At 67.5% G+C, this 56,379-nt stretch carries 51 protein-coding genes, 3 tRNA genes, 2 pseudogenes and 1 riboswitch (1 of these 57 only partly in view); of the genes and pseudogenes, 13 read left to right on the top strand and 43 right to left on the bottom strand.

Going from position 1 to position 56,379, the window contains the following annotated elements; genetic code table 11:
- Window positions 1-23 precede the first annotated feature (23 nt).
- Window positions 24-97 (bottom strand) — tRNA-Met (locus ACR81A_RS01565).
- A 29-nt stretch (window positions 98-126) separates the two neighbouring features.
- Window positions 127-198 (bottom strand) — tRNA-Thr (locus tag ACR81A_RS01560).
- A 123-nt stretch (window positions 199-321) separates the two neighbouring features.
- Here ACR81A_RS01560 and ACR81A_RS01555 point away from each other — a divergent pair.
- A complete protein-coding gene (locus tag ACR81A_RS01555) occupies window positions 322-795 on the top strand; it encodes a hypothetical protein (RefSeq protein ID WP_337248967.1) in 474 nt (157 codons plus the stop codon).
- Between the two features lie 55 nt (window positions 796-850).
- On the opposite strand, the gene ACR81A_RS01550 is transcribed toward ACR81A_RS01555, so the two are convergent.
- The 3 genes from ACR81A_RS01550 to serS all read right to left on the bottom strand — a co-directional run bounded on the left by ACR81A_RS01550 (window position 851) and on the right by serS (window position 3,140).
- Window positions 851-938 (bottom strand) — tRNA-Ser (locus ACR81A_RS01550).
- A 46-nt stretch (window positions 939-984) separates the two neighbouring features.
- Window positions 985-1,863, bottom strand: coding sequence for an HAD family hydrolase (locus ACR81A_RS01545; protein WP_440312358.1), 879 nt, complete (start codon window positions 1,861-1,863; stop codon window positions 985-987).
- Window positions 1,860-3,140: a serine--tRNA ligase gene (gene serS / locus ACR81A_RS01540; protein ID WP_202382396.1), complete on the bottom strand. Its 1,281-nt coding sequence runs from the start codon at window positions 3,138-3,140 to the stop codon at window positions 1,860-1,862. The genes ACR81A_RS01545 and serS overlap by 4 nt, the downstream gene beginning before the upstream one ends.
- Window positions 3,141-3,199: 59 nt before the next feature.
- Between serS and ACR81A_RS01535 the strand changes: the two genes are divergently transcribed.
- Complete coding sequence (locus ACR81A_RS01535; protein ID WP_440312357.1) at window positions 3,200-4,198, top strand: diacylglycerol/lipid kinase family protein; 999 nt, start codon at window positions 3,200-3,202, stop codon at window positions 4,196-4,198.
- Between the two features lie 30 nt (window positions 4,199-4,228).
- On the opposite strand, the gene ACR81A_RS01530 is transcribed toward ACR81A_RS01535, so the two are convergent.
- From ACR81A_RS01530 to pgm, 4 genes are all read right to left on the bottom strand, one after another.
- A complete protein-coding gene (locus ACR81A_RS01530) occupies window positions 4,229-5,437 on the bottom strand; it encodes a hypothetical protein (RefSeq protein WP_440312356.1) in 1,209 nt (402 codons plus the stop codon).
- On the bottom strand, window positions 5,434-5,811 hold the full coding sequence (locus ACR81A_RS01525; protein WP_202382399.1) for a PadR family transcriptional regulator: 378 nt from the start codon (window positions 5,809-5,811) through the stop codon (window positions 5,434-5,436). Before ACR81A_RS01525 ends, ACR81A_RS01530 begins: the two co-directional genes overlap by 4 nt.
- A 205-nt stretch (window positions 5,812-6,016) precedes the next feature.
- Window positions 6,017-6,976, bottom strand: coding sequence for a prephenate dehydratase (gene pheA / locus ACR81A_RS01520; protein WP_202382400.1), 960 nt, complete (start codon window positions 6,974-6,976; stop codon window positions 6,017-6,019).
- Between the two features lie 69 nt (window positions 6,977-7,045).
- Window positions 7,046-8,686 carry a phosphoglucomutase (alpha-D-glucose-1,6-bisphosphate-dependent) gene (gene pgm, locus ACR81A_RS01515; protein ID WP_440312355.1) on the bottom strand — a complete coding sequence of 547 codons (1,641 nt, stop codon included), beginning with the start codon at window positions 8,684-8,686 and terminating at the stop codon, window positions 7,046-7,048.
- Between the two features lie 166 nt (window positions 8,687-8,852).
- Between pgm and ACR81A_RS01510 the strand changes: the two genes are divergently transcribed.
- Complete coding sequence (locus ACR81A_RS01510) at window positions 8,853-9,647, top strand: HAD-IIA family hydrolase (protein ID WP_202382402.1); 795 nt, start codon at window positions 8,853-8,855, stop codon at window positions 9,645-9,647.
- 5 nt (window positions 9,648-9,652) lie between these two features.
- On the opposite strand, the gene ACR81A_RS01505 is transcribed toward ACR81A_RS01510, so the two are convergent.
- From ACR81A_RS01505 to ACR81A_RS01490, 4 genes are all read right to left on the bottom strand, one after another.
- Complete coding sequence (locus ACR81A_RS01505; RefSeq protein ID WP_202382403.1) at window positions 9,653-10,984, bottom strand: DegT/DnrJ/EryC1/StrS family aminotransferase; 1,332 nt, start codon at window positions 10,982-10,984, stop codon at window positions 9,653-9,655.
- A 186-nt stretch (window positions 10,985-11,170) separates the two neighbouring features.
- Complete coding sequence (locus ACR81A_RS01500; RefSeq protein ID WP_202382404.1) at window positions 11,171-12,655, bottom strand: sodium:solute symporter family protein; 1,485 nt, start codon at window positions 12,653-12,655, stop codon at window positions 11,171-11,173.
- A 167-nt stretch (window positions 12,656-12,822) separates the two neighbouring features.
- Complete coding sequence (locus tag ACR81A_RS01495; RefSeq protein WP_440312354.1) at window positions 12,823-14,304, bottom strand: aldehyde dehydrogenase family protein; 1,482 nt, start codon at window positions 14,302-14,304, stop codon at window positions 12,823-12,825.
- A complete protein-coding gene (locus tag ACR81A_RS01490; RefSeq protein ID WP_202382406.1) occupies window positions 14,301-15,212 on the bottom strand; it encodes an NAD(P)-binding domain-containing protein in 912 nt (303 codons plus the stop codon). The genes ACR81A_RS01495 and ACR81A_RS01490 overlap by 4 nt, the downstream gene beginning before the upstream one ends.
- Window positions 15,213-15,408: 196 nt before the next feature.
- Here ACR81A_RS01490 and ACR81A_RS01485 point away from each other — a divergent pair, with 196 nt between their 5' ends.
- The gene (locus ACR81A_RS01485) at window positions 15,409-16,656 is read left to right on the top strand and encodes a helix-turn-helix domain-containing protein (protein WP_202382407.1); all 1,248 of its coding nucleotides are present in this window, start codon (window positions 15,409-15,411) and stop codon (window positions 16,654-16,656) included.
- A gap of 10 nt (window positions 16,657-16,666) precedes the next feature.
- Here ACR81A_RS01485 and ACR81A_RS01480 read toward each other — a convergent pair whose 3' ends face one another.
- From ACR81A_RS01480 to ACR81A_RS01460, 5 genes are read right to left on the bottom strand one after another with little or no spacing between them, the layout of a single operon-like run.
- Window positions 16,667-18,175: a carboxyl transferase domain-containing protein gene (locus tag ACR81A_RS01480; protein ID WP_440312353.1), complete on the bottom strand. Its 1,509-nt coding sequence runs from the start codon at window positions 18,173-18,175 to the stop codon at window positions 16,667-16,669.
- On the bottom strand, window positions 18,172-19,392 hold the full coding sequence (locus ACR81A_RS01475) for a CaiB/BaiF CoA transferase family protein (RefSeq protein WP_440312352.1): 1,221 nt from the start codon (window positions 19,390-19,392) through the stop codon (window positions 18,172-18,174). Before ACR81A_RS01475 ends, ACR81A_RS01480 begins: the two co-directional genes overlap by 4 nt.
- A gap of 34 nt (window positions 19,393-19,426) precedes the next feature.
- Window positions 19,427-20,641 carry an amidohydrolase gene (locus ACR81A_RS01470; RefSeq protein WP_440312351.1) on the bottom strand — a complete coding sequence of 405 codons (1,215 nt, stop codon included), beginning with the start codon at window positions 20,639-20,641 and terminating at the stop codon, window positions 19,427-19,429.
- 31 nt (window positions 20,642-20,672) lie between these two features.
- Window positions 20,673-21,416 (bottom strand): hypothetical protein, encoded by a 744-nt coding sequence (locus ACR81A_RS01465; RefSeq protein WP_440312350.1) that lies wholly within the window; start codon window positions 21,414-21,416, stop codon window positions 20,673-20,675.
- 18 nt (window positions 21,417-21,434) lie between these two features.
- On the bottom strand, window positions 21,435-22,190 hold the full coding sequence (locus ACR81A_RS01460; protein ID WP_025134435.1) for a DUF5058 family protein: 756 nt from the start codon (window positions 22,188-22,190) through the stop codon (window positions 21,435-21,437).
- A gap of 215 nt (window positions 22,191-22,405) precedes the next feature.
- On the opposite strand from ACR81A_RS01460, the gene ACR81A_RS01455 reads away from it, so the two are divergent.
- Window positions 22,406-23,821, top strand: a complete 1,416-nt coding sequence (locus tag ACR81A_RS01455) for an amidase (protein WP_202382412.1) — start codon at window positions 22,406-22,408, stop codon at window positions 23,819-23,821.
- A 48-nt stretch (window positions 23,822-23,869) separates the two neighbouring features.
- Window positions 23,870-23,980: pseudogene (locus ACR81A_RS01450) on the top strand (AsnC family protein); the annotation flags it as partial.
- Window positions 23,981-23,998: 18 nt separating this feature from the next.
- Here the strand turns inward: ACR81A_RS01450 and ACR81A_RS01445 are convergent.
- Window positions 23,999-24,352, bottom strand: a complete 354-nt coding sequence (locus tag ACR81A_RS01445; protein WP_440312349.1) for a hypothetical protein — start codon at window positions 24,350-24,352, stop codon at window positions 23,999-24,001.
- Here ACR81A_RS01445 and ACR81A_RS01440 point away from each other — a divergent pair.
- Window positions 24,263-24,724 (top strand): annotated as a pseudogene (locus tag ACR81A_RS01440) (Lrp/AsnC family transcriptional regulator); the annotation flags it as partial. The gene ACR81A_RS01445 and the pseudogene ACR81A_RS01440 overlap by 90 nt on opposite strands.
- 84 nt (window positions 24,725-24,808) lie before the next feature.
- Here ACR81A_RS01440 and ACR81A_RS01435 read toward each other — a convergent pair.
- The 13 genes from ACR81A_RS01435 to lysA all read right to left on the bottom strand — a co-directional run bounded on the left by ACR81A_RS01435 (window position 24,809) and on the right by lysA (window position 38,230).
- Window positions 24,809-25,579 (bottom strand): sulfite exporter TauE/SafE family protein, encoded by a 771-nt coding sequence (locus tag ACR81A_RS01435; RefSeq protein WP_025134438.1) that lies wholly within the window; start codon window positions 25,577-25,579, stop codon window positions 24,809-24,811.
- 68 nt (window positions 25,580-25,647) lie between these two features.
- On the bottom strand, window positions 25,648-27,192 hold the full coding sequence (locus ACR81A_RS01430) for a gamma-glutamyltransferase family protein (RefSeq protein WP_440312348.1): 1,545 nt from the start codon (window positions 27,190-27,192) through the stop codon (window positions 25,648-25,650).
- Between the two features lies 1 nt (window position 27,193).
- On the bottom strand, window positions 27,194-27,898 hold the full coding sequence (locus ACR81A_RS01425) for a FadR/GntR family transcriptional regulator (RefSeq protein WP_237462676.1): 705 nt from the start codon (window positions 27,896-27,898) through the stop codon (window positions 27,194-27,196).
- A 74-nt stretch (window positions 27,899-27,972) separates the two neighbouring features.
- A complete protein-coding gene (locus tag ACR81A_RS01420; protein WP_440312347.1) occupies window positions 27,973-28,695 on the bottom strand; it encodes an ABC transporter ATP-binding protein in 723 nt (240 codons plus the stop codon).
- Window positions 28,692-30,551 carry a branched-chain amino acid ABC transporter ATP-binding protein/permease gene (locus ACR81A_RS01415; protein WP_202382416.1) on the bottom strand — a complete coding sequence of 620 codons (1,860 nt, stop codon included), beginning with the start codon at window positions 30,549-30,551 and terminating at the stop codon, window positions 28,692-28,694. Before ACR81A_RS01415 ends, ACR81A_RS01420 begins: the two co-directional genes overlap by 4 nt.
- 2 nt (window positions 30,552-30,553) lie before the next feature.
- Window positions 30,554-31,459, bottom strand: a complete 906-nt coding sequence (locus ACR81A_RS01410) for a branched-chain amino acid ABC transporter permease (RefSeq protein ID WP_202382417.1) — start codon at window positions 31,457-31,459, stop codon at window positions 30,554-30,556.
- A gap of 70 nt (window positions 31,460-31,529) precedes the next feature.
- Entirely contained in the window at window positions 31,530-32,684 is a 1,155-nt protein-coding gene (locus ACR81A_RS01405; RefSeq protein ID WP_440312346.1) for an ABC transporter substrate-binding protein, read from the bottom strand.
- Between the two features lie 26 nt (window positions 32,685-32,710).
- Window positions 32,711-33,208, bottom strand: a complete 498-nt coding sequence (locus ACR81A_RS01400) for an Atu1372/SO_1960 family protein (protein ID WP_202382419.1) — start codon at window positions 33,206-33,208, stop codon at window positions 32,711-32,713.
- 332 nt (window positions 33,209-33,540) lie between these two features.
- Window positions 33,541-34,095, bottom strand: a complete 555-nt coding sequence (gene pyrE, locus ACR81A_RS01395; protein ID WP_202382420.1) for an orotate phosphoribosyltransferase — start codon at window positions 34,093-34,095, stop codon at window positions 33,541-33,543.
- A gap of 62 nt (window positions 34,096-34,157) precedes the next feature.
- Window positions 34,158-34,958, bottom strand: a complete 801-nt coding sequence (locus tag ACR81A_RS01390; RefSeq protein ID WP_440312345.1) for an amino acid ABC transporter ATP-binding protein — start codon at window positions 34,956-34,958, stop codon at window positions 34,158-34,160.
- A complete protein-coding gene (locus ACR81A_RS01385) occupies window positions 34,955-35,938 on the bottom strand; it encodes an ABC transporter permease subunit (RefSeq protein ID WP_202382421.1) in 984 nt (327 codons plus the stop codon). The genes ACR81A_RS01390 and ACR81A_RS01385 overlap by 4 nt, the downstream gene beginning before the upstream one ends.
- A 4-nt stretch (window positions 35,939-35,942) precedes the next feature.
- Window positions 35,943-36,869: an ABC transporter substrate-binding protein gene (locus ACR81A_RS01380; protein ID WP_202382422.1), complete on the bottom strand. Its 927-nt coding sequence runs from the start codon at window positions 36,867-36,869 to the stop codon at window positions 35,943-35,945.
- Between the two features lie 50 nt (window positions 36,870-36,919).
- The gene (gene lysA, locus ACR81A_RS01375; RefSeq protein ID WP_440312344.1) at window positions 36,920-38,230 is read right to left on the bottom strand and encodes a diaminopimelate decarboxylase; all 1,311 of its coding nucleotides are present in this window, start codon (window positions 38,228-38,230) and stop codon (window positions 36,920-36,922) included.
- Between the two features lie 82 nt (window positions 38,231-38,312).
- Here lysA and ACR81A_RS01370 point away from each other — a divergent pair, with 82 nt between their 5' ends.
- Together ACR81A_RS01370 and ACR81A_RS01365 are read left to right on the top strand one after the other, a co-directional pair.
- A complete protein-coding gene (locus ACR81A_RS01370; protein ID WP_440312343.1) occupies window positions 38,313-39,938 on the top strand; it encodes a PucR family transcriptional regulator in 1,626 nt (541 codons plus the stop codon).
- A gap of 39 nt (window positions 39,939-39,977) precedes the next feature.
- Window positions 39,978-40,790 carry a Sir2 family NAD-dependent protein deacetylase gene (locus ACR81A_RS01365; RefSeq protein ID WP_440312342.1) on the top strand — a complete coding sequence of 271 codons (813 nt, stop codon included), beginning with the start codon at window positions 39,978-39,980 and terminating at the stop codon, window positions 40,788-40,790.
- Between the two features lie 13 nt (window positions 40,791-40,803).
- Here ACR81A_RS01365 and ACR81A_RS01360 read toward each other — a convergent pair whose 3' ends face one another.
- Window positions 40,804-41,841, bottom strand: coding sequence for a YeiH family protein (locus ACR81A_RS01360; RefSeq protein ID WP_202382426.1), 1,038 nt, complete (start codon window positions 41,839-41,841; stop codon window positions 40,804-40,806).
- An 82-nt stretch (window positions 41,842-41,923) separates the two neighbouring features.
- On the opposite strand from ACR81A_RS01360, the gene ACR81A_RS01355 reads away from it, so the two are divergent.
- Window positions 41,924-42,847, top strand: coding sequence for a LysR family transcriptional regulator (locus ACR81A_RS01355; RefSeq protein WP_440312341.1), 924 nt, complete (start codon window positions 41,924-41,926; stop codon window positions 42,845-42,847).
- Here the strand turns inward: ACR81A_RS01355 and ACR81A_RS01350 are convergent.
- The 3 genes from ACR81A_RS01350 to ubiE all read right to left on the bottom strand — a co-directional run bounded on the left by ACR81A_RS01350 (window position 42,844) and on the right by ubiE (window position 46,319).
- Window positions 42,844-44,217, bottom strand: coding sequence for a pyridine nucleotide-disulfide oxidoreductase (locus tag ACR81A_RS01350; RefSeq protein WP_440312340.1), 1,374 nt, complete (start codon window positions 44,215-44,217; stop codon window positions 42,844-42,846). The genes ACR81A_RS01355 and ACR81A_RS01350 overlap by 4 nt on opposite strands.
- Before the next feature lie 87 nt (window positions 44,218-44,304).
- The gene (locus ACR81A_RS01345) at window positions 44,305-45,318 is read right to left on the bottom strand and encodes a polyprenyl synthetase family protein (protein WP_202382613.1); all 1,014 of its coding nucleotides are present in this window, start codon (window positions 45,316-45,318) and stop codon (window positions 44,305-44,307) included.
- Window positions 45,319-45,359: 41 nt separating this feature from the next.
- A complete protein-coding gene (ubiE, locus tag ACR81A_RS01340; RefSeq protein ID WP_337248968.1) occupies window positions 45,360-46,319 on the bottom strand; it encodes a bifunctional demethylmenaquinone methyltransferase/2-methoxy-6-polyprenyl-1,4-benzoquinol methylase UbiE in 960 nt (319 codons plus the stop codon).
- Between the two features lie 91 nt (window positions 46,320-46,410).
- Here ubiE and ACR81A_RS01335 point away from each other — a divergent pair, with 91 nt between their 5' ends.
- Window positions 46,411-47,733, top strand: a complete 1,323-nt coding sequence (locus ACR81A_RS01335; RefSeq protein WP_440312339.1) for an isochorismate synthase — start codon at window positions 46,411-46,413, stop codon at window positions 47,731-47,733.
- Between the two features lie 29 nt (window positions 47,734-47,762).
- Here ACR81A_RS01335 and ACR81A_RS01330 read toward each other — a convergent pair whose 3' ends face one another.
- Genes ACR81A_RS01330 through ACR81A_RS01320 form a run of 3 tightly spaced genes read right to left on the bottom strand, consistent with a single transcriptional unit; the run spans window position 47,763 to window position 50,973 of the window.
- Window positions 47,763-48,635, bottom strand: coding sequence for a PPK2 family polyphosphate kinase (locus tag ACR81A_RS01330; RefSeq protein ID WP_440312338.1), 873 nt, complete (start codon window positions 48,633-48,635; stop codon window positions 47,763-47,765).
- Window positions 48,636-48,694: 59 nt separating this feature from the next.
- On the bottom strand, window positions 48,695-50,539 hold the full coding sequence (gene menD / locus ACR81A_RS01325) for a 2-succinyl-5-enolpyruvyl-6-hydroxy-3-cyclohexene-1-carboxylic-acid synthase (RefSeq protein ID WP_440312337.1): 1,845 nt from the start codon (window positions 50,537-50,539) through the stop codon (window positions 48,695-48,697).
- Window positions 50,536-50,973 (bottom strand): PLDc N-terminal domain-containing protein, encoded by a 438-nt coding sequence (locus ACR81A_RS01320; RefSeq protein WP_440312336.1) that lies wholly within the window; start codon window positions 50,971-50,973, stop codon window positions 50,536-50,538. Before ACR81A_RS01320 ends, menD begins: the two co-directional genes overlap by 4 nt.
- 94 nt (window positions 50,974-51,067) lie before the next feature.
- Here ACR81A_RS01320 and ACR81A_RS01315 point away from each other — a divergent pair, with 94 nt between their 5' ends.
- Window positions 51,068-51,418: a DUF4229 domain-containing protein gene (locus ACR81A_RS01315; RefSeq protein WP_337248970.1), complete on the top strand. Its 351-nt coding sequence runs from the start codon at window positions 51,068-51,070 to the stop codon at window positions 51,416-51,418.
- An 11-nt stretch (window positions 51,419-51,429) separates the two neighbouring features.
- On the opposite strand, the gene ACR81A_RS01310 is transcribed toward ACR81A_RS01315, so the two are convergent.
- From ACR81A_RS01310 to ACR81A_RS01300, 3 genes are read right to left on the bottom strand one after another with little or no spacing between them, the layout of a single operon-like run.
- Window positions 51,430-52,203: an ATP-binding cassette domain-containing protein gene (locus ACR81A_RS01310; protein ID WP_202382433.1), complete on the bottom strand. Its 774-nt coding sequence runs from the start codon at window positions 52,201-52,203 to the stop codon at window positions 51,430-51,432.
- Window positions 52,200-53,042, bottom strand: coding sequence for an ABC transporter permease (locus ACR81A_RS01305; protein WP_337248971.1), 843 nt, complete (start codon window positions 53,040-53,042; stop codon window positions 52,200-52,202). Before ACR81A_RS01305 ends, ACR81A_RS01310 begins: the two co-directional genes overlap by 4 nt.
- A complete protein-coding gene (locus ACR81A_RS01300) occupies window positions 53,039-54,109 on the bottom strand; it encodes an ABC transporter substrate-binding protein (protein ID WP_440312335.1) in 1,071 nt (356 codons plus the stop codon). Before ACR81A_RS01300 ends, ACR81A_RS01305 begins: the two co-directional genes overlap by 4 nt.
- 30 nt (window positions 54,110-54,139) lie before the next feature.
- Window positions 54,140-54,250: riboswitch (TPP riboswitch) on the bottom strand.
- 55 nt (window positions 54,251-54,305) lie between these two features.
- Between ACR81A_RS01300 and ACR81A_RS01295 the strand changes: the two genes are divergently transcribed.
- A complete protein-coding gene (locus ACR81A_RS01295; protein ID WP_337248972.1) occupies window positions 54,306-54,965 on the top strand; it encodes a YkoF family thiamine/hydroxymethylpyrimidine-binding protein in 660 nt (219 codons plus the stop codon).
- Between the two features lie 29 nt (window positions 54,966-54,994).
- On the opposite strand, the gene ACR81A_RS01290 is transcribed toward ACR81A_RS01295, so the two are convergent.
- A protein-coding gene (locus ACR81A_RS01290; protein WP_440312334.1) for an ABC transporter ATP-binding protein crosses the window boundary here: on the bottom strand, window positions 54,995-56,379 show its 3' portion. It continues 433 nt past the right edge of the window; 1,385 of the gene's 1,818 nt are visible here — the last part of the coding sequence; its start codon lies beyond the right edge, outside the window; the stop codon is at window positions 54,995-54,997.

Here is a 56,379-nt window from a genome sequence, read left to right as displayed (position 1 = left end):
GGGGTTTCAGTTGCGGCTTGTCGTAGCTGAGGCGGGGCTCGATCCCGCGACCTCACGATTATGAGTCGTGCGCTCTAACCAGCTGAGCTACTCAGCCATGCTGACCATAAAGATCAAACAAGCCAGAGCCCCGACCGGGACTTGAACCCGGGACCCCTTCCTTACCATGGAAGTGCTCTACCACTGAGCTATCGGGGCGAAGCCACCTTGCGGCGACAACCGTTTGAGAATAACACCTTTCGCATCCCGATGCGAAATCTGCTTGGCTAGTACGTGCGCGCCGGGCATGTCGGCGCAGAATTACAACAGAAAGAGGAGCGCGTGAACAGCCGCGTCGTTGCCATCGTCGGAATCATCCTGGCCCTGTGGATGTCGCTCGGGCGGTGGGTGTTTGGCATTGGCGGCACCCTCTCCTGGTGGTACGTGCCGGCGATTGGCCTCACCTTCGCGGCTCTGCAGCTCTGGCTCGCGCGCCGCCTCACCATCACCCGTGCGCGCGGCAAGCGCACCGGACGCAGCACGATCGTCTCGCTGATCCTCGCGTGGGTCTGCGCGATCGGCTTCGGCCTCACCGTGCCCGATCTGGCGGACGGCAAGCTCGAGTCGATCCTCAGCCTCGCGTCCGGATCCGCGTTCTCCGCGGAGATGTCGATCGCGCTCTGCAACCCGCTCGGGATCATCGCTTTCGCACTCGCCATCGCCGCGCTCGGCTTCGCGTACGCCGACGCCCGCGATCCCAAGCCCGAAGAGGACGAGATCGACGAGGGCGGCATGGTGCCGCACCCTCTCGGCTAACACCTCGACAAGCCACGAAAAAGCCCCCTACCGGAGTAGGGGGCTCTTTGCTGAGCGGAGGGTAGGGGATTTGAACCCCTGAGACGGGGTTACCGCCTGCTTGTTTTCAAGACAAGTTCCTTCGGCCGCTCGGACAACCCTCCACCGACGAGCCTAGCAAACGGCGGGGGTGTCGAGCGACGCGCAGGATCAGACCAGGCCGGGGAAGCGCTGCTGCAGCGCTGTGAGCAGGCCATTCTCCTCGATGGTGCCCGTGACGCGCGCCGCGACCTTCTGCACCTCAGGAACTGCCTGCCCCATCGCTACCCCGTCGCCGCGGCGCGACGCCCAGGTGAGCATGTCGATGTCGTTGCGGCCGTCGCCCGCGGCGAACACCCGCGACGCGTCGATACCCACGCGCTCACGCACCACCTCGAGCGCGCTCGCCTTCGTCACGCCGTCGGGCGCAATGTCGAGCCACGACGTCGTGCCCACGGCATACGAGACGTGCGTGAGCCCCAGCGTGCGCACGGCGCCCACGAACTCCTCGAGCCGGTGGTCCGGGGACACGACGACCACGCGGGAGGCCTGCACCCCCAGCAGCTCGTCAAACGTCACCTGGCGCTGCTCCGCGGGGAGCGTACCGGTTGGGATCTGCTCGGTGTAGAGGAAACCACCATCGGCGAGCTCGACCGCGAAGCGGGCCGTGACCAGCTGCGTGCGGATCTTCTGCAGCGCGTCGCTCGGATCAAAGGCCTCGACCATCTCGCGTCGGTACGCGCGCGGGGCGAGCGCATCACGCTTCAGCGTGACGGCACCGTTCGCCGCAACCACCCACTGCGGGCGGATGCCGAGCCGCTCAACGATGGGCAACGTCGCATCGACCGAGCGCCCCGTGGCGATCACGACCTCGTGCCCCGCCGCCTCGAGCGCGCGAATGGCGGCGGCAAGATCCGGATCGATGCGACCACCGTTGGGATCGTCGCCCGCGCCCTCACCGAAACCGTGGCTCAGCACAGTCCCGTCCAGGTCGAGTGCGATGAGATGCCGCTCAGCGGCGGACACGGCCTGCAGCGAGGGAATGGTCATCGTGTGTATCCCTCACCCATCGGGGTCAGCACCTCAAGGCCGCCGAGGTAGGGGCGCAGCGCCTCGGGCACCGTCACGCTGCCGTCAGCCTGCTGGTGCGTCTCGAGAATCGCGACGAGCCAGCGGGTGGTCGCGAGCGTACCGTTCAGCGTCGCGACCGGGGCGGTCTTGCCGCTCTCGGTGCGGAAGCGGGTGGCCAGACGGCGCGACTGGTACGTGGTGCAGTTACTCGTCGAGGTGAGCTCGCGGTACGCGTCCTGCGTCGGCACCCACGCCTCGATGTCGAACTTCCGCGCCGCGCTCGAGCCGAGATCGCCCGCCGCGACGTCGATCACGCGGTAGTGCAGACCGAGCGACTGGAGCATCTCCTCTTGCCACGCGACCAGGCGATCGTGCTCTGCCTCGGCGTCGGCCGGATCGGCGTACACGAACATTTCGAGCTTGTTGAACTGGTGCACGCGGAGGATGCCGCGGGTGTCCTTGCCGTGCGAGCCGGCCTCGCGGCGGTAGCAGGTCGACCAGCCGGCGTAGCGCATCGGACCAGCGGCAAGGTCAATGATCTCGTCCGAGTGGTACCCGGCGAGGGCAACCTCGCTCGTGCCCGTGAGGAACAGGTCGTCCGCGGGCAGGTGGTACACCTCGTCCGCGTGCTCACCGAGGAAGCCGGTGCCACGCATGACCTCAGGCTTCACAAGCGTCGGCGTGATGAGCGGCGTGAAGCCGTGCGACAGCGCGCGATCCAGCGCGAGGTTCATGAGTGCCAGCTCGAGGCGTGCACCCACCCCACGCAGGAAGTAGAAGCGGGCACCCGAGACCTTCGCGCCGCGCTCCATGTCGATCGCGCCGAGCATCTCGCCGAGCTCCAGGTGGTCACGCGCGGGGAAATCGAACTCGGGCTTCACGCCCACCTCGCGCAGCGTGACGAAGTTCTCCTCGCCGCCAGCGGGCACGCCGTCAATCACGAGGTTCTCGATGCGCATCGAGATTGCGGAGAATTCAGCCTCGGCGGCCTTGGCGCGCGCGTCGGCGGCCTTTACCGCGGCGGCAAGCTCCTGCGCGCGGGCGATAAGTGCGGGCTTGTCCTCCTTGGAGGCGGCCTTCACTTGCTTGCCGAACTCGTTCTGCTCAGCGCGGAGCGACTCGAACTCGGTGAGCGCTGCGCGGCGGGACGCGTCTGCGGCGAGCGCTTCGTCGACCACCGCCTCGCTGTTTCCACGCGCGCGCTGCGAACGCTTGACGGCCTCAGGATCAGTGCGGAGGAGTACTGGATCGATCACATCGCCCAGCTTACCTGTGCTGAGCTGGGCGATGGCGGCCCGGGGACTACGCTTGTCCCATGATCGCCACCCCGGAGCGGCATCAGCCGAGCGCGGCTGTTGTGTACCACCCGCTGAAGACCGACATCGCAGCGCTGCGCTCGGCCGTGATGGTGCAGGAGCGCCGACTCGGCTGGTCCCCCACGCAGTGGCACGAGACCGAAGCGCACGACGCGGGCGTGGGTGCGACCCGGCGAGCAATCGCGAACGGAGCGAGCGTGGTGCTCGCGAGCGGGGGCGACGGCACGATCCGCGCGGTGTCTGAGGCGCTGCGGGGCACCGGGATCCCGATCGTCATCATTCCGCAGGGCACGGGGAACCTGCTGGCCCGCAACCTTGGGGTGCCACTGAACCGGATCGACGAGGCGGTGCGGGCCGCGTTCACGGGGAACAACCGCGCGGTGGACGTGGGCATTCTCACGATCACGCGGGAGGACGAGAGCGAGGACGAACACCTCTTCCTCGTGCTCGCCGGCATGGGCCTTGATGCACGGGCGATCTCTGCGACCCGCGCGACGCTCAAGAAGCGGCTGGGGTGGCTCGCCTACGTGGATGCGGGGGTACGCACGATGCTGCGCGACGGCCCGCTGCAGATTCACTATTCGATCGACAACTCGCCGCTGAAGCCACTCTCCGTGTACACCGTGATGATCGGCAATTGCGGGCTCATGCCGGGCGGCGTGCTCCTCATCCCCGACGCGAAACTCGACGACGGCATGCTCGACATCGTGGCGCTGCGCCCACTCGGCGCGTTCTCGTGGCTGCGCATCTGGAACAAGATCGGCTGGGAGAACGGCGTGCTCCGGAAGACGCAGACCGGGCGTCGGATCATCGACCTCGTGCATGACACGAGGTCGGTGAACTACTCGCAAGTGCGCCGCTACGCGCTGTCGGTGTCGAAGCCGGAGCCCGTGCAGCTTGACGGCGATGACTTCGGGCTCGCACTCGCGGTGAGCGGCGTGGTCGACCCGGGCGCGCTCGTCGTCCGCGTGCTCCCGGAGTGGAAGGCGCAGGCCTAGCGCCCACCACCCCGGGAGCGGAGCGCGGGATCAGCCCTCGCTGTTGGGCGTCGCTTCAGCACCCTTTGCGTCGGCACTCTTCGCGTCGGCGCCCTGAGTTTCAGCATCATTCGCTTTGGGTTCCTTCGTTTCGGTGTCCGCCGCCGAGCCTGCCAGGGCATCGCAGTTGCCAAGGCTCGGCACGCGCTCGTACGGGAGAACCGAGACCTCGCCCGTCGCGTCAGGATCCGGGTATACACCGTCAAGAACGCGCGCTTCTCTTAGCGGGAATACGTTCCATTCATCGGGCATCGTGGCGACCGCGTTGCGGCGGTAGTCGAGGAGTTCCCCGGTCTCGGGATCCGCGCCGGAGGCGGGAAGCCAGTCGGCATCGCGGGGATCGCCTGCGCCTGTGTGGAGCGGGGTCCCATCCTGCGCGAAGAGCTGCACGCCGTCGAGGGGCTGCCCCGCGCAGTCGTACGCAAAGATGTTCGAGATCTCGGTGCCGTTGCTCGTGAGCCCCCAGCTGGTCTGCATGTCGGGTTCCTCCACGTACGGCGTCGTGGAGCCCCGGAGCAGACCGAGGGCCGCGGGCGAGAGCAGCACAATCGCCAGCACGGACACCGCGCTCGCGACGCGGCGCAGCCACACGCCCCAGCCGTCGGGCGCCCATCGACCACGCCCCCACTGCACACTAACGATCACCGTGGCCACGGAGACGAGTGCCCACACCGCAAGGCTCGGGATCCCCACCAGCATGCACAGCACCGCGGCGAGCGCCCCGCCACGCGCCACCCACCACAGGGGGCGGAGGGCGAGCGCGAAGTCGCGCACGGCGACCCGCGCGGGCGTGCCAGCCCACCAGGCGTGCCAGCCGCGGACAAGCGCGGCCCAGCTCTCCGCCACGCTGTGACGCGCGTCTGAGCGCGGGGCCCGCTGTGGGAGCCCCGCGGCCTGACGCAGCTCGGCGGCGTACTTTACGGGGTCACCCAGCGCGGGGTCCTCGCCCAGCCGATCCGTGAGATCGGCGGCGAGCCCGTCAGTCAGCTCGTCAACCTCTTCTGGACCGAGGTCGGCGAGCTGCGAGCGCACGGCGGCCACAAAGGTGCGAGCGCGGGCCTCGCGGCTGCCGGCTGCGCCCTGCCCGATTCCCAGCCCGGCGGTCGGCTCTGCACCCGGGAGCGGGGTGGTGGCGTTCCAGTCTTCGGGGGTGCGGCTCTCGGGGGCGTGGCCCTCGGGGGTGCGCGATGCGGTGTTCATGCGCGTGCTCCTTCCTGCGCGGCGGGGGTGGTCCCCGCGGCCGCAACGGCGTGCGAATCGTCTGCGATGAGCCGGGTCAGTGTCCCGGCGAAGCGGTTCCAGCCGGCCCGCTGCTCGGCAAGCAGCTCCTGCCCAGCTGGGGTGATGCTGTAGTACTTGCGGTGCGGGCCGCCCTCGGAGGGCACCACGTAGGTGGAGAGCGCACCGGCAGCGTACAGCCGACGCAGGGTGCCGTACACGGAGGCGTCGCCCACCTCGGCAAGACCCGCGTCGCGCAGGCGCCGCACCACGTCGTAGCCGTAGCCGTCCTCGCGCTGCACGACGGCAAGCACCGCAGCGTCGAGCACTCCCTTCAGGAGCTGAGTCGCGTCCATCCGTGTTCCTTTCCTGGGCTGCGCACGGGAGGACTGTGGCACGGCCGCGATCCCCATCAAGAAACTGCGTGGGATCGTGGCCGTGGTTGACTTCCCGCGTCCGCACTAGTGTGCATTACACAATAGTGCGGTGTCAAGAAGACTTCTCCGGCGCAGCGGAACGTCAGCCGCCGAGAACGCGGCCGCTCAGGCAGCGGCGCTGGCGCTACGCCTCGCCGTCGGCGGTGCCCTCGATCACACCGCGCAGCCAGTCTCGAGCATCCCGGAACGAATCATCATCGTGCGCCGCGCGGGTGGTTGCCGCGATGCGATCCGCGCGCGGATACGAGCCGAGGAACACCACTTTCGGGCTGAAACGCTTCACACCGAGCAGTGCGTCAGCCACGCGCGCGTCCTTCACGTGCCCCTCCGCGTCGATCACGAAACGGTAGCGCCCCATTCGATCGCCGATCGGCCGCGAGGCAAGGAGCGTGAGGTTGACCCCGCGGGTGGCGAACTGTTCGAGCAGGTCAAGCAGCGCACCCGAGCGGTCGTCGGGCAGTTCGATGATGAGGGAGGTCTTGTCGGCCCCCGTCGGCTCCCCCACGGGCACCGTGCGGCTGACCATCACGAACCGCGTCACCGCATCCGGGTTATCCGCAATGCCCTCCGCGAGCACCTCAACGTCGTAGTGCGCCTCAATGCCGGGCGGGGCAATCGCCGCGTCGATCCCTTTCTCGGGGTCGAACAGATCGGCGGCGGCCTGCACATTCGACGTGGCAATCAAGTGGCGGTGCTGCGGCGCGTTCGTGTCGAGCCAGGTGCGGCACTGACCGTAGGCCACCGGATGGCCCGACACCACGCTCACGTCTTCGAGGCGCGTGCCCGGCTTTGCCACGAGCACGAAGCGCACGGGCACGAGGTACTCCCCCACAATGCGCAGGCCCGGGATCGTCGCGAGGAGATCCTGCGCCACGGTCACGCCGCCGTCGATCGAGTTCTCGATGGCGATCATCGCGGCGTCGCTGCGCCCCGACACCACATCGCCGAGCGCCTCGCCCAGGTTGTCAACCGGGTGCCACTCCTGGCCGGCCGCCTCGGGAGCTTGCTTGAGCGCCGCCTCCGTAAACGTCCCGGCCGGCCCCAGGTAGGAGTAACGGCGGGCGGGGGCGGTGGTCTCAGACATGGTCCCTAGAGTATCGCCCGGCGCGCCCCGGTTGGCACGTGCATTCGGGGCGCAAGCCTGGAAGTTCAGCTAGTCGAGTACGCGGGCGACGAGCGCCTGGGCCGCCTGCTGCACGAGCGCGAGATGCTCAGGCCCACGGAACGACTCTGCGTAGATCTTCATGACGTCCTCGGTGCCCGAGGGGCGCGCGGCGAACCAAGCGTGGTCCGTCTGCACTTTGAGCCCGCCGATCGCCGCGTCGTTCCCCGGTGCGCGCGTGAGGATCGCCGTGATGGGATCGCCTGCGAGCTCGGTGTCGGTCACATCGCTCGATGCGAGCGCGCCGAGGGTCGCCTTCTGGGCGGGCGTCGCGGCGGCATCGATGCGCGCGTAGGCGGGCTCGCCATACTGCGCGACGAGCGCACGGTACCGCTCGGAGGGCGACTGCCCCGTGACCGCCTGAATCTCTGCGGCGAGCAGCGCGAGCAGAATGCCGTCCTTATCGGTGCTCCACGCGGTGCCGTCGAAGCGCTGGAATGAGGCTCCCGCACTCTCCTCGCCGCCGAACACCACCGTGCCGTCGAAGAGGCCAGGCACAAACCACTTGAAGCCGACCGGCACCTCGAGGAGCGTACGGCCGTGGCCCGCGACCACCCGGTCGATCATGCCGGAGGACACGAGCGTCTTCCCGATGCCCGCCGCGGCCGGCCACTCGGGTCGATGGGTGAGCAGGTAGTCGATCGCGACCGCCAGGAAGTGGTTGGGGTTCATCAGACCGTCTGCGGTCACGATGCCGTGGCGATCCGCGTCCGCGTCATTGCCCGTGATCAGCGAGAACTCGTCACGGAACTCGTCCACCGTGCTCATCACGTGCGCGGAGGACGGGTCCATGCGAATCTTGCCGTCCCAGTCGAGGTGCATGAACCCCCACTGCGGGTCCACGCCCGGCCCCAGCACCGTGAGGTTCAGGGCGTGCTGATCCCGAATCGCGTCCCAGTAGGCAACGCTTGCGCCGCCGAGCGGGTGCGCTGCGAAGGCCACGCCCGCGTCACGGATGGCCGCGAGGTCAATCACCTCCGCAAGGGCGCCAACGTAGCCGGCGAGGAAGTCGAAGCGCGGTGCCGCAGCAACGGTGTCGGCATCCGCACGCGAGATCGCCGCGATCCCGCGCTCAAGCAGTTCGTTGGCGCGCGCCGCGATCCAGTTGGTTGCGTCGCTGTCGGCGGGACCGCCGTGCGGCGGGTTGTACTTGAAGCCGCCGTCGGCTGGCGGGTTGTGGCTCGGGGTGACAACGATGCCGTCGGCGCGGGCAGGGTCGTCCGCGTCTCGCCCGCGGTTGTAGGCAAGGATCGCGTGGCTGAGCGCCGGGGTGGGCACGAACCAGGCGTCGCCCTCGCCCGCGGAGGGGCGCACGTCCACGCCCGCAGCAAGCAGCACCTCGACCGCGGTGCGCTCGGCGGGAATCGAGAGCGGGTGGGTGTCCGCCCCGATGAAGAGGGGGCCGGTGATGCCCTGGGCGGCTCGATACTCGGCGATCGAAGCGCTGATCGCCGCGATGTGCGCGTCAGTAAATGCGCCGGAGAACCCCGAGCCGCGGTGACCCGAGGTGCCAAACACGACGCGCTGCGCGGGATTCGTGAGATCGGGCGTGGTGTCGACGTAGGCCTGGAGCAGCGCCTCGACGTCGACGAGGTCTTCGGTACGGGCGATGGTGCCGGCGCGTTCGTGCATCCCCCCAGTGTGCCACCCCACCACCCTCCCCCTCCGATTCGGGGTCACTTCGGCACCGTGTTGCGGGTGGGCGGGTCCGCAACACAGTGCCGAAGTGACCCCGATCTGTGGGTGGGCGTGGTGTGGGCTTTACCGGACGTTCATGGGGCCGGGCTATCCTGAAGCCATGATCGAGAGTGTGGTCCACCCCCGCCGAGACGACATCGAATGCTGGCTCACCGACATGGATGGGGTGCTGGTTCACGAAAACCGCGCGATCCCCGGTGCCGCCGAGTTGCTCGAGCACTGGCGCGAGGAGGAAATGCCCTACCTCGTGCTCACGAACAACTCGATCTTCACCGCGCGCGATCTCAGCGCGCGCCTCGCCTCGTCAGGCATCGATGTGCCGGAGGAGCGGATCTGGACGAGCGCGCTCGCCACCGCGGCGTTCCTGAAGCAGCAGAAGCCCGGCGGCTCGGCGTTCGTCATTGGCGAGGCCGGCATCCTCACCGCGCTGCACGACGCAGGGTACGTGATGACCGAGTCTGATCCCGACTTCGTGGTGGTGGGCGAAACCCGCAACTACTCGTTCGAGGCGATCACGAAGGCGATCCGCCTGATCAGCCGCGGTGCGCGCTTCATCTCGACGAACCCGGACGCCACCGGGCCGAGCCCCGAGGGCCCGCTGCCCGCCACCGGCGCGATCAACGCGCTGATCACGAAGGCGACGGGCATGGAGCCCTACGTCGTGGGAAAGCCGAACCCCATGATGTTCCGCTCTGCGCTCAACAAGATTGGCGCGCACTCGCACAACACGGGCATGATCGGCGACCGCATGGACACCGACGTGGTCGCGGGCATGGAGGCGGGCCTCCACACCGTGCTCGTGATGACCGGGATCTCGGATCGCGCAGAGATTGAGCGCTTCCCGTTCCGTCCGGACGAGGTGCTCGGCTCGGTCGCGGAGCTGCTCCCTCGCTAGCGCGTTCACGGTGCAGGCCTACCCCAGAGGTCCGCGCCAAAACTGCGGCGCAACGCTCGGCTGACCTCTTCTGTTCCGGCGTCGCCGCGGAGCAGCGCGGCGATCTGCTGCGCAATCGGTTCCGCATGTTCGAACCCTGCACCCAGCCGCACAATCTCCTGTGTTCCGATGCGGATGCCCTGCGGCGGGGCATCGGAGGCCTGCCCGACCAACCGGCACGCTCCCACGTACACGCCACCTGATTCAAGCGTTCGCATTGCCGCGGTGCCGCCGCCGAAAGCAGCGACGTCCACGACTACCTGGTGGGTTGCGGTCACCCCGCGCTCAATTGCCTGCACGCTCATGCCGTGCGCAGCCAGTCGCTCCCCCAGCGCAACTGCGAGCTCAATCGTTCGTTGCGCCCAAGCCGGACGTTGTTCCACTGCCTCAGCCGTTGCGATGGCGAGTGGCCCGAGCCGGGCAGGATCGTAGTTTGAGGAAAGCATCGGGTAGAGCGCATCGCTCAACCGTTCAGCAACCTCGGCGCTGTTCGTCGCGACCGCGCCACCCGCGGGCCCGGCAAGCGTCTTATACGTGGAGAACGTGAGCAGGTCAACGCCCTCGTCGAGCGGATTCGGGAAGGCTCCCGCAGCGATCAGCCCCGCCACGTGCGACGCGTCAAAGATCAGTATTGCCCCAACGCGGTCCGCAGCATCACGCAGCGGCGCGATCTGGGTGGCGAACTGAATGACGCTGCCGCCCACCAAGATGATTCGCGGCCGCCTCGCCACTACGAACGCGTCGAGCTCCGCTGCATCGATATCCCCTGTATGCGGGTTGCTCGGCAGATAGCTTCCTCGAAGGCCGCGCACCCCAGCGGTTCCGGCAGCCAGGTGGCTGGCATGGCTCCCCGCGCTGGGCGACAGTGTCGCGATCGTGTCGCCAGGTTCCGTGAAAGCCGCGTAGGCAGCAAGGTTCGCAAGGGTCGCAGTCACGAAACGGCCATCAGCGAACTTCGCGCTGAACGCGCGGCGCAGCTGTTGGGCAGCAATAACCTCAAGCTCTTCAACGTGTTCGAGGGCCGGCTGTATTTTCTCGCCCGGCCAGCCGAGCGCCGGCCGTGGAGCCAGATCCGATTCGTGCGCAGCCCGTACGCGGGGAGACAGCACGTTGCTCCCCGCGTACAAGTTGAGCCCGCGTGCACCACCAATGTCGAGCTGAGCGTTCTGCGCGGCATGCACCGCTGCAGTGACCGTGGCCGCGTCCTGCTGCTGGTTGGCTTTCAGCAACTGCGCGGTTCGTCGCTGCGCTGCCGGGGATCCCCAGGGGATCAGCGGAGTATCAAGCAGAGCGCTCATGACGTCACTCACCTTCGGTTGGTGTGAATAGGGGTGCCTGCGCCGCTCTGGCGCATGGGATGTTTACTTGCCCTTAAACGCATCGCGCAGGTCGCGCAGCGTGGGCGGCAAGCCCATTGCCGTCACGGCGAGGCCGACGATGATGGCGAGAATTACGCCGCCGTACAAGATCACTCCGTACATGCTCTATCCCTCCTTCGTTGCTGGTGCGGCGTCATCGCTGACTCCGCTCGTCTCGTCCCACACGGTTTCAACGGCCTGGGTGTTGGGTGCCACGATGTCGAAACCGTGCGGTTCCATACCCTTCTTCGGGGTGGCCGCGACCACGACGAAGAACACGATGAGGTTCGTCACGAGGCCGACCGCGAGGCCGAGGATGCCGAATGGTTCGCCAAGCGGGCCGTTCCACAGCCAGGTTGCGAGCAGACCCGCGACCATCGCGATCGGTCCAGCCAGGCGGTGGCGGATGTCGAAGAGAACGCCAAGCAGCAACGGCACGATGACCGTAGGCGCCCAGGTCGAGAAGTACACCATGAGGATGTCAATGATGTTGGGGAACGACAGCCCCACGATGAGTGCGACCACACCGATGATGAGGTTCATCACCCGCTGGAAACGGAGCCGTGTGTGATCCTCGATCTTGCGGCGCCCGCCGAGCGTCCAGAGGTCACGCACTACGACGACCGTGGTGGAGTTCAGGAACGAGGATGCGCTCGACATGATGATCGCGATGAATCCCGCGACGAGCAGCCCGGTGAATCCTGCGGGGATCACACGGTTGATCAGCTCTGGCATCGCTGCGTCAGAAGGAATCGTCGGGTCGAGAGCGCGTGCAAGAATGCCGCCGGACGAGGTCGTGAAGAGGAACACGATGCCGAAGATTCCGGCGTAGATAAATGCCTTGCGTACCGTCTTCGTGTTCGCGCCTGCGAACGCTCGCTGCGAGTACGGCTGGATGAGAGTCTCACCAAACACGAAGCCGATGAAGAGGCTGATGAAGAAGCCCAGAGACTTGTCGCCCGTGACGGTGAAGAACTCCGGCGGCACGCTTGCCACGATCTCTGCGGGTGTTCCCACCGCGCGAATCGCGACCAGAATCGCGACCGGGATCGCGACCGCGAGCACCGCGAAGTGGATCACGTCGGCGCGCACATCGGACCACAGACCGCCCGCCGTTGAGTAGACGATCACGATCAGCGTGAGGACAATCGCGCCGATCGTGAAGTCAATCCCGGTAAATACCTCGAGGATGGTGCCCAGCGCACGGATCTGCGCTCCGAGAATTGCCGCGCACACCACCATGGAGATCAGGCCGGTGAACACACGAGCGACGACACCGTAGTGATGCTCCATCACATCGCCCACGGTCTCCGCCGCGTATCGACGGAGACGCGGCGCCACCCAAATACCGACCGCAATCGTGGCGAGCGGGAATCCGAGCAGCGCAAAGAAATAGGTGTATCCCTCACGGAACGTCGCTCCTGCCGCGCCGATGGCGAACGATCCGCCAATATAGCTCGCCGCGAGGGTGGCGGTGACGATTCCTACGGGCAGCGACGATCCGGCAACCGCGAAGTCGCGGCCCGTCTTCACCTTCTTCAAACCCGCGAGCCCGATGAGCACAATGATCACGAGGTAGCAGGCAACAATGACCCAGTCGATAACTGTCATGATGAGATTCTCCCCGTCGAGATCTCAGTGCAAATGTCTGCGAACACGTTTCCTCCTTGTAACGCCTTCTTGACTCTGGCAGAGCAGCGTCGCTCTGCCACTGCGGGCCACGGCCGATCAGCCGTGGCCCGCTCCGGTGGGCACGCGCGGGTGCAGCGTGCCGGTGACTACGCCGAAATGGCGATGGTGATGTTCTTCACGTTGGTGAAACTCTCGAGCGCGCCGTCGACGGAGTACTCCCGTCCGAGCCCGCTCTGCTTGTTCCCGCCGTAGGACATGCCGGGAAGCTGACCGCCACCGCGGTTCACTTGAATCCAGCCGGCCTCGAGCCGGTTCGCGGTGCGCAACGCAGTGGAGACATCCTTGGTAAAGATGTAGCCAGCGAGCCCGTAGTCGCTGTCGTTCGCCCACTCGAGCACTTCTTCCTCGTCGGACCAGGGGATCACGACGAGGACCGGCCCGAAGACCTCCTCACGCGTGACCGCCCAGTCAGCCTGGGCGCCCAGAATCACGGTCGGGGCGACATAGTAACCGTCACGATCGGCCGGATTCGAGACCCCACCTGTTGCAAGCACGCCGCCAGATTCAACGGCGCCTGCGATGTAGGAGAGCACAGTGGCGTGCTGGTGCTCGTTGACAATGGCGCCAATATCGGACGCCTCATCGAGTGGATCCCCGACGCGCAACGTCCCGAGCGCGTCAACGAGCTGAAGGACGAACTCGTCGATGATGCTCTCGTGCACGTAGAGCCGCGACCCCGCGGTGCACGACTGCCCCTGCCGTGTGAAGCGCATCGCGTTGATCACGTTCTGCACTGTTTCCGCGTCGTTTGAATCCGGGAACACGATCGCCGGCGACTTGCCGCCCAGCTCAAGCGTGACGGGAGCAATCCGATCGGCCGCCGCCGCAATGATGTCCTTGCCCACGCCAGTGGATCCGGTGAAGGTGAGCTTCGAAACGCGGGGGTGGCGGGCTAGCGCGGCGCCCGCCACGCTGCCCGAGCCGGTGAGTACGTTGAGCACGCCTGCGGGCAGGATCTCGTTGGCCCACTCCGCCACTTTCAGCACGGCGAGCGGCGCGAGATCGGCTGCCTTCAGCACAAGCGTATTGCCCGTCATCAGCGCCATCGCGATCTTCAGCGAGGACAGCGTCACCGGGGCGTTCCACGGCACGATACCGCCGACCACACCAATCGGCTCGCGCACCGTGTAGCTCAGCAGTCCATCACCAAAGGGCAGTGTCTCCCCCTTTTGCTGCGAGGCGACCTCGCCGTAGAAGCGGAAGATGTCCGCACCAGACGCAGCTTCGCCACGAGCCTGTGTGCGGAGCGCGTTCCCCGTCTCCGACGCGATCAACCGAGCAAGCTCCTCCTGGTGCTCAGCAATCTTGTCGCCAATGGCGAGGAGCAGTCTCCCGCGATTGCGGGCGGGCAGACGCCCCCAGGTGGCGAAGGCTGCGCGCGCTGCGGCAACGGCGTCATCGACGTCTCGCTCGTCCGATGCGGGAACGAAGGCGAGGGTCTGCTTTCGGCCGGGGTTTTCGACGGCCGTCCACTCACCACTCTGTGCGCCCTTCCACTCACCACCGATGAGCTGGGGAACCTCGGGGGCGGTCGCCTCGTCTGCGTCAAGCGCTGTCCGAACAATCATGCGTGTGCTGCTTCCTTCGTCTGGAGTCGTGTGCCGGTGAAGTCTTCGTAGAACTCGACCACGCTGGTGAAGTCCTTCCCGCCGCGACCATCACGGTGCCCAATGCGGAATAGGTCGCCCACCACGTTGGAAACCGGTGTGGGCAGCTCCGTGCGTGCGGCAGAGGTGAGGAACAGCTTGATGTCCTTGAGCATGAAATCGAGAGCAAAGCCGGTGGGGCGGTCTTCGGTGAAGAGTGTCCGCGGGAAGTAGCTCGACAGCACGTGGCTGTTCGCCGAGCTGGTCGTCAGTACACGCGCCGCCGTATCGAGGTCGACGCCCGCTGAGACGGCAGCGCTGAGTCCCTCACCGAGAGCCGCGATGTTGATGGCGGTGATGATGTTGTTTGCCAGCTTGATGGCCTGCCCGCTGCCCGATTCGCCGACCAGGAACACGTTGCTGGCGTAGGCCTCGATGACCGGACGGGCACGATCAAACGCTTCGGCGTCTCCGCCTGCCATAACCGCGAGCGTTCCTGCTTCGGCACCCTGGACGCCTCCGCTCACGGGAGCATCCAAGTAGGTCACCCCCACGTCTGCGGCGCGTGCAGCAAGCTCACGCGAGGTCTCTGGGTCGATCGTGCTGTGATCGATGATGATGGTGCCGGGCCGAGCGCCCTGCAGCACGCCGTCATCCCCAGCCACAACGGCACGAACGATCGCTGGCGATGGCAGGCTGAGAAATACAAGCTCCGCGTTCTGTGCGGCTTCGGAGGCCGAACCTGCAGCGGTGGCGCCCTGCGCGACGAGCGCCGCAACCGCTTCGGCGTTGAGGTCAGACACGGCCACGCCATGCCCCGCTGCGAGCAGGTGCGGAACCACCCGACTGCCGATATTTCCGAGGCCGATGAAGCCCAGCTGTCCTGCCACGATGTGCTCGCTTTCGTCTTTGAGAATGGGGCCTGCAGAGTCCTGTCTCGGCCGTTCGCCTCTGAGATTAGGGAAGTTGCCGCGGCGAAACGCACGAGAAGTGTTGACGATTCACTACCGGAAGTTCGACAATTGTCGAAGCGTGGGACGGGGCCCGCCTGTGCCCCACCACCTCCCCGACGAAAGGGCCTCAGCCGTGCAGCAGCGGGAACTGGACGAAGTCGTCTCCCTCGTATCCGAAAGCACCGGCAGAAACGTCTCGCTCGACGACGTCGCCGGTCGCGTCGTGGCGTACAGCACGATCGTGCCGACCACGGATCGCGTGCGAATCGACGCTGTGCTCTCGAAGTCAGTGCCCTCCCACGCAAAGATCTGGGAATCGAAGCACGGCATCAGCACACGCACACGGCCCTTCACCGTGCCAGGCGATCCCGAGCACGGCCTGCTGCCCCGGATCTGCATCCCACTACTCGTGCGCGGGGTGCGCGTCGGCTACCTCTGGGTGCAGGCGAACAGCGCCGAGGACACGTTGGCTCCGCTGCTCGCCGAGCTGGAGCAGCGGCACAGCGAGACGGAGCGGCTCGCCGAACGGGTGCTCCTCGCGCTCGGCACACCGAGCGGAATCGCCTCGGCGGCGAATCGGGACTTCCAGGATCTGGTGAGCGGGCAGGGCGATGTCGTCCATGAGGAGCTCGCCGAGCGCATGCGCCCCGATCGCGATACGCACCTGATCGTGTTTTCGAGCGCTGCGGCGCAGAAGAACGCTGAGACCCTTCCCGCGCTGGCCTACGCGCATGCTCTGCAGGATGCTGCCCGGGCCGTCTATGCAGCGGCCTCTCCGCTCGAAAGCCCGGAGGTTGTCGGCTTCAGCACCGATCAGCACGGCGTGTTCCTCATTCCGAACCGGAGCCTCATCGGGCCGTTCGCCGAGCGACTGTCCATCGCCCTCGAACTGCGCACCTCAGCGCGGCAGGAACGCGAGGTCGCCTACGGTGTGAGCGCGCCCATCAGCGAGGCTTCGGAGCTGCGCCTGGCGTATCGCCAGGCCGTCACGGCGCTCCAGGCGTCCGTCGTCGACCCCGCGCTCACCACGCACCGCTTCGACAACGTGGGCATCTACCGGCTCCTCGCGCACGCGGCGACGGCGCATGTGCCCGAGCGGATCCAGCGCATCGCCAACGCACCCGAGGGTGAGGAACGGCTGCGGATCCTGGAACGGGTCTACGACTCTCCCGGCACCATGCAGCGGGTCGCGGACGCACTGCACATGCACCGCACGAGCATCTACAACCACCTCCAGCGCATCGCCGCGATCATCGACGCGGATCCGCTGGACCCGCTCGTGCGACTCGAGCTCCATGCGGGGCTCAAACTCCGCCGCTGGCTCGACCGGCCCCGCTTCGAAGCCCCGCTCGGCACCCGCTCAGCACCCCAGGTGTTCTGATCCCCCTCCCCTACGCCCCGAGGCGGCGATAGCGGTCGTGGCGGCGCAGCCGGCGGTGATCTTCGTTCTGCAGCTGCAGTCCCGAGAGCTCCTGCGCGATCGCGTCGCCCATCCGTCGGCTGAAGGCCTCCGGTTCGTCCGCCGCGTCCGGGTGCTCCGCGATCACGCGGTCCACGATGCCGTGTGCGACGAGGTTTCCGGTCTCAACGCCCTGCTGCGCTGCGAGCTCCGGCGCGTGCGCCGTGTCCCGGTGCACGATGGCCGAGGCGCCCTCGGGCGGCAGCGGCGAGAGCCATGCGTGCTCCGCCGCGAGCGTGCGGTCCGCGGGGAGCAGCGCAAGCGCGCCGCCGCCCGTGCCCTCGCCGAGCAGGATCGAGAGCGTGGGCCCGCGGTGCTTCGCGAGGTCCGCGAGGCAGTGCGCGATCTCGGCGGCGAGCCCGCCCTCCTCGGCCGCCTGCGAGAGCGCTGCGCCGGGCGTATCGATCACGGTGATGAGCGGCAACTGGAGCTCGTCGGCGAGGCGCATCGCGCGGCGGGCGGCGCGCAGCGCCCCGGGGCCGAGCGGGGCGCGTGTGCGCTGGGAACGCCGGTCCTGGCCCACGACGACAGCGGGAACGCCGCCGAAGCGTGCGAGGCAGAGCGTGAGCCCGGGATCGCGCTCCCCCTGTCCCGTGCCGGAGAGCGGCACGACATCGGTCGCGGCCGTGCGGAGCAGTTCGCGGAGGCCCGGGCGGCGCGGATCACGCGTCCTGATGATCGATGCCCACGCATCCGCGGATCCTGCCGGACGCTCGTGCGCGGACCCCGGCGTCTCCGCGAGTTCGACGAGCTCCTGATGCGTGGGACGCTCGAGGATTCGGAGTGTTCGTCCCACCACGTCGCGGAGCTCTCGCGCGGGGAGCACGCCATCGATGAGGCCAAGCCGCGCGAGATTTTCAGCGGCCTGAACGCCTGAAGGAAATGTCTCGCCCATGAGCGCCTCATAGACGCGCGGGCCGAGGAAACCAACGAGTGCCCCTGGCTCTGCGACCGTCACCTGCCCAAGGGATCCGAAGGAAGCGAGCGCGCCTCCTGTCGAAGGGTGACGTAAGTAGACGAGGTAGGGCAGGCACGCCGCCTTATGGGCAGCAACCGCCGCAGCGATCTTGACCATCGCTACGAAGGCGACCGTGCCCTCTTGCATCCGGGTTCCCCCAGACGCGGGCGAGGCCAGCACGGGAAGCCGCTCGGCCGTCGCCCGCTCCAGGGCACGCACGAAGCGCTCGGCGGCCGCGGTGCCCACGGAGCCTGCGAGGAAGCGGAACTCGCAGGCGATGAGTGCGACGCGGCGACCGTCGACGAGCGCCTCGCCCGTGAGGATCGACTCGTCGGCCCCGCTCCGCTCCGCCGCGGCCGCAAGCTCGGCGCGATACGCATCGCCGAGCTCCGGCTGCTCGGGCGGGGTGTCCCAGCTGACGTAGCTTCCCGGATCCGCGATGAGCTCGATCAGCTCGCGCGCGGAGCGCCGCTCGGCGCTCACGCGCTCGCCCCCGTCGCGGCGGGCACTCGGTCAGCGGTCTCCTCGAGCCAGGCGCGGATCTCGTCGCCGTGCTGGTCGAGCGTGGGCGGGGCGGTGTGCGCCGTGCGGGCGCGCTCCGTCTCACCGTCGCTGTCGACATCGAAGAAGCGCAGCGCCGGCCCGGGCAGCGAGATCGCGCCGAGCGCGGCGTGGTCCACCTCGACGACGAGCCCCTGCGAGCGCACCTGATCCCACGCGTACACCTCGGGCAGGCTCCGCACGCGGCCCGCGGGGATCCCCGCGGCCGCGAGCCTGGCGAGGAGCGGCTCCGTGTCGCTGTCCGCGAAGGCCGCCTCGACAGTGCGGATCGTCTCCGCGCGCGCGGCGACCCGCTCGGCGTTCGAGCCGAAGCCCGGAGCGTCGGCGGCGATCCCGAACTCGGCGCAGAACGCCTGCCAGAGACGCTCGCTGCCGACGCTCATCTGCACCGCGCCGTCCCGGCAGCGGAAGAGCCCGTAGGGCGCGATCGAGGGGTGGTGGTTGCCCTGCGCGAGGGGCCGTTCGCCGGCGACCGTCGCGCGCGTGCCCTGGAACGCGTGGACGCCGACCACCGAGGAGAGCAGCGAGGTGCGCACCACGCGGCCGACGCCCGTGCAGGCACGCTCGACAAGGGCGGCGAGCACGCCGACGACGCCGTGGATCCCGCCGAGCAGGTCGGCGATCGGCGTGCCGACCCGCTGCGGGTCGTCGGGGCGGGAGCCCGTGAGCGACATAAGTCCAGCCTCCCCCTGCACGATCTGGTCGTACCCCGCGCGGCCGCCCTCGGGGCCGTCGTGCCCGAAGCCCGTGATGGAGAGCTGCACGAGGCGCGGGTTGAGCTCTGCGAGGCGGGCGGTGGAGAAGCCGAGGCGGTCCATCACCCCGGTGCGGAAGTTCTCGATGAGTACGTCAGCGCGGGCGAGGAGCTCGGTGAGCACGGCGCGGCCATCGTCGCTCTTCAGGTCGAGGGCGATCGACTCCTTGTTGCGGTTGCAGGAGAGGAAGTAAGTGGAGTAGTCGGCACCATCGGCGCCCGTCACGAAGGGCGGCCCCCAGGAGCGCGTATCGTCACCGCCGGCCGGCGCCTCCACCTTGATGACGCGCGCGCCGAGGTCCCCCAGCATCTGCCCGGCGTGCGGGCCCGCGAGTGCGCGCGACAGATCCACCACGAGCATCCCATCCAACGATCCCTGGTTCATAGCTCCGACCCTTCCTTCCTGCTGACGATGTCGCTCACGCGCGCGGCGCGAGGTAGTGCCCGATGGCGGCGACGGCCGCGCTCACTCCCGTGCTGAGCGTCGGCTCGAGATCGGGGAGAAAGTGGGGCGAGTGATTCACCGGCGGATCGACCGTGCCCGCCGCGAAGCCGCCGAAGAACCAGTAGACGCCGGGCACCCCGATGCTGTCGGGCAGGGTGCCGAAGTCCTCGGACCCCATGGCTGGCGGGATCCGCAGCACATTCCCCGCGCCGAGCTCGCGTTCGAGCACGGCGCGCACGGCCTCCGACTCCCGCTCGTCGTTCGTGAGCTGCGGGAAGCGGTAGATCTCCTCGATCGTGGGCCGCGGGGCGCCCGAGGCCTCGGCCTCGGCGTTGACGATCCGCGTGATCGCGCCGAGCACGTGGGCGCGGATGTCCGTGCCGAGGGTGCGGATGTTCAGGGTGAACTCAGCCGCCGCGGGGATGATGTTCTCCTTCAGCCCGGCGTGGAAGGTGCCGCACGTGACCACGGCGGGCGACTGCGGCGGCAGCTCGCGCGAGACGATCGTCTGCAGGCGGGTGACGATGTGGGCGCCGAGCACGATGGGATCAATCGAGTCCTGCGGCTGCGATCCGTGCGACTGCCTGCCGTGTACGGTGACGCGCAGCGAGTCGGCCATCGCCATCGCCGGGCCCGTTGCGAGGGCAACGCTGCCCGCAGGGGCCGCAGGGAAGACGTGCTGCCCGAGCACGACGTTCGGGCGGGGCGCACGCTCCCAAATACCGTCAGCGACCATCGCAGCTGCACCGGCCGCGGTCTCTTCCCCGGGCTGGAACACCCAGACAACCGTGCCGCTCCACTCACCCGTCTGGCGGACGAGGAGCGCGGCAGCGGAGAGCGCCGCGGCGACGTGCGTGTCATGCCCGCAGCCGTGCATCACAGGTACGACGGTGCCGTCGTCGAGGGTGCCGGTGGCGGTTGAGCTGTAGTCGGCACCGGTGTCCTCCTGGATGGGCAGGCCGTCGGTGTCGGCACGGAAGCCGACGACGGGCCCGTCGCCGTTGCGGAGAATCCCGACGACGCCCGTGCCGCCACACCGAAAATGCTCGATACCGAGTTCGGAGAGCCGGGCTTCGATGAACTCAGCTGTGCGGTGCTCTTGCATCGACAGCTCGGGCGTGCGGTGCAGATGGCGGTAACTCTCGTGGAGATGCTCCCGCTCGGAAGCGGTGAGGTGAGTGGTCAGCATGGTCTGGTCCTTTCGAAGGGGCGACGCCGCGCTAGTTGACGAGAGCTTCGTCCTCGGCATGCGGGGTGCTCGCACGGTCCCGGATGACGAGCGAGAGGACAATGGAGAGGAGCACCACGATCGCGGTCGCGAACATGCCGAGCGCGGGCGCGACGGGAACCACGACAAACTGCATGATGAGCGCCAGGGCGATCGCGATAATCGTGGGGCGGAGCTGCTTCATCGAGACGATGGCCTGCACGAGCACGGCACCCATGAGCGAGGGAAGGATGTACAGTCGCGCCACCTCGATGAGATCGGCAGGGATCACGGAGACGAGCCAGCTACCGAGCACACCGACAAAAACGAGCAGGCTCACGAGGTGGACGGTTGCCGCTCCACAGATCGCCATGACCGAGGCGAGGTCGCCGCGACGTGATCCGGGCTTCGCGCCGATGCTCGACTGCGCGACGATCGCTGCGGGCAGCAGCTTGTTCGAGATATTGCCAATCATGAAGGCCTGGTACATCGCCGCTGAGCCGAGGATCGGGTAATAGGTGACGGGCTCAACGATCCAGAACACGCCGAAGGTCGCAGCCACCGCGACGAACGCGGTGAGCACCATCGGCCAGCTGAGCCCGAGGTCGGTGAAGAAGAACAGGTAGAAGGGGCCGGCGAGCGAGAGCAGCAGGCCGAGGACCATCGTCGCCGAGCCGTAGCGGCTCGTCTGGCGATCGAATCGGTCCATCGCGGCGTCGGCGGTGGCGGATGCAGCGGGGGCAGTGGTGAGTTCCATGGCGATGCTCCTAAGCGCTTAGGCGGCGACGGGGGTGTGGAGGAGGAAGGCGACGAAGAGGGCGACGAGGATCGAGAAGCCGAGCGCCCACTCCTTCAGCCATTTGAGCTGCAGCAGCTTCGCGATGAGCAGGCAGAGCGCCATCACCCCGGCGGAGATGAGCACAAGAAGCAGGTGCAGGGACGACTTGCCCGTCTCCGCGACGGCGAGCATCGAGAAGGCGCCGAGCAGCGCGGCGGCGGGGATCAGAGCCATGACGGCGGGGTTGCGCTTGCCGAGGGTCTGCGAGCCGCGCTTCAGGATCGGGGTGAGGAGCAGCGTGCAGAGCATCCACATGCCGCCCGAGAGGCTCATCGCCATAAAGGCGACGGCGAACACCTGCTGGGTGTAGCTGTCCGCGCCGAGTTCAGCGCCCATGCTCGTCGCGGCGATCCCGGCGGAGGCCGTCTCGGTCGCGGCCGAGCCGATGAGCCCGATCCGCACGAGCACGGCGGGGGTGCCGAAGAGTGCGAGCAGCGCGATCGCAACGAGCACGACGGCAAGCGAGGGCCCGATTGAAGCGACCGCACCGGCTCGGTACGACTCGCGGATCTCCTTGAGCGGCATGTCGATCCCCGCGGCCGCTGTGCGGGCGGCGCGAATGTACAGGAAGGTCTGGACGAAGATCACCCCGAAGACCCCCAGGGCGAACACCCAGAGGATCGGCGAGTTCGCAATCGCCCAGATGTCGGTGGATCCGGGGTCCGCAAATCGGTACGGCGCAGCTGTCGGCATGTTGTGCTCCTTTGCATCTCATGCGATCAAGACGAGAAATCTTCCGATCACCCTGCGGGAGAAGCCTGCCCGCCGACAAGGGCCTGGGCGAATCGGCCACGGATGTGGCGGGTCCCCCCGTTCCGATACTTTCCCGACTTTCCGCTTCGTGCGCCGCGCGAGTTCCGGCAGGGTGGGGGCATCCGCATTTCAACGGCGAAAGGCACCCGATACTGATGGATATCCAGAACCTGAGCGCGGTCGAGGTCACTCACCTCATCCGCCGCCGCGAACTCTCGGCCCGCGAAGCGCTTGCGAGCCACATCACCGCGATCGAGCAGCGCAACGCTCCAGTGAACGCCGTGATCACGACCGATTTCGAGCGAGCCACCGCGCTCGCGGCCGAGGCCGACGAACGCACCGCGCGTGGGGAGCCGACGGGCATCCTGCACGGCCTCCCGATGACGCACAAGGACACGTTCAACACGGCCGGCCTGCGCTCCACGCAGGGCTCCCTCGCGCTCGAGCACCACACCCCCGAGCACGACGACCTACAGATCGCGCGGCTCTCAGCGGCGGGGGCGATCCGCACGGGGAAAACGAACGTTCCCGAGTTCGGCGCGGGTTCCCACACCTTCAACGATCTGTTCGGCACAACCACGAACCCCTACGCCCCAGACCGCTCGGCCGGTGGCTCTTCAGGCGGCGTTGCCGCGGTCGTAGCGTCACGCATTCAGCCCTTCGGCGACGGCTCGGATATGGGCGGCTCCCTCCGCATTCCGGCGTCCTTCTGCAACGTCTACGGGCTGCGCCCCTCCTACGGGGTGATCCCGATGGAGGGCGCGACGAACGCGTTCACCTGGCTTGCACGCTCCGGTCCGATGGCACGAAGCGTGGAAGACCTGGCGCTCTTCATGCGCGCGAGCACGGGACCGACGGAGCTCCCGAATCCGAGCCCGCTCACGCCTGCTGATTTCGGCACGCCACTCCCGAATCTGCGCGGGGTGCGCATCGGCTACAGCTTCGACTTTGGGATCGGCATGCCCGTCGAAACCGAAATCGTCGACGTGCTCCGTGAGCAGCTGCGCGTCTTCGAGGAAGCAGGCGCGATCCTCGAAGAAGCGAGCATTGATTTCTCCGACGCTGATGAGGTCTTCCAAGTGACCCGCGCCTACGATTTCGCGACGGGGATCGGACCGCTCCTCGCCGAGCACCGTGACGTGATCAAGCCCGAGGTGATTTGGAACGTGGAGACCGGGCAGCGACTGAGCGCCGCCGAACTGATCTCAGCGCAGGCTGCCAGGACGCGCCTGGAGGCTGCAACGCAGGCGTTCTTCTCGCGATATGACGCCTTCCTCAGCCCCGCGGCGCAGGTGCTCCCATTCGATGCGAGCTGGCGCTGGCCCGCGACGATCGCGGGCGTCGCGGCCGAGACCTACCTCGACTGGATGCGCTCCGCGTGTGTTCTCTCCGCGACGAGCTTGCCTGTGATTGCGATGCCAGGCGGCTTCACCTCCGCTGGCCTTCCCGTCGGGTGGCAGCTCGCCGCGAATCACTACCGCGACCCGCAGCTGCTGCAGTGGGCGGCCGCGTACGAGCAGGCCACTGGATTCGCGAAGCTGAGCCCCGAGGAGGTCGCACAGCGTCGCTAGACTACAGCTGCTCGCTTCTGAGCACGACCGGTCAAGGAGGACTGCGAGATGGCCGCACCTGGGCTCAACCACCTGCAGCAGCGGATCGTAGCCGCACTCCAGGTGGACGGTCGGGCCTCCTGGCGGAAGATCGCGGAGGCGCTCGGCGAACCCGAGCGTACGGTCACGCGACACGGCTCAGACCTCCTGGAGAGCGGCCGTGTCGTCGTCGCCGCCGTGACGCACTACGAGCACCAAATGATCCTCGCGTGCGAGAGCACCGCGGGCACCGCGCTGCTCAGCAGCGAGGCGCTCGCGCAACGCCACGACGTGACGTTCTGCTACCTCACGACGGGGCGCGCGGAGGTCGTGGCAGAGATCGGGTACCACGACAATCTCAGGGAACTCCTCACGCTCCAGCTCCCCGCGACAGCCGGGCTGAGAAGCTTCGCGGCTTTTCCCGTGTTGAAGTACTTCAAGACGATCCGCGGCTGGCGGAGCGGAGCACTCACACCAGCCGAAGAACAGACGCTCCTCGCGCGCACGGGGCATGACCGCACGGAGTGGACGCTCCCGGAGACCCGTGGGCCGAAGGACGACGAGATCCTGCGCACGCTGCGGGAGGACGGCCGTGTGAGCCTTGAGGCGCTCGCCCGCCGCACGAAAATGAGTGAGACCTCGGTGGCCCGTCGGCTCGAATGGCTGCTCGGATCAGGCCAGTGCTCGATTCGAGCGCTCGTCGAGCCCGCGCTCGTCGGCTACCCCGTCGAGTCAATGCTCTGGGTGCAGGTGCCCCCGCACCGCGTCGAGGCGCTCGGGCAGCAGCTGAGCGCGTGGCCCGAGGTGCGCTACGCCGCCGCGATCACGGGCGACTACCAGCTCGTGCTGAACCTCACGGCAGCCACGCACGCCGAGCTCTACGCCCTCCTCGCGCACCCTGTGTGGTCGAGCGACGTCACGCATCTGCGCACCGACCTCATCGTCGAGGCGCGCAAGCGCGGCGGCCGGCTACTTCTTGATCGTCTTCCAGAGCATCTGTCCGAGCACGAAGGCGAGGAGCAGGGAGAACGCGACATTCGACCAGAACGGCGGGATGTGCGTCGCGATCACGGAGCCGAGCGGCGAGAGCACGCTCGCCGCGATGCCGAGGATGGCGGCGGCGCGCAGGTCGACGTTGCGGCGGCGGGCATTGCCGATTGTGCCCGAGATCGAGCCGGGGATGAGCATGATGAGCGAGGTACCCTTCGCGATGAGGTCGCTCGCCCCGAAGAAGAACATGAGCACCGGGACGACCACCACACCGCCGCCGACGCCGAGCAGCCCGGAGAGCACGCCCGTGACGAGTCCAGTGACGACGAGCAGCACGATGATGAGCGTGCTCTTCTCGATCTCAGCGTCGCGCTGCGGCACGACGAACCACAGGCTCACCACGACGGCGGCGAGGAAGCCCATGAAGAGCCAGCGCAGGAAACCGGTGGGCACCCGCGAGAGCAGGTAACTGCCGATCTGCGCACCCACGATCACCCCGGCCGCGAGCGCGATTGCGGTGATCCAGTCGACATTTCCCTGCACCGCGTAGCCGATGCCGCCGACCACCGCGGCCGGCAAGATCGCGGCAACAGAGGTGCCTGCGGCGAGTCGCTGCTGGAAGCCGAGGAACATGACGAGCATCGGGACGAGCACCACGCCGCCGCCGATGCCGAAGACGCCGGAAAGGAGTCCGGTGAGGGCGCCGAGCAGGGCAAGGACGATAAAGCTGGAGCGGGGAGTCTGAGTCATGGAGCGTCGATTCTGGGAGAGCGTGTGCGGGGTGCGGTGGGGTGCTGCAGGCCTCACGGCCTGCTCGCTCAGCCCGGCGCCGGCACGACGATCGCGGAACCATCGGAGCGCGGATCGCTCGCGGCTTCGTACCCAGCATCGGTCACGCGAATCAGGTTCGAGTGGCCGAGGTCTTCCGTGTACGGTGCGACCTCGGTGATCACGAAGCCCGCCGCAGCGATCGCGTCAAGTGCCTCCTGCGGCACGTCAGACTCGGCCATTACGCCCACGGGCCCGATGCCGCGCCACTCTTCCACCATCCATCGAGGGGCGTGCGTGGCCTCGTGGGGCGATGCACCCGCGAGGGATCGCAACAAGAGCTGCGTGTGGATCTGCGGTTGCGCCGCGCCACCCATCGTCGCGGGGACCCATGCAAGCTCGTCACCTCGCAGAATGAGCACGGGCATGAGCGTGTGGCGCGGCCGCTTTCCCGGTTCAAACGCGTTCGGTGAGGCCGCGTCCAACGAGAACGAGGTGCCCCGGTTCTGAAACAGGATTCCCGTCTCGGGCTCAAGGATGTGAGCACCAAAGCTCCAGTACACGGAGTTAATGAAGGAGACGGCCCAGCCGTCCTCACTCACCGCAGCAAAGCCGACCGTGTCGCCGCTCGCCTTCGCGGCTCCCGCAGCAGGGAACTCGGGGGCACGCATTGCGACGAGTTCTTCACCTGTGGCACCACCAAAGGTGGGGTCGGAGAGGTGGCTCGCTCGGATCGCGTTCGCGTCGCGGAACGCGCGCGCAAGATCGCCCGCGCCGGCACCGAGCGGATCCTCGATCCCCGCGGCAACCTCGTTCAAGGCTCGGAGCAGCATGAACCCCGAGGTATTCGGTGGGCCGGTGAGGACGCGCACATCGCCGAAGGTACCCTCGAGCGGCTCGGCCCAGAACCCTTGGTAATCGATTGCGTCCTGCTTCGTGATCTTCGAGCCGAGTTGCTGCAGGCCAGCGATCCAGCGATCCGCGGTTTCTCCCTCGTAGAATTCAGCTGAGCCACCCGCCGCGATGCGCCGCAGAGTCTCCGCGAGCGCAGGCTGCGCAAGGGTCTCGCCTTCGGCGATGGGGTCGCCGTTCGGGTAAAACACGGCACGCGCGCCGGGATCCTGCTCGAGCGTTGCCCGATCGTCGGTGAGCGCCGCAGCAACGGAGCGGGAGTTGGGAAATCCCTCCTCAGCATGCCGAATCGCGGCCTCAAAGTGCTCGGCCCAGGTCCGGGTCGCTCCGTACTCGTGCAGGGAGTTCCAGCCACAGACGCCACCGGGCACGGTGACCGTGTCGATTCCCCGCAGCGGCAATGCCTCGCCGTGCTTCTCGCGGAGCGCAGTGAGTGTCTGTGCGGCAGGCGCAGTGCCCGTGGCGTTGAGGAACCGGACTTCACCGTCCGGGCTACGCACGAGCGCGACGAGGTCACCACCCAGCGCCACGTTGTTCGGGTACACGACACACAGTGTCGCAGCCGCGGCAAGCGCGGCATCGACTGCATTGCCGCCGGCGGCGAGTGCCGCGGCCCCGGCTTCCGTTGCCAGGTGGTGAGAGGTGGAGATGGCGCCGCGTGGGCGCGCAGGGGTGGAAACCATCTTAGGAACCTCCTGGCTTGCCGACCGCCTTCGCGATCTCCTTACTGATGTCGAGTACGTGCGCGCGCGCTTCGTCTTCTGCACGCGCACCGTCGCCGGAGGCAATTGCCTCGTAGATGCGACGATGCGCCACGCTCGATGCCTGCCGCCGTGCCTTGGTCTGATATCGGCTTGCACGGCTCGGTGCAATCTGGTTAGCGATCTGCTCATTGATCAACGAGAGCAGCGGGTTGTGCGTATATTGCGCGATGGCCTGATGGAACGCGCGGTCGAGCTCGGCGTACCGTTCTTTCGTCACATCGAGCTCCATCGCTTTCACGAGCTCCTCGAGCTGCGTGAGGTCTCGGGGCTGCGCACGCGCCGCGGTGATGCGCGCGATTGGGGGCTCCACGATAGCTCGCAGCTCCATGATGTCCGTGAGTTCGGTGCGTATCGCTGAGAATGCCTCGAATACCTCCTCGGAGGCGCTCGCCGCTTCTCCTGGGGCGAGGATGATCGTTCCTCTGCCGGGTTTCCGGTCAATCAACCCCCGGTTCTCAAGCTCGCGCAAGGCCTCGCGAATCGACACACGTGACACGTTGAGCAACTGCGCGAGTTCGCGCTCCGCGGGAAGCTTCTCGCCAGGCGTGAGATCCCCTTCAAGGATCAGCCGCTCAAGGTCGACCGAGAGCCGGTCGGGTACCGAGAGCGTTTCGCTCCGGCTCATCGAACCCCAGTCCATTTCGTCCACCAATCTCGTTCACATGCCGCCCGCGCACCACCGCGAAAACCGCAGCGGCACTACTCGCCTTCGGCCTCAGCGCTTTTGCCGAAGTAGGCCTCGTGCAACCGCTCGTCCTCAAGCATCACACGTGCATCCCCACCGCCGGAGAGCGTTGCCGTCTCCATCAGATACCCGCGATGGGCGATAGAGAGCGCCATCCGAGCATTTTGCTCGATGAGGAGCACGCTCGTGCCCGCGGCGTTGATCTCACTAATGATCTCAAACATTTGCGCCACGATCTTCGGGGCGAGACCCATCGAGGGCTCGTCGAGCATCAGAAGCCGCGGCTGCCGGATCAGCGCCCGCGAGAGCGCAAGCATCTGCTGCTCCCCACCGGAGAGGGTCGCCGCCACCTGGTGCTTCCGCTCCTCCAAACGGGGGAAGCGCGCGAACACGTCCGCGATGCCCGCCGGAAGGTTCGTCCGCGCGCCCCAGTGCGCCACCTGCAGGTTCTCGAGCACGCTCATGCGGCCAAAGATGTGCCGCCCCTCAGGCACGAGCGAGAGTCCGCGTTTCACGCGCTGCTCCGCCCGGAGCCCCGAGATCGAGTCGCCCGCGAAGCTGATCCCGCCGCGGTGCTTGTTCAGCCCCGCGACCGCGCGCAGCAGGCTACTCTTCCCCGCACCGTTCGCGCCGACCACGACCACGAGCTCGCCGTCGTCCACGTGCAGGCTCGCATCGAGCACCGCGCGGACCACGCCGTAGCGCACGTTGAGTTCGTCGACTTCGAGCATCTTCATGCTGCATCACTCCCCAGGTAGGCCTCGAGCACGGCAGGGTTTGTGCGGATCTCCGCAGGGGTGCCATCGGCGATGATGACCCCGTGGTCGAGCACCACGATCCGATCCGAGACCCCCATGAGGAGATCCATGTCGTGCTCGATGAGGATCACGTCGATGCCGTGCTCCCGGATCCGCGCAATGAGGGTCGCGAGGTCGCGCGTCTCGCTCTCGTTGAGACCGGCCGCCGGCTCATCGAGCAGCAACACACGCGGCCGGGTCATGAGCGCCCGCGCGATCTCGACGCGGCGCTGCTGATACGCGTCGAGGGAGGACGCCCGCCGATCCCGGAACTCCCAGGCGTCTACGAAGGCGAGCACCTCCTCCGCCTCGGCAACCGTGACCCGTTCCCCGCGCCGCACGAACGGGAAGGGAGACAGGAACTTCGGCACGAAGCCGGCGAGGCGCGAATGCCCGCCCACGAGCAAGTTCTCGAGCACCGTCATGTCCCAGAACAGACGCACCGTCTGGAACGTTCGGGCGATCCCGCGGGTTGCCACGGCGTTCGATTCGAGGCGCTCCGTGCGCTCTCCGCCGAACTCGATGGCCCCGGACGTGGCGCGCGTCACCCCCGAGATCGCGTTGAGGAGTGTGGACTTTCCGGCACCGTTCGGCCCCATAAGCCCGAGCACCTCGCCGTGGCGAAGATCGAAGGAGACGGATTCGAGGGCGGTGAGGCCGCCGAACACTTGCTTCACCTCGCGGATGCGCAGCACCGGCTCGCCCGCCGCCAGAGCAGGCCCCGCAGTCTCGGCGGGGGTGAGCGTCCCGGCGGGCGGCAGCTGGCCGCCCCGCGCTCGAGTGAGCTCGAGCCGCTTCGACACGATGCCGCCTGGACGGAGGATCATGAGCACCACGACGATGAGGGCGAGAATGCCCGTGCGGAACTCGGGGTGAGCCTGGATGAGCGGGATGTCTTTCGCGACCGCCTGGAAGAAGATCCAGAGCACCGCGCCCGTGATCGGACCCCAGAGCGTCCCGGCACCGCCGAGGATCACGAGGCTGAGCACGATGAAGTTGTCCTCGAGGGTGAAGCTGTCGGGATTCACGAACTGGTTCATGTGCGCGAAGAAGACCCCAATCACGCCCGCCGTCGCGGCGCCCACCACGTAGGCGAGGAGCTTGTAGCGGCGGGTGCGGATGCCCATCGAGGAGGCGACGAGCTCGTCCTCCCGGATCGCGACCCACGCGCGGCCCACCGGCGAGGCGATGAGCGAGGCGAGGGCCACAACCAGCAGCACCACGACCACGAGAATCACGTAGTAGGTGGTTGTCGGAGGCACGGCGCCGCCGCTCAGGCTGAGCGAGGGGATATTGCGGATGCCCACCGCGCCGCCCGTGAACTCGGTCCAGTTGATTGAGACGATTCTTACGATCTCACCGAACGCGAGCGTCATGATTGCGAGATAGTCGCCGCGGGCACGAAGCGTCGGGTAGCCGATAATCGACCCCGCAATTCCGGCAAAGACTATGGCCGCGACCACGCTGATGGGGAGCACCCAAGCCAAGGCAGCGGGGTTCTCTGCGAGAAGCGGCCCAAACGTGCTCACGGTGAATATCGCTGCGGTGTAAGCCCCAACGATGAAGAAAGCGATGAAACCCAGATCGAGCAGGCCGGTGAGGCCCACGAGGATGTTCAGGCCAGAGGCGAGCGCCACGTACACGAGCGCGAGCGCTGCGACGCGCACCCACTTGTCGCCCGGGAGGACGAACGGGGCGATGAGGCCCAGGATCAAGAAGATTCCCGGCCAGATCCAGCGGCTCAATCCAAGGTCTGGCTTGAGCACAACGATGGGTGTGGTGTGTGTGTTTGACATGGTTAGACCTTTTGCACCTCACGACGGCCGAGCAGGCCCTGCGGGCGGAGCCACAGGATGATCACGAGGATCCCAAACGCGATGACATCTCGGTACGCGGATCCCTGGGGAACGTATGCGGCGGCAAGCTCTTCGCTGACGCCGAGGACGAGGCCTCCGACAAAGGCACCTGGAATGCTCCCGATCCCACCCAGCACGGCCGCAACCAGTGCTTTCAGGCCAGGCAAGAACCCCATTGTTGCCGCGGCGAAGCCGTAGCGCTGCGAATACAGCAGACCCGCAATCGCGGCCATCGCGGAGCCCAGCACGAAGGTCGTGGAGATGACTCGGTCGACACCAATGCCCATCAGCCGAGCTGCGTCCTTGTCCTCGGCGGTGGCTCGAATCGCGCGTCCGATTGGCGTGAAGCGAATGACAGCCCAGAACGCCAGCGTAACGAGCACGGCAACCGCGAGCACAACGGCATCGATTGGTTGGACCCTCGCGCCCAAGATCGTAAGGGGCGGGCCCAAATCCGGTCGTTGGACCGGCACCTGAGCGGCTCCGAAAAGGAAGGTCGCAATCGCTCTGAGCAGCATTGATACCGCAATTGCCGTGATGAGCATCGACAAGATCGGCGCGCTTCTCAGCGGTCGATACGCGATCCGCTCGATCAGCCACCCGATGAGCGACCCCACAATCACGCCGATCAGGATCGCTAGCCACGCGGGCAGCGCTGCGCTCTCGACTGACTGTCCAGCAATCATGCTGTTCGTCTGACCCGCAACGAGAGCTCCAAAGGCCCCAAACATGAAGATCTCGCCGAAGGCGAAGTTCACCATGCCGAGCACACCGTATACAACGCTAAAGGCGACGGCAAGCAGGCCGTAGATGCCGCCGACGGCAAGTCCATTGATGATTTCCTGCATCACATGTCTCCGTATTCTGTGGTGAGGAGGAGCAGCGTCTGTGGGGCGCCGCCAGGCGCCCCACAGACAACTACTCCGTAATCACAACGAACTTTCCGTCCTCAACGCGCTGGAAGGTCAGCTCCCCGACACGGTTGCCTTCGTCATCGAAGCTGATCGTGCCTGACGCCCCCGCGTAGCCGTCGGTCTTGCGAATCGCGTCTGCGACCGCTGCTCGATCCGTGCTTCCCGCTTCAGTGATGCCCTCGGCCGCGATGTATGTCGCGTCGTATGCAAGGGCCGCCCATGAGCTCGGATCCTTGTTGTACTGAGCCTGGAACGCTTCGACGAACTTCGCCGACTCTGGCCGCGGGTCGCTCGCCGAGAATGCGGCGTAAACCTCGACGCCCTCGGCGTTCGCCCCTGCGAGGTCAAGGAAGAGCGGACTCGCCGCCCCGTCTGAGGCGAAAATGGGAAGGTCAGAGCCAGCGTCACGAACCTGGTTGACGATCTTGCCGGCCTCCGTATAGAAACCGCCAATGAACACCGCATCCGGCTGGTCCTTCAGGGCCGCATCAACCGTGCTCCCGAAGTTCACTGTACCCAGCTGGTAGGCCTGAGAACTGGTGACAGTTCCGCCGGCGGCTTCAAACGCTTCGGTGAAGGAGTCAGCCACTCCCTTGCCATAGTCATCCTGCTGGTACAGGATCGCGATCTTCTTCACTCCCCGGTGTTCGGAGATGAAGCTTGCGGCCTCAGCACCCTGGTAGGCGTCGGTGAACACGGTGCGGAAGAAAATGTCGCTCGCGCCGCTCAGTTCGGGTGACGTAACCGCCGCCGCCACGATCGGCAGCCCGCACTGCGTGTAGATCGGGAGCCCGGAGAGTGCGACGCTCGAGAAACTGAACCCCAGTACCGCCGGGATCTCAGAGTTGTCGCACATCTCCTGGGCGATCACCGGCCCATTGGCCGGCTTCCCTTCGTCATCAACGACCTCGGTCGTGAGGTCACGGCCCAGGACGCCCCCGTCGGCGTTGATCTCAGAGATGGCCAGGTCAATGCCCTCACGCATCTCGAGCCCGTAGCTCGCGAAGTCTCCAGACAGCGTTGCGGTGTACCCGATCGGGATCGCCCCGTCGGCGCCCCCTTCTCCCCCTGTGCCGGAATCTCCCGACGAGCAGGCGCTCAGCGCGATCAGCGCTGCGCCCGCGGTCAGCGCCAGTGCGGCGCGTCTCCTGTAGCTCATGATCCTCACGTCCTCTGGTCGAACGATCAGTCGATCGTCTCGATCGTCATCCAGTTCTCGAAGCAGTGGTTCGCAGCGAGAGACGTCACACCGATCGTGGCACGACCGCCGAGGCCAAACTCCTCGCCGAACACGTCGCGGAAGAGGTCCGTCGCTCCCGAGGAAACGAGGTTGACGTCAACGAAATCGGGGGCCGCCACCACGAAGTTCAGCGAGTTGACCAGGCACTTGACCTTGTCAAGCGAACCGAGTGCCAGGCGCATCGTGCCGAGGCAGTTGAGCGCGGTGCGGCGGGCAGCCTGGTACCCCTCCTCGATCGTCACGTCTGCGCCGAGCTTGCCAGCGTGAATTGGCTGGCCGTTCTTTCCCAGCGCGTCCTCGACGTGGCCGGACAGGAACAGCAGATTCCCTGTCTTGTGGAACGCCTTCATCGAGCCGTAGTAGGTCCCGTGGTAGCCGCCCTGGCTGTAGTCGGGAATATCGAGACCGAGCTCAGCGACACGGGCTTCAAACGAAACAGACACCATTATCTCCTTCATAAATCTCTTCAACTGTGGAGCCGGTCGTGGCGAGAACTTGGTCTGACCAAATGACCGACTGACGATGATGCTATCAGCGAAAGTTCGCCAGAGAGAAGCGTGGGATTGACACAAAGATCACGCAGTGAACTTGGAGCACAGCTACAAGTGGGCGCCACAAAACCCCTGATGGGGGCACACGTCCAGCGTTATGAACCATGTGCCATTGCAACGCCGCGAAAGTTTCGATGTTCCGAGAAGCAGAAACGGGTGTGGCCCGGACGAATTCGTCCGGGCCACACCCGTTTCTCTCGCTCCGCGCAGACGGAGCGATCACGTTACTGAGGCAGGAGCCCCAGGTCTTCGAGGCCGATCGCGTAGCGGTACTCGTAGCCCGCAGCCTCGATGCGCTCCTTGGCGGGCGCCTGGCGGTCGACCACCACGGCGACTGCAGCGATCTCCGCGCCGACCTTTTCGAGCGCCTCGATGGCCTGCAGCGGGGAGCCGCCCGTCGTGGACGTGTCCTCGACCACGATGACGCGCTTGCCCTGCAGGTCCGGGCCCTCAACCTGGCGGCCACGGCCGTGATCCTTCGGCGCCTTACGCACCACGAAGGAGTCGTACACCTCGCCGCGCGCGACACCCTGGTGCATGATCGCGGAGGCGATCGGATCGGCGCCCATCGTGAGACCACCAACCGCAACCACACCGTCAACATCGGCGATCAGATCCAGCATGACCTGGCCGATCAGCGGTGCTGCACGGTGATCCAGGCTCAGCTTCCGCAGATCGATGTAGTAGGTAGCCTTCTTGCCACTGGTCAGCGTGAAGTCGCCGTGAAACACGGCCTCGCTGGTGATGAGGTCGATGAGCTGTTCGCGCGCGGTCGTCATACCGCCAATTCTAGTGGGCGGTTGCCGGGACGGCTCCCCCTGAGCACGCCCCGGCCCCACCGCTACGCCACGCTCTCGAGGAAGCTGCGCGTACGCTGCCGTTCCGGATTTCCGATGACCTGCTCAGGCGGGCCAGCCTCAACGACGACGCCACCATCCATGAAGACGACCTGATCAGCCACTCCCCTGGCAAAGCCGATCTCGTGCGTCACCACGATCATTGTCATGCCGTCACGAGCAAGCTCTCGCATCACGTCAAGCACGTCGCCAACCAGCTCGGGATCGAGTGCCGAGGTCGGCTCGTCGAACAACATGAGCTTCGGTTCCATGGCGAGCGCCCGCGCGATCGCCACGCGCTGCTGCTGTCCACCTGAGAGCTGCGCTGGAAAGTGTCCGGCAAAGTCCGCGAGCCCAACGCGATCGAGCAGCTCCATCCCCCGTGCCTTCGAGGGGCCCTTGCCGCGGCGCATAACGCCGACCGGAGCCTCAGTAATGTTCTCGAGCGCGGTCATGTGCGGGAAGAGGTTGAAGCGCTGGAACACCATGCCGATTCCTCGGCGCTGCTGCGCGATCTGCCGCGGCGTCATCTCGTGGGTCTTCCGCCCAGCCTGTCGGTAGCCGATGAGCTCACCGTCAACAATGATTCTGCCGCCGTCAATCGTTTCCAAGTGATTGACGCATCGCAAGAGTGTCGATTTTCCTGAACCCGACGGCCCCAGCAACACGGTGACGGTTCCGGCGGGCACCGCGAGCGATACATCGCGAAGCACCTGATGGGCGCCGAAACTCTTGCGCACCCGCCGGATCTGCACCAAATCATCTGCGGTGGGCGTCGTGACTGCGTTCGTCATCTGCATGCTCATGCTCCGATCACCTCAGTTGCTCGTGTGGCGGGCGCCGGCTCGGGGCCCGGCTTGCGGCGATCCAGCGCAGCTCTCAGCCGCTGGAACGGAGTGGGCGGCAGCGATCGCGAACTCCCACGCCCGAAACGACGCTCCAGGTAGTACTGCGGGATCGAGAGCACGGTCGTCATGAAGAGGTACCACGCGCTCACCACGATGAGCAGCTCGACCTGCTTCAGGTTTGCGGCAGAGATCATCGAGGCCTGCGTATACAGCTCGAGCACCGCGATCACCGAGAGCAACGACGTGCTCTTGAGCATCGAGATCAGCTCGTTGCCCATCGGCGGAATGATCACCCGCATCGCCTGCGGCAAGAGCACCCGGCGGAAAGTGTAGAGCGGCGACATACCGAGGGAGTACGCGGCCTCACGCTGCCCCTCATCGACCGACATCATGCCGGCGCGGACGATCTCGGACGAGTACGCCGCTTGATTCAGCGTCAGTGCCAGGAGACCAGCGACGAGCGGCGTCACGAGCGTGTTCGTGTCGATCTGCCAGAAGACGATGTCGGTGAGCGGGATCCCCAAGCGAATCTGGTCGAACAACAGACCAAGGTATCCCCACAGGACAATCTGCACGAGCACCGGAGTGCCCCGGAACGCCCAGACATAGAACCATGCGACACCCGACAGCACGGGATTGCTCGACAGCCGCATGGCGGCGATGATGACGGAAAGCAGGGTCGAGACCACCATCGAGATCACCGTGATGAAGATCGTGAGGCCGACACCGTCAAGAATCCGGGGGTCGAACAGGAACTGCCCGACCGCCGCGAAATCAAGGTTCGGGTTCGTTGCGACGACAACCACAAACGAGGCGACAAGCGCGACCACCACCAGGGCACTGATCCAACGCCACGGCCTCCGGAGCGGGATCGCGACGACGTCGTCATCATTGCCGAGCTGCGAGTCGGTGCGCTCGGCGAGCACTGTGTCAGACACCGGGCTACTTCGCCGTCGCCTGGTTGACCTCTGCGGACTCGACGGCGTACGCGCCGATGTGATTCCGCTCGAGGACCTTGGCGTAGCTGCCGTCGTCAATCAGCGCCTGCAAGGCCTGCTTGACGGCTTCAACGAGCTCGGTGTCGCCCTTCAGGATCCCAATCCCTGAGTACACAGGGTTGAAACCGGCCGGGTTCTCCGGATCTCGCACGATGTCAAACGCCTTGCCGTCGTCCGTTGTCGCCACAACGTACTCGGTGACCACCGCATCCGCCGAGTAGGCGTCGCTCTTGCCTGCGCGGAGAGCAGTCTGAGCGTCCAGATCGCTCGGCAGCTCCATCACGGTAATGCCGCAGTCCATCGCGCGCAGCAGTTCACCCTGAATGGTCGCCTTCTGCACGGACACCGTCTTGCCACAGAGGTCTTGCTGGGTGGTGATCTTTTTCGGATTGCCCGACTTCACCGCGATCGCAAAGCCACCGTGCGTGTAGGCGACGAAGCTCAGTGTCGCCTCGCGCTCCTCGGTGTCGTTCATGCCGCTCATGATGATGTCGTTCTTGCCGGCCTGCAGCGAGGGAATCACGGAGTCAAAGGCCTGCTTGTTGAGAGACACGTCGATACCGAGCTTCTGACCGAGCAAGCGAGCGAGCTCAGGATCAAACCCGATCGCTCGGTTGTTGTCGTCGTACATCGCCATGGGCGGGAACGGGATATCGACGGCGACGTTGATCTTGCCCGCCTTCGTAATGTCCTCGGGGAGCAGTTCGGTCAGCTTGGGGTCGGCTGTCGTGCTGATCTCGTCGCCCTGCGGAAGCTCCGCCGGGCCAGCGGCAGCGGAGGAGTTGTCCCCGCCGCCGCTCCCCGCGCAGCCGCTCAGCGTGAGCGCGAACGCGGCTGCGACAGCCAGCAGAGTGATCGGTGCCTTTTTCATCTTGATTCCTTCGTCGTTGGAGGGTGATGTGTCAGAGCGGAGCGTGCACGCTAGCCGATGGCTGGCTCGTGCAGGCGGAGCAGGTCTTCGTACGTCTCACGGCGAGCGACCAAGCGGCTCTCGCCGTCCTTCACGAAGACGATCGCCGGGCGCAGCGCGCCGTTGTAGTTGTTCGAGAGGGTGTAGGAGTACGCGCCCGTCGTGGCCATGACTACGAGATCGCCGACGCGAGCGGCCGGCATCTCGGCGCCATCGATCAGCAGATCGCCCGACTCGCACTGACGACCCACCAGCTGCACGGTCTCCGTCCACGGCTCCGTTACGCGATTGGCGAGCACCGCTTCGAAGCGCTGATCGGTAAGCGCGACGTCAAGGGTGTCTGCCATGCCGCCGTTCACCGCAACAAACGTGTCGCCCGTGTGCTTGACCGAGAGCACGTCGTAGACGGTGACGCCGGCGCGGGCGACGATGGAGCGGCCGGGCTCAATGAGCAGCCGCGCCCCCTCTGGGAGGTGCTCGCGCGCCGCGGCAACAATCGCGTCCAGGTATTCGCCGACCTCGGGAGCTTGCTCGTCGTAGGTGTACTTCACCCCGAGGCCGCCGCCCACGTCGTAGGTCGCGAAGTCTCCGGCCGTCGAGATCTTCGCGACTGCCTCAGCGAACTGGCGGGTGTTGAGGATCTGGGAGCCAATGTGCAGGTGCACGCCCTCGAACTCCATGAGCGGGTGCGCGCGCATCCGCTCGATGGCGCGCAGCGCCTGGTCCATCGGCAGGCCGAACTTCGAACGGTCGCCGCCGGTGGCCTGCGATGCGTGGGTCTCCGCGTCCACACCGGGGATCACTCGAAGCAGGAGCGCCTGGGGGCGGGTGAGGAGGCGCTCGAGCCGGTCGAGCTCGTCTTCGTTGTCGACGATGATTGCGCCGATCCCAGCAGTGAGGGCCATCTCGAGCTCGGCGTCGGACTTCGCATTTCCGTGGAAGTGGAGCTTCGCGGGATCAACGCCTGCGGCGAGCGCGAGCTGCAGTTCACCGCCACCGGCGATATCAACCGACAGTCCCTCTTCCGCTGCGAGGCGATACATGCCAACGATCGGCAGCGACTTGGAGGCGAACAGCACCTCGGAGTTGGGCCAGCGCTCGGCCAGGCCGTCGATGAAGCGGCGGATCTGGCGGCGGAGGCCGGTCTCGTCGAACACGTGGAGCGGCGTGCCGTACTGCGCGGCGAGCTCCGTGATCGGCACCCCTCCGATAGCGAGCACCCCGTCGTCGGTGACGCTCGATTCCTCGGGCAGCACGTCCCACAATTCGCCGATCCGGGTGTTCTCCGGTGCCGGCTGGGCGCTCGTCGTGACCTTCTCCATCGCTGCTCCTTTGGTTCGTTGCTCACTCACCCTAGGGGAGTTTTTCTCCCCATTTTTTGGAGTAATACATTAGATTGAACATGTGGCTGAAGCGATTTCTCCAAGTTCGATTCCAGTGAGCATGCCGATCGGTGAGCTCATTCGCGGCATTGGGCCTGATGCGGTCTCGGTGCTTGGCCCCCTCGACTCGGCACGCCCGGTGTCGGGCGCGGAGCTCTACGATGCGCTCGACGAGTCGCTCCCCGAGCCCGGGCTCCTGCTCCTGCTGCCCTCCGCGACCGGCCTCGCTCCCGCGGATGTTGAACGCCTGGCGCGCAGCGCGGCCGAGGGGAGGGCCGCCGGCCTCGCGCTCAAGTGCAAAGAAGAGGATGCGGAAGCGGTTGCCCAGGTGGCACGGTCCACCGGCCTGCCGATCCTGCGTGTGGAAGAACGGGTGAGCTGGCGGCTCTTCGACGCGCTGCTGTCTCGGCTGCTCGGTGAGCATCGCTACAGCGACAATGCCCAGGGCGACCGCGGACCTGAGCCGCTCTTCGCGTTGGCGAACGAGCTTGCCGAGTTCTTTGGCGGCTCCGCAGCCATAGAGGATCTCGAGCGCCGGATCGTGGCGTACTCCTCGGTGCCCGGCCAGGTGATCGACAGCCTACGCACCCAAGGAATCCTGACCCGGCGAGTGCCTGAGTCGCCATTCAATGAGGATCAGTACCGCTCGGTGCTTCGCGCGGACCACCCGATCGGGTACCCGCAACTCGATGATGAGGAGCCGCGCGCTGCGATCGCGGTCCGTGCCGGCGCGATGCCACTCGGCACTATCTGGGTCATCAATCCAACGGGTGACCCCGAGACGCTCTCACACGAGCAAGAGACCAAACTGCACGCCGCCGCCGCGGTCGCAGCCGCGCACATGCTCGACGATCTCCGCGCCCGAAATGCGACGCAGCTGCCGCGGGAGGACCGGCTGCGCACGCTACTCGACGGTACTGAGGTGACCGGTACCGAGCTTGCGGAGCTCGGGCTCTCCGAGGAGCGGGGCGCAGCCCTCGTGATTTTCGCCCCGCCCGGTGAACCACACCCCATGACGCTCGCCCAGCTTCGCTCGATCGTGCAGCGCCACTTCGCGCTCCACCGCCCCGAGGCCGTGACCGTGGTGCGCGGCGACCTCGTCTACGCACTCGTCACGTGCGACCCGCAGTACGGCGAGGAGCCGCTCGTTGCCCCGTTTCTCCCGCTCGTGGATCGACTCATCGGCGAGGGCACGCGGGTAGCCCTCCCCGGCGTCACGCACCGATCGAGCGAGATTGCGCAGCTGCGCCAGCTCGGTCGGCGACTCATCGAGGCGGCGGCTCGGCACTCGGACGCCGTGCCCGAGCGCGTCCTCACGGTTCCGCTGCTTCGCGCGATCCTCACGTTCGAGCAGGTGGCTGAGGTGTACGCCGTCGAACCCGAACTGCGCATCCCAGAGCTGGATCGCCTCTTCGCTGAGCAGCCCGCGTTCGCCGCAACGCTCCGTGCATGGTGTGCTGCGCTCGGCAATGTGGCGCGCACGGCGCGCGCGTTGGATGTGCACGAGAACACGGTGCGCCACCGACTGCACCAGATCGATGAGCGGTACGAGCTGCGGTTGGGATCCGACGATGATCTCCTCGCGGTCTGGCTGCAACTCCGTGCGCTGCACAGCGGGGAAGGAATACCCACGCGCCCATCGCGTTGACCTCATCGGACACGTAGGCTGCAGGAAAAGGGGGCGCTCATGCATCAGGTGGCAGATCTCGCGGGGCTTTTCGCCGACGGGCCAGTTGCGGTGCTCACGGGTGCCGGCATCAGCACGGACTCTGGGATTCCCGACTACCGGGGCGCAGGAACCCCGCCCCGCACGCCCATGAGTATCGCCCAGTTCTCTGAGGACCCCGCCTACCGTCAGCGCTTCTGGGCGGGCGCCCGTGTCGGATCAGGGCCGATGAGCGCAATTGAGCCGAACGCGGGGCACCGCGTTCTCGCAGACCTCGAAGCGGCCGGCCGCGTCGACGGAGTCATCACCCAGAACGTGGATGGCCTGCACCGCCGTGCCGGATCCCGCACCGTTGTCGAGCTGCACGGCAGCGGCTCCACCATTCGCTGCACGGAATGCGGCGCGCGGTGGACGCGCTCGGAAGTGCTGCACTGGTTCGACGTGGCGAACCCCGGCTACGCCGAAGCACACGCGAACGCTCCCCTGCGCCCCGATGGCGACGCCGCGGTGGGCGACCTTGCCGGTGTGCGCGTGCCACAATGCCCCGTGTGCGGCGGCCAGCTGCGCCCCGATGTCGTCTATTTTGGCGAGGTCGTGCCGGCGAAGGTCTTCGCGAACGCCGAGCGGCTCGTAAATGAGGCGAGCGCGCTCCTGCTCGTTGGCACCTCGCTGGCGGTCAACACGGGCGTCCGCCTGCTGCACCGCGCCGAGCGCCGCGGAATCCCGGTTGGCGTGATCAACCGGGGTCCCACGGCTGCCGACTCACGGGCGAGCGTGCGCATTGAGGGCGGCACTTCGGAGACCCTCACCGATCTCGCGGGGCTGCTCGCATAGCTGCGCCGGGCCACTAGAACGCGCCGGTGAGCGCCATCACACCGAGCGTGGTGCTCGCCACGAGCAGCGACAGGATCCCGCCCAGGATGAGGGGCTTGAGCCCGGCCGCGCGGATTGCGCGCAGATCGGTCGACATTCCGATTCCGGCGAGCGCCATCGCTACGAGGAAGACACTCACTTGAGTAAGCGCGTCGGCCGCGGGCGCGGGCACCGCGCCGAGCGAGGTGAGCGTGGCCACCACGAGGAAGCCGACCAAGAACCAGGGCACTAGGCGCAGGATCCGGCCGAGCGTGAATCGCTCTCCCTGCCCCGTGCGACGGCCATCCATCACGGCGAGGCCGATGCTGATGGGGATGATCATGAGGGTACGGACGAGCTTCACCACAACTGCGAAGCCGAGCGCGGAGGCACTGAACACGCTCGCGGCTGCGACCACCGAGCTCGTGTCGTTCACCGCGGTTCCAGCGAAGAGGCCGAACGCATGCGGGGTCATACCGAGCGCGTGCCCGAGCGCTGGGAACAGCAGCACTGCGAGGATGTTGAAGAGGAAGACGGTGGAGATCGCATAGGCGATATCGGCGCTTTTCGCGCGGATCACGGGGGAGATCGCGGCAATCGCCGAGGCGCCACAGATCCCAGTGCCGACGCCGACGAGCACGCGGAGATCGCGATCGACCCCCATGGCACGGCCGATCAGCCACGCCCCCAGGAGACACACGGTCAGTGACGAGAGCATCACCGGCAGCGACTCGGCGCCCACCTCGATGATGCTCGCGAGCGAGAGCTGCGCGCCCAGCAGCACGACCGCGCACTGCAGCACGAACTTACTCGCGTAGCCGATGCCCGGTTGCAGGCGCGTGTGCGGCTTCCGCACGAGTGCGATGAGCACCCCGATCAGCACCGCGGGGATCGCAGAGCCCAGAATGGGCAGGAACCCTCCAATCACGGTGGCGACGGCGGCGACCGCGGCGCAGACAAGCGCGCCGGGAAGCACCTCGACGCCCCGCGCGGCGAGGCGCTGGGGCAGGGTGGGAAGCGGAGAAACCTTCATGGCTCTAGTGTTTCGAACCTCAGCGCGCAGCGGAACCTGGCAACTCGTTGGGGGATCCAAGCGGTGCTTGTATCATTGCCGCGTGGCCTCTCCCGATCTCATCGACATCCGCTGCTTCGAAGCGGCGCTCCGCACGGGCAGCATTTCCGCGGCCGGTCGCGAGCTCGGCGTCACGCAACAGGCGGTGTCTGCGCGCTTGCGCAGCCTGGAACGGCGCGTCGGCGTCGACCTGGTGCAGCGCTCACCCGCCGGCGTCACCGCTACGCCCGCGGGCGACGCCGTCCTCGCTTGGGCACGCGAGGTGCTGACCGCCGCGGCTCGCCTGGACGAGGGCATCGCCAGCCTCGCCGGGGGCGCCGCACGCGCCCTCTCGGTCGGTGCCAGCCAGACGATCGCCGCGCACCTGCTACCGGCTTGGCTGATCGAACTGCGCGGAGCGCAGCTCGCGGCCGGGCGCGACGCCACCTCCGTCGCCCTGCGCACGGCAAACAGCGCCGAGATCATTGCGGCGGTGCGCGCGGGAGAGCTCGACCTCGGCTTCATTGAGACCCCCGCGCTCCCCCACGGGCTCGGGGTCGCCCCCATCGGCGTTGACCGCATGGTGCTCGCAGTGTGCGGTCAACACGAGTGGGCCACCCGCGACAGCGTTGCACTCGCCGAGGTCGCTGCCGTGCCCCTCGTCACGCGGGAGCCAGGTAGCGGCACTCGTGCCGCATTCGAGGCCGCGGTCTCACAGCAGCTCGGGATCACTGCGCCCACGCCCGCCCTTGAACTCGCCACCGAAGCCGCCGTGCGTTCAGCGGTGGCGCAGGGCGTGGCCCCGGCGGTGCTCAGCGAGCTGAGTGTGCGCGACGACGTGCGCCTCGGGCGAATCGTCGAGGTCAGTCTCGATCCCGAGCCGCTCGAGCGCCCCCTCACCGCGGTGTGGCGCGGAACCCGGCGGGACCTCACGGGCCCGCGCCGGGAGCTGGTTGCGATCGCCGCGCGAGCGACCGCACCCGCCTAGTCCGCGCGGGAGATGCGCGTCATGTCGTCGCGCGGCACCACCTTGATGCGGGTGCGACCGGCTTCCTCGCCCAGGGCGAGCTCGTGCTCGTCCAGGCGATGCCAGCCCTCGATCGTGGTGTACGGCACCTCGCGCTCGTGCAGCAGGGCAGGGATAGCCTCGCTATCGTCGACGGTGGGCTGCCACCAGGATGCCTGATCCTCGATCACGCACTCGAGCGTCTCCATGGCGTCCGACTTCGTGTGGCCGATGAGCCCGATCGGGCCGCGCTTGATCCAGCCGGTCGCGTACAGGCCGGGGATCTGCTGGCCCTCGAGATCCTGCACACGCCCCTGGCTGTTCGGGATCACGCCCTTCGCGTCGTCGAAGGGGATCTCGTCGAGCGGCGAACCGAAGTAGCCGATCGCGCGGTAGAGCGACTGCATCGGGATCACCTCGAACTCGCCCGTGTCGATCGCGCCGCCCTCGCCGTCGGGCGCGGTCCGCTCAATCTTCAGCCCTGCAACGCGGCCGTCCTCGACAACCACCTCGACGGGCTTCGACCAGAAGTGCATGTGCAGCCGACGGGAAGCGCGCTCCCCGCTCTCCTCGCGCTCGCGCTGCTCCTGACGCCACTTGTCCATCACACGCGTCATCACGGTGACCTGCTTGTTCTTCGCGAGCACCTCATCGGCGTACGCGTCAGGCAGATCGAAATCGCGCTCGTCCACCACCATGTCGACGTCGCGCACCTCGCCGAGCTCGCGCAGCTCAAGCGGCGTGAACTTCACGTACTTGGGGCCGCGGCGGCCGAAGAGGTGCAGCTCCTCGATGGGGTTCTTCTTGAGGCCCTGGTACACATTGTCCGGGATCTCGGTGGGCAGCAGGTCGTCGGCGTGCTTGATCAGCATGCGCGAGATGTCGAGGGCGACGTTGCCGTTGCCAATCACACCCACCGATGCGGCCTCGAGCGGCCAGGTGCGCGGCACATCGGGGTGCCCATCGAACCAGCTCACGAAATCGGCGGCGCCGTACGATGCCTCGGCGTCGATACCCGGGATGTTCAGGCCGGCGTCGCGGATCGCGCCGGTCGAGAAGATCACCGCGTTGTAGTGCTGCTTGAGGTCGTCAAGCGTGATGTCCTGCCCATAGCGCACGTTACCGAAGTAGCGGATCTGGCCACTGTCGAGCACGTCGCGCAGCGCGTTGATGATGCCCTTGATGCGCGGGTGATCGGGGGAAACGCCGTAGCGGACCAGCCCGTACGGCGCGGGCAGCTGTTCGAAGAGGTCGATCTCCACCTCGAAGTCGCGCTCCGCTTTCAGCATCAGGTCCGCCGCGTAAATCCCGGCGGGTCCAGCCCCGACGATTGCCAACCGCATCTTGCTCATCGCATTCCTACTTCCGGTCTGCCGCGAACGGTATTATCCGCCGGGCGTCTCACTGAGTTATGGGTGCCCCGCACGGAGCGCTCCCTGCTATCCCTCTCGGGAAACGATCGAATCAGCCATCCGCTCGAGCGCGCGCTTCACCGGCGACTTCGGCAGCGGGTCGAGCGCGGTCACGGCCTCAGCCGCCCAACGGCGGGCCGTCGCCTCGGTCTCGCGGGTCACCTCGTGTGCGCGGAGCGCGACGACCGCGGAATCGAGCACCGACGCGTCGGCTCCCGCTTCAATGTCGCGCACCCCCGCCTCGATCTGAGCGAGCAGCTCGGCGTCTGCACCGCCGGACGCCGCCGCGCGCTGCTGCAGCAGCAAGAGCGGCAGGGTGGCCACGCCAGCGCGGAGGTCGGTGCCCGCGCGCTTGCCCGTCTGCTCCTTCTGCGGCGACAGGTCAATCACGTCGTCGATGAGCTGGAACGCGACGCCGATGCGCTCGCCGTACTCGGTCACCGGATCCGCGTACTCCTTCGGCGCCTCGCCGAACATCACGCCCATGCGCGCGGCGGTCGCGATGAGGGCGCCCGTCTTGTCTGCAAGCACCTGAATGTAGTGCGCGATCGGCTCGTCCTCGGGCTGCGGGCCGACGGTCTCGTGCAGTTGGCCGAGGCACAGACGCTCGAACGTCTCCGCCTGCAGCAAGATCGCTTCCTCGCCCATGCCGGAGACGAGCGACGACGCGCGCGCAAACAGCAGATCGCCCGCGAGAATCGCCACCGAGTTCGACCACACCGTCTGCGCGGCGGGCACGCCCCGGCGCAGCTTCGCGTCGTCCATCACATCGTCGTGGTAGAGCGAGGCGAGATGGGTCATCTCGACCGCCTGCGCGGCACGGCGCACCAGCTCGTTGGGGCCGGTGCCCAGCTCGCTCGTGAGGAGCGTGAGCATCGGTCGGATCCGCTTACCGCCCGCGCTCATCAGGTAGCGGGCCGGCGCGTCCGCGACCGGGGAGGCGAAGCGCAGGTGTTCCATCAGCTCAGCCTCGATCAGCTCGAGCTGATCCTGCAGCTGCTTCGCGTGGCGGCGATCCTGCGCACCGCGGAACAACCGCATCGGCAGCGCCTGGGTGGCGGTGTCTTCTGCGATAGGACGGTTCACTGCTCGCCTCCGGAGGCCTCGGTCTTAGCGGATGTCGGTTTCGTCGCGGGCGCGGACTTTGCCGCGGGCGACGTTTTCGCTGCGGGCTTCTTGGCCGCCGGCTTCTTCGCCTCGGACTGCTTCGCGGTGGAGGCAGCCGCCGGCTTCTTGGCCGCAGCGGGTTTCTTCGCCGCTGCAGGCTTCTTCGCCGCGGGTTTCTTCGCGGCAGGCTTCTTCGCGGCAGCCGGCTTCGGCGCGGCTGGCGCCTCGCGCGGAACAAAGCCACGGTGCAGCGCGACGATGCCAAAGGTGAGGTTGCGGTAGGCGACTCGCTCAAAGCCGGCCTCGCGCAGCCACCCGGCCAGCGCTTCCTGATCCGGCCACTCTTCAATCGACTCGTTGAGGTACTGGTACGCGGCGGCGGCCTCGCGGTTGATCGCACCGGCGATGCGCGGCAGCACGTGGCGGCCGTAGAACGCGTACGGACCCCGGATCACGGCCGAGGGGGGCGTCGAGAACTCCGCAATGACCACGCGGCCACCCGGCTTCACGACGCGGCGCATCTCGGCGAGCGCGGCACGCGGATCGCTCACGTTGCGCAGCCCGTACGAGATCGTGGCGGCATCAAAGCTGTTGTCCTCGAACGGCAGCGCGGTGGCGTCAGCGTGTACGAACTCGATGAGCGCGTTATCCGCGTGGCGCTTCCGGCCCTCGGCGAGCATGCCCTCCGAGAAGTCCGCGGCCACCACGTTGGCGCCGTGCGCTGCGAGCGCGGCGGACGACGTGCCGGTCCCGGCTGCAAGATCAAGGATGCGCATGCCCTTGCGCGGGCCAACGGCTTTCGTCGTCGCAATGCGCCAGAGCCGGTCGTTGCCCACGGTCAGGACGTCGTTAATGAGGTCATAGCGGGGCGAGACCTCGTCAAACATCGAGGAGACGTCGGCGGCGTGCTTGGTCGCGGTGTCGGGTCGAGTCACCCCACCATCGTATCTCCTTGTGCCTGAGCGCCGGATGGCACGCGCAGACCCGCTGAACGGCCTGCTCAGGGCGGAGGGGTAGATTGATGGGGTGACGAGTGAATCCGCTGTGCCCCGCCTCCGCGCGATCACCCGACCCCTTGCGGAGCGACCCGAACTGCTCGACCTCGCGGATCCCGATTCGCCGCTCGTGTGGCTGCGCGGCGACCGCGGCTGCGTCGGCCGGGGTGAGACCCTACGCATCGGCTTCCACGGCCCGAACCGATTCCGTGCGGCGGCTGGCGCCTGGCGTGCGATCTCAGACAACGCCGTGATCGATGACCCCGTGCGCATGCCGGGCTCCGGCCTCGTGGCGCTCGGTACCTTCGCGTTCGACGACGAGAGCGACGCGGAGAGCGTGCTCATTGTGCCGGAGGTGCTCATTGCGCAGCACCGCGATCAGTGGTGGATCACGGAGACCTCGATCATCCGCGATCCCGCACCAGACGCAGGCACCGACGAGTCTCTCGATCGGGATCTCACGCTGCCGCCCGCAGCCCCTGCAGGCGCATGGCCCGGCCTGGAGCTCGCTCCGCGCACCGACGACTCCGCTCACGCGGTCGACCCCGTCGCGGCCTACCTCACCGGCGTCACCGAAGCCGTGCGTCGCATCGAGGCCGGCGACGCGGAAAAGATCGTCCTCGCCCGCCAGATCGAGGGGCAGCTACCCGCGGGAGCGGATCTCCGTGTGCCGCTCGCACGCCTCGCGGAACGGTACCTCGACTGCTGGACCTTCGCGGTCGACGGCATGGTGGGGGCGAGCCCAGAGACGCTCATCCGCTCCACCGCGGGCGCGGTGTCGGCGCGCGTGCTCGCGGGCACCCGTGCTCGGCACGCTGAGAACGGTGCGCGCGACGCCCAGGCTCGTGACGAACTCCTGACGAGCGCCAAGGAACAGCACGAGCACGCGTTCGCCGTGCAGAGCGTGGTCACCGCGCTCGCCCCGTTCGTCACCGAACTGCGCACCAGCGAGGAGCCGTTCCCGCTGCAGCTGCCCAATGTGTGGCACCTCGCCACCGACCTCGGCGCAAGCCTCGGCGAGCGCAGCTCCGCGATTGAGCTCGTGGGAGCCCTGCACCCCACCGCGGCGGTGGCCGGCACGCCCACCGCCGACGCGGTCGCCGCGATCGCCGAACTCGAGCCGTTCGACCGCGGGCGCTACTCAGGGGCCGTGGGCTGGATCGACGCCGCGGGCGACGGCGAGTGGGTCATCGCCCTGCGCTGCGCACAGCTCGGCGCGGCGGATCCTGAGACGGGCGAACGCACGCTCACCGCGAGCGCGGGCGGCGGCATCGTGGTGGGGTCCGATCCCGATCACGAGTTTGGTGAGACCGTATCGAAGTTCCGGCCGATCACCGAGGCCTTCGCGCGCTGAGCCCACCCGGCGAGCTCAGCTCCGTCAGTTCAGCTCGGCCAAGTCAGGCCGCGCGTCGCTTCGAGCCGCGCCTGCTCCTCCACAACGTCGAAGTCTGCCGCGGGCCACGCAGGCTGCAGCGCCGCAAGCTCGGAGATGACGATTCGCTGCACTGCCGCGCGGGCGTACCACTTCGCATTCGCCGGCACGACGTACCAGGGCGCGTGGGCCGCGTGCGTGCGGTCGATCGCGATCTGGAACGCGGACATGTACTCGTCCCACAGCACGCGCTCGTCGACGTCCCCGGGATTGTACTTCCAGTGCTTCGCGGGGTCCGCAAGCCGATCGGCGAGACGCTCAGCCTGCTCCTCGGGTGACACATGCAGCATGATCTTCACGATCCGCACCCCGTCGTCGGCAAGGCGCTGCTCGAAGTCGGCGATCGCACCGTAGCGGCGCTCGATCTCGGCGGGCGGCGCGAACTCGCGCACCCGCTGGATCAGCACGTCCTCGTAGTGCGAGCGGTCGAACACGCCAATCACGCCGGGCTCGGGCACGCGCGGCTCGATGCGCCAGAGGAAGTCGTGTGCGCGCTCCTCTTCGGTGGGCGCTTTGAACGCAGCGAGCGACAAACCGTAGGGCTCAATCTGCGAGAACACATGGTTCACGATTCCGCCCTTGCCCGCGGCGTCCATGGCCTGCAGCACGACGAGCACACGCTCGCGCGCGCCCACGCGGCTCTGCGCAAAGAGCTGCTCCTGCAGTTCACGGAACTCCTGGGCGGAGGCGGCGAGCTCGGTTTGACCGGCCTTCTTCGTCGCCGCCGTGCCCGGTGTTGCGGCGGGGTCGATCCCGCGCAGCTCGAAGCCCTCGCGCACTCGCAAGAGCTGCGCTACATCGTCGTTCCAGAACTGCGTGCCCATCGGCCCTCCCCCGTCAGTGTTCCCCACTGTAGGGCCTGAGCGCGCCGCGGCGCACGAGATTATTTCCGCGCGAGCGGCACCTCGACGATGCCGGGGCCGGTGACCGGCTCCGTGAGCAGGCGCTCGAGCTCGCTGCGCGTCTCCACCCGGCGATACTCCCAGCCGTACGCGGCGGCGAGGGCTTCGAGCGACACCGAGTGCGGCGTGAGCATCACACGGTCGAACGCGTCTGCGGCCGCGGCGTCCGCAACCTCAAGCCCATCAAAGATCGTCCCGCCGCCGTCGTTGCCCACGAACAGCTGAATGCGCACGGCGCGCTCCGTCTGCGGCAGGAGGAGCGACCCGGCGTCGTGCAGCAGGGCGAGATCGCCGATGAGTACGCGAGTCACTCCCGCGGCGGCCGAGCTCTCGGGGTCCGCCTGGCTCGCGGCGGCGATGCCGAGCGCGGTGGCGACGGTGCCGTCGATGCCCGCAAGCCCGCGGTTCGCGTGCACGCCGAGCTTGCGCCCCGGGGCGAGGCCGTCGAGCACACGCACCAGACGGGAGGCGGCGAGAACCAGACGATCGTGCGGCCAGGAGCCGCGCCACACGCTCTCGGCGAGGAGCTCGCGGCTCACCGCCTCGCGCATCGTTGCGACCTCCGAGCGCGCGTACGCGTTGCGTTCCTTGTACCCGGGCGCGGTGGCCGCGGACAGGTTCGGCGCGTGCACCGTGGTGCGCTCGCGCTGCAGCTCGCGGTCGGCCACCACCCACGCGCCCAGCCAGCGGTGCAGCAGCGCGGGATCGTGGTCGGCGGCGGCACGCGCCGCACGCACGACCGTTGCGCGGCGGCCAGGATTCACGTGCTCAACGCCGGGGCCCGCGTGCGGGTCGACGACAATCACCTCGACGGCGTCGCGTCGCAGCAGCGCGTTCGCCTGCCGCGTGAGCGTGGGGTGCCCGAACACCACGGCCCGCTCAACGAGCCCGCCGATTTCGGGGTGCTCAAGCAACGTGGCGTAGGCGGCAATTGCTTCCCGCCCGTAGCGCGCGCCGCTCACGACCTCCGCGAGGAGGGGAGCACCGATCGCGCGGGCGAACACCTCAGCGTCGGGGCCAGCGTCGGCACCAGCGAGAACGACCGTGTAGGCATCGCCGGAGTGGATGTACTGCTCGTCGTCGGTGAAGCCCGCGTGGCTGCGGAGCCCACCCGGAACCGCCTGCGCTGCCGTGCTCGCAATGCCGAGCGCGTCGTTCTCTCGAATCTCCGCTGCTTCGGCCGCGGCCGCCTCGAAGCCGCGGTCGATCATCGTCTCGAATCCGGCGACTCCTGAGAGCGGTTCGCGGAACGCCAGGTTGAGCTGTACGGGGCCCGCCGGCGCTGCGCCGAGGAAGCCGGTCGCCGCAGAGATCGCACGCACGGCGAGCGTCTGCGGGTCGGTCGCATCCGTGCGCACGAGATCGCCGTCTGCTCCGAGCGCGGGCGCGGGCACATCCAGGCTGAGCCGAGCGGCCGGGCCAAACAATCCTGCCTGCTCGGTGGTCTGGTTGCTGCGAATGCCGCGCAGCTCAGTGGGGCGGTCCGCGGTGAGCAGCAGCATCGGCACTCGCCCGGCGTGCGCCTCAAGTGCCGCGGGCAAGAGGTTTGCGACGGCCGTTCCGCTCGTCACGATAACGGGAGCTGGCACGCCGGTCTCGCGCGCGATGCCGAGCGCGAAGAATGCCGCGGAGCGCTCGTCGACGCGCACGTGCAGGCGAATCGCACCGACGCGCTCGGCCGCCGCTGCGGCGAGCGCGAGCGCCTGCGAGCGGGAGCCGGGGCACACCACGACGTCGCGCACCCCGAGGCGAATCAGCTCGCCGAGCAGCTCAACCGCGAAGATCGAGGCCGGTGCGGGAGCCGCGGGAGCGTCAGCCTGGCTCACGGCTGCGACGCGTCGCCGTCGGCCTGCGTGCCGCCGTCGCGCCGATTCTCATCGCGCCGGTTCTCGTCGCGTGCTGGGCGCTCGGCCTCGCCTGCAGCGGGGCCCGGCTGCTCGCCGGGGAAGGTCTCTTCGTCGAGCTCTCGCAGGCGCGCCTCAAGATCACGCATGTGCGCATCGAGGTAGCCCGATGACATGTTGGTGCCGCTGAACCGGGGGTCATCATCTGGCGCGGCGGGCCGCACCGCGGGGGTGTCTCCCTTGCCGATGACAAACCAGAGGATGCCGCCGATCACGGGAAGCACGACGATGAGCACCACCCACACGGGTTTCGCAACGCCGCGGGCTCGCGCGCCGTCCGTCATCGCCGCGTCGACCAGCGAATACAGCGTGAAGGCCACCGCGATGACGATACCGATAATCCCGAATCGCACCATGCCCCTATGGTACTCGCACCACATCACACTGGGCTGGGCGCTCGCGGCCCCTCGGCTCAGGATCGCCGCAGTTACGCCGGGTAGACTCGTCGCCGTGAAGAACCCCCGGACCGCCTGGATTGTGTACATCGTGCTGCGACTGCTCTTTTTCGCAGCCCCGTTCGCGGTGTTCTTCCTGATGGGCATCAAGCCGTGGCTTGCGGCAATCTTCGCAGCCCTCATCGGGGTCTCGCTGTCCATCATTTTCCTCTCGAAGCCGCGTGACACCGCGTCCGAGAGTATTTACGACTGGCGCAACCGCGAGCGCACGGCAGACAGCATCGTCGAGGACGAGGCGATGGACGCCGAGACGCAGGGCACCGCGGCAGCAGCCGCTGAAACGGTGAGCGCCGAGGCAGTGGACGCTGAGACCGCACACACCGACGCGAAGCCCACGCAGCTGTAGCCAACCAAGCGCTAGGCGCGGGCGGCCGCCATGTGCTCGTGCAGGCGAGCCTCAAGCCGGGGCACCCGCCCATCGAGCAGGAAGCCGTCGCCCCGCGGGATGTCGCGCGAGACCGACACCTCCCCCGCAATCGCCCCGGCGCGCTGTGGGAGCACGAGCACCCGGTCGCTCAGCCGCACAGCCTCGCGAATGTCGTGCGTGATGAGCAGGATGCTCCAGCCGTGCTCGGCCCAGATGTCGAGGAGCCAACGCTGCAGCTCATCCCGGGTGATCGCGTCGAGCGCACCAAACGGCTCGTCGAGCAACAGCACGGGCTTCCCCTGCACCACGGTGCGGAGAAACGAGACGCGCTGGCGCATGCCGCCGGAAAGCTGCCGCGGGTAGCGCTCCTCTGTACCGGCGAGCCCGAACGGCGCGAAGAGCGCGGCCGCACGATCGCGCGCCGCACGCTTCTGCGCCCCGGCGACCTCGAGCCCGATGCACGCGTTGTCGAGCACGCGCCGCCACGGCAGCAGCACATCGCGCTGCGGCATGAACGCGAAGGGACGATCGAGGCCCATCTCGGCGGGATCGATGCGAGCGCCGCCGTAGCGAATCTCGCCCGTGTCGGCGCGCAGCGCGCCCGTGAGCAGTGCGAGCAGCGTCGACTTCCCCGAGCCGCTCGCGCCCACGAGCGAGACGATCTCGCCGGCACTCACACGCAGCGAGATGTCTGCGAGCACGGGGTGCTCGCCAAACGCCTTCGCGATCCCAATCAGCTCGAGTGCGCTGCCCGCCCCGCTCACCGTGCGCGTCCCTGCTCGATGCGCAGCCAGGGCACCGAGACCCGCTCGATGAGGATCACGAGGCCGAACAGCGCGAGCGTGACGAGCGAGGACACCGTGACCGCCGCAAGCACGAGATCCGTGCGGAACACGTGCTTCGCCGACTGCATGTAGACCCCAAGCCCCGCGACCGCCCCCGCGTACTCGGCAAAGATGGTGCCCACCACGGCGTAGGTGATGGAAATGCGCAGGGCAGAGAAGAAGGATGGGATGCCCGCGGGGAGGCGCACGAAGCGAAACAGCTGCCAGCGGCCCGCCCCCATCGAGCGAAGCAGCACCTCCGCATCGGGATCGGCCTCAGCGAAGCCGCGCAGCAGCCCAACCACCATGGGGAAGAAGGTGACGAACGCGACAAGCAGCACCTTCGGGAGCAGACCGAAGCCGAACCAGAGCACCACGAGCGGCGCAAGGGCGATGAGTGGCAGGGTCTGGCTCACCACGAGGAGCGGGAGAATCGCACTGCGGAGGAGCGGGGAGAAGTCGAGCAGCGTCGCCGCGAGGAACGCCACCGCGACGGAGAGCGTGAAGCCCGTGAGCGTCGCCGTCACCGTGGTGAGGGTGTGGCGCAGCAGCGCGTCGCGTTCAGCGAGTCCGGATTCGAGAATGCGTGTGGGGGCCGGCAGCATGTCGGGTGGCACGAGACCCGCCGTCGTGGCGGTCTGCCAGATCACGAGCAGCAGCGCGAAGGCCGCGACGGGCGGCAGCACCCGCGCGAGCGCTCGGCCCACCGTGTGACTGGCGGCGTTCCCCGCACCGCCAGTCACCGCGGTGCGCGGCGCTGCGGCCCCCACGCCGCTCACCCGCGGAGCTCGGTGTAGTACTCGGTCCAGTCGGGTTCCTCGGTGACGGGTTTGCCCTCGGAGTCCGTGAGGAAGCCGCCGTCGAAGAGGAAGGCGCCGAACTCTGCCCAGGCTTCCGGGTTCACCTCGCCGATGTCATGCCCCTTCGCCACGAGGTAGCCATCCTCCGCCATGAGTTTCGCGCTGCGGCGCACGAGCTCCTCGGCGGTGCCGAGGGTGTCTGGATTCGCCGCGATCAGGATGTCGGCGGCCTCCTCCGGGTGCTCTGCGGCAAACGCGTAGCCGCGCGCAACCGCCTCAACGAACGCGCGCGCCTCCGTCGGGTGCGCTGCGAGGTACGCGTCGCTCGAGATGATGCCGGTGGACTGCTGCTCGGGCACGCCGAAGTCCTGGTAGCGCCAGGCGCGATACGGGTGGCCGTCGATCTCCATCTGGAGGTTTTCCCACGTTGAGACAGAGAGAGTGAAGTCGATGCGCCCCTGCGAGAGCGCCTCATACGCGCCGGTGTCGAGCACGACCTCCTCAAAGTTGCCTGCCCCGCCGTCACCCTGGATCGTGGTCTTCGCGAGCGCGCCGAAGAGCGGGGCGCCAAAGCCACCGAACACGAGGCCGTCGAGATCCTTCGGACGGGTGAGGTCATCGCGAGAGCCGAGCACCACGAGGCGGCCAGTGTCGGTCTGCGTGACGCGGTAGACGGACACCACGTCAAGGCCTGAAGTGCGCGCCATCTGCACGCCTGACTGCCCACCGATGCCAAAGTCGGCCTCGCCGGCGGAGACGAGCTGGCTCGAGGGGGTCGACCCGTAGGGCAGAATTTCGACGTCGAGGCCGGCGTCGGCGAAGAAGCCCTCCGCCTCGGCCACGTACACGCCAATGTGGTTCGTGTTCGGCGCCCAATCGAGCGCGAAGCTCACGTGCGCGGTGCCCTGCCCCGCTGCCGTGGAGTCGGCGCTCTGCAATCCCGCGGGAGCGGCACAGCCAACGAGCGCGAGCGCGCCCGTCGCGAGGACCGCAGCGGCGGCGAAGAGACGACGTGCGGGTGGACGTGAGTGGGTATGGTGACGCAAAAGCGTGCCCTTTCATTCATTGATGGGCACGGGTGTGAAAAGAGTGTCTCCCTGCGCTGGCATGATCCAGATCAGGTTCGACGGTCGAAGGTTGATGACCTTCCTCTCAGCCCGGCCTACCGGACTCCCGTGTGCTCAACACCGTAGCAGAATTCCGGATCGCGGAATTGGGCCGGAATCTTCTATGGTGGGTGCCGTGACCCACGCAAGCGACACCGCAGACTCCGCATCCCCTCAGACCCCGGCCGTCGGGCCCGACATGACCCCGCAGCAGTACGGGGTGGGCGCCCGCTTCACGCTCTCCGTGTACGACTCCGACTACGTGCGGATCATCCTCGGCGCGCTCGAGCAGGCCGACCGCACGGGCCTCACACTCGAGACGAACGACATCTCGACCTTCGTCGGTGGCACCGAGCAGCGCGTGCTCGAGTTTCTGCGCGACGTGATCGGCGCTGCGGCGGCGAGCGGTGCGCACATCTCCGCCGCGATCCTGCTCTCACGCGGCTGCCCGGGGGAACTCGCCTGCGCGCTCCCCGCCGGCGTGCCCGCGCTCGGCGCGGCCCCCGTATCGCTCGCCCCGGCTGGGGTGCGCGCCCGCGCACACTGGTCGCTCTATCCCCTGCTCGACGGGGGCAGCGAGGGTGACCACATGTCACCGATATACGCCGCCATCGAGGACGCGAAGACCGCAGGAATCTACTCGGGATCGGACCACTTCGCCACCCGCCTCGACGGCGATCTCGCCGCCGTGCTGCAAACCGCGGCGAACGGCTGGATCGGGGTGGGTGGTGTCGTGCAGCACGTCACCACCCACCTCACCGTGTCACTGAACAGCCCCACGCAGATCGCCGACTGAGCCGGCGCCGGGCGCGGGGGGCCGGGCGGCTACGCCTGCGAGGCTTCCCACCCGGCGTTCAGCGCCGCATAGCGCCCACCCGCTGCGATGAGCTCGGCCGGGCTCCCATCCTCGACCACTCGACCGTGCTCCATGACGAGCACGCGATCGGCGATCGCGACGGTCGAGAGGCGGTGCGCAATGATGATCGCGGTGCGATCGGCGAGGAGCCGCTGCAGCGCGTCTTGTACGAGCCGCTCGCTCGGCAGATCGAGCGAGGCGGTGGCCTCGTCGAGGATAAGCACCCGCGGATCAGCGAGGAAGGCGCGCGCGAACGAGATCAGCTGCCGCTGCCCCGCCGAGACGCGGCCGCCGCGCTTGTTCACGTCAGTGTCGTAGCCGTCGGGCAGCGCCTCGATGAAGGCGTCAGCCCCGACGGCGCGCGCCGCGGCGCGAATCTCCTCGGCGCTCGCGTCCGGTCGGCCGAGCGCGATGTTGTCGGCGACCGTACCGCTGAAGAGGTACGCCTCCTGCGTCACCATGACGATCGCGCGGCGCAGGTCCGCGGGGTCAAGCTCCCGCAGATCCACCTCGTCGAGCGACACCACACCGGTCGTCGGGTCGTAGAAGCGCGCCACAAGCTTCGCGAGCGTGGACTTGCCAGCGCCCGTCGTGCCCACAAGCGCAACGGTCTGCCCCGCAGGAATCACGAGGTCGCAGTCGGCGAGCACGGTGCGCCCGCCGCCGTAGCCGAAGCTCACGCCGTCAAACTCAAGCTCACCGCGCGCGGCGGGGAGCGGGGTGGGGGCCTCCGGATCCCGCACTGTTGGATCTTCCTCGAGCACGCCCGACACCTTCTCGAGCGCCGCGGTGGCCGACTGATACGAGTTCAAGAACATCGCCACCTCCTCGATCGGACCGAAGAAGTTGCGCACGTAGAGCACAGCTGCGAGCAGCACGCCGATGGCGAGCGCCCCGTCGGCAACGCGCAGCGCACCCCACAGCAGCACCACGCCGATGGTCACGTTGGCGAGCAGAATGAGGCCCGGATCGAGCACCCCGAAGAGGCGGAACACGCGCAGGTTCGCCTGGCGGTAGTTCTCCGCTACGGTGCCGAACTCCTTGCGGTTGCGCGGCTCGCGGCGGAACGCCTGCACCGCCCGGATGCCCGTCATCGTCTCAACAAACTGCACGATGAGGCGGGCGCTCACCACACGGGTGGCGCGGAACCCCTTTTGCGACTCGACCACGAACCAGCGCATCAGGATAACGAGCGGGATCCCCATGCCGAGCAGGATCAGGCCGCTGCGCCAATCGATGAGGAACAGCATGATGAGCGTGAAACTGCCGATGAGGATCGCGTCGATCAGCTCATTCAGACTGCCATCGAGCAGCTCCTGGATCGACTCGAGGTCGCTCGTCTGGCGCGCAATGA

The organism is Leucobacter chromiireducens, assembly GCF_051993095.1.
In the GTDB taxonomy this organism is placed as follows: domain Bacteria; phylum Actinomycetota; class Actinomycetes; order Actinomycetales; family Microbacteriaceae; genus Leucobacter; species Leucobacter chromiireducens.
This window is presented reverse-complemented; position numbering and strand designations above follow the sequence as displayed.

Excerpts from the sequence above, each read along its gene's own strand:
- ACR81A_RS01545 (WP_440312358.1), bottom strand. The coding sequence starts at position 1,863 with ATGACCATTCCCTCGCTGCAGGCCGTGTCCGCCGCTGAGCGGCATCTC.
- ACR81A_RS01535 (WP_440312357.1), top strand. The coding sequence starts at position 3,200 with ATGATCGCCACCCCGGAGCGGCATCAGCCGAGCGCGGCTGTTGTGTAC.
- ACR81A_RS01530 (WP_440312356.1), bottom strand. The coding sequence starts at position 5,437 with ATGAACACCGCATCGCGCACCCCCGAGGGCCACGCCCCCGAGAGCCGC.
- ACR81A_RS01525 (WP_202382399.1), bottom strand. The coding sequence starts at position 5,811 with ATGGACGCGACTCAGCTCCTGAAGGGAGTGCTCGACGCTGCGGTGCTT.
- pheA (WP_202382400.1), bottom strand. The coding sequence starts at position 6,976 with ATGTCTGAGACCACCGCCCCCGCCCGCCGTTACTCCTACCTGGGGCCG.
- pgm (WP_440312355.1), bottom strand. The coding sequence starts at position 8,686 with ATGCACGAACGCGCCGGCACCATCGCCCGTACCGAAGACCTCGTCGAC.
- ACR81A_RS01510 (WP_202382402.1), top strand. The coding sequence starts at position 8,853 with ATGATCGAGAGTGTGGTCCACCCCCGCCGAGACGACATCGAATGCTGG.
- ACR81A_RS01505 (WP_202382403.1), bottom strand. The coding sequence starts at position 10,984 with ATGAGCGCTCTGCTTGATACTCCGCTGATCCCCTGGGGATCCCCGGCA.
- ACR81A_RS01500 (WP_202382404.1), bottom strand. The coding sequence starts at position 12,655 with ATGACAGTTATCGACTGGGTCATTGTTGCCTGCTACCTCGTGATCATT.
- ACR81A_RS01495 (WP_440312354.1), bottom strand. The coding sequence starts at position 14,304 with ATGATTGTTCGGACAGCGCTTGACGCAGACGAGGCGACCGCCCCCGAG.
- ACR81A_RS01475 (WP_440312352.1), bottom strand. The coding sequence starts at position 19,392 with ATGAACCAGGGATCGTTGGATGGGATGCTCGTGGTGGATCTGTCGCGC.
- ACR81A_RS01470 (WP_440312351.1), bottom strand. The coding sequence starts at position 20,641 with ATGCTGACCACTCACCTCACCGCTTCCGAGCGGGAGCATCTCCACGAG.
- ACR81A_RS01465 (WP_440312350.1), bottom strand. The coding sequence starts at position 21,416 with ATGGAACTCACCACTGCCCCCGCTGCATCCGCCACCGCCGACGCCGCG.
- ACR81A_RS01460 (WP_025134435.1), bottom strand. The coding sequence starts at position 22,190 with ATGCCGACAGCTGCGCCGTACCGATTTGCGGACCCCGGATCCACCGAC.
- ACR81A_RS01455 (WP_202382412.1), top strand. The coding sequence starts at position 22,406 with ATGGATATCCAGAACCTGAGCGCGGTCGAGGTCACTCACCTCATCCGC.
- ACR81A_RS01445 (WP_440312349.1), bottom strand. The coding sequence starts at position 24,352 with ATGCCCCGTGCGCGCGAGGAGCGTCTGTTCTTCGGCTGGTGTGAGTGC.
- ACR81A_RS01435 (WP_025134438.1), bottom strand. The coding sequence starts at position 25,579 with ATGACTCAGACTCCCCGCTCCAGCTTTATCGTCCTTGCCCTGCTCGGC.
- ACR81A_RS01430 (WP_440312348.1), bottom strand. The coding sequence starts at position 27,192 with ATGGTTTCCACCCCTGCGCGCCCACGCGGCGCCATCTCCACCTCTCAC.
- ACR81A_RS01425 (WP_237462676.1), bottom strand. The coding sequence starts at position 27,898 with ATGAGCCGGAGCGAAACGCTCTCGGTACCCGACCGGCTCTCGGTCGAC.
- ACR81A_RS01420 (WP_440312347.1), bottom strand. The coding sequence starts at position 28,695 with ATGAAGATGCTCGAAGTCGACGAACTCAACGTGCGCTACGGCGTGGTC.
- ACR81A_RS01415 (WP_202382416.1), bottom strand. The coding sequence starts at position 30,551 with ATGTCAAACACACACACCACACCCATCGTTGTGCTCAAGCCAGACCTT.
- ACR81A_RS01410 (WP_202382417.1), bottom strand. The coding sequence starts at position 31,459 with ATGCAGGAAATCATCAATGGACTTGCCGTCGGCGGCATCTACGGCCTG.
- ACR81A_RS01405 (WP_440312346.1), bottom strand. The coding sequence starts at position 32,684 with ATGAGCTACAGGAGACGCGCCGCACTGGCGCTGACCGCGGGCGCAGCG.
- pyrE (WP_202382420.1), bottom strand. The coding sequence starts at position 34,095 with ATGACGACCGCGCGCGAACAGCTCATCGACCTCATCACCAGCGAGGCC.
- ACR81A_RS01390 (WP_440312345.1), bottom strand. The coding sequence starts at position 34,958 with ATGAGCATGCAGATGACGAACGCAGTCACGACGCCCACCGCAGATGAT.
- ACR81A_RS01380 (WP_202382422.1), bottom strand. The coding sequence starts at position 36,869 with ATGAAAAAGGCACCGATCACTCTGCTGGCTGTCGCAGCCGCGTTCGCG.
- lysA (WP_440312344.1), bottom strand. The coding sequence starts at position 38,230 with ATGGAGAAGGTCACGACGAGCGCCCAGCCGGCACCGGAGAACACCCGG.
- ACR81A_RS01365 (WP_440312342.1), top strand. The coding sequence starts at position 39,978 with ATGCATCAGGTGGCAGATCTCGCGGGGCTTTTCGCCGACGGGCCAGTT.
- ACR81A_RS01360 (WP_202382426.1), bottom strand. The coding sequence starts at position 41,841 with ATGAAGGTTTCTCCGCTTCCCACCCTGCCCCAGCGCCTCGCCGCGCGG.
- ACR81A_RS01350 (WP_440312340.1), bottom strand. The coding sequence starts at position 44,217 with ATGAGCAAGATGCGGTTGGCAATCGTCGGGGCTGGACCCGCCGGGATT.
- ACR81A_RS01345 (WP_202382613.1), bottom strand. The coding sequence starts at position 45,318 with ATGCGGTTGTTCCGCGGTGCGCAGGATCGCCGCCACGCGAAGCAGCTG.
- ACR81A_RS01330 (WP_440312338.1), bottom strand. The coding sequence starts at position 48,635 with ATGGGCACGCAGTTCTGGAACGACGATGTAGCGCAGCTCTTGCGAGTG.
- ACR81A_RS01320 (WP_440312336.1), bottom strand. The coding sequence starts at position 50,973 with ATGGTGCGATTCGGGATTATCGGTATCGTCATCGCGGTGGCCTTCACG.